At 33.3% G+C, this 57,671-nt stretch carries 57 protein-coding genes and 1 pseudogene (1 of these 58 running past the window's edge); 40 read left to right on the plus strand and 18 right to left on the minus strand.

The features are described from left to right. Nucleotides 1-159: 159 nt before the first annotated feature. Nucleotides 160-1,302, plus strand: a complete 1,143-nt coding sequence (locus tag JG553_RS11820) for a PrsW family intramembrane metalloprotease (protein WP_001789851.1) — start codon at nt 160-162, stop codon at nt 1,300-1,302. A 313-nt stretch (nt 1,303-1,615) separates the two neighbouring features. On the opposite strand, the gene nikA is transcribed toward JG553_RS11820, so the two are convergent. The 4 genes from nikA to JG553_RS11840 form a co-directional block, all read right to left on the minus strand. Then, on the minus strand, nt 1,616-3,091 hold the full coding sequence (gene nikA / locus JG553_RS11825) for a nickel ABC transporter substrate-binding protein (protein ID WP_000669653.1): 1,476 nt from the start codon (nt 3,089-3,091) through the stop codon (nt 1,616-1,618). 197 nt (nt 3,092-3,288) lie between these two features. After that, the gene (locus JG553_RS11830) at nt 3,289-3,645 is read right to left on the minus strand and encodes a DUF488 domain-containing protein (protein ID WP_000215216.1); all 357 of its coding nucleotides are present in this window, start codon (nt 3,643-3,645) and stop codon (nt 3,289-3,291) included. 156 nt (nt 3,646-3,801) lie between these two features. Continuing rightward, nucleotides 3,802-3,975 (minus strand): hypothetical protein, encoded by a 174-nt coding sequence (locus tag JG553_RS11835; protein ID WP_000773989.1) that lies wholly within the window; start codon nt 3,973-3,975, stop codon nt 3,802-3,804. Nucleotides 3,976-4,000: 25 nt separating this feature from the next. After that, complete coding sequence (locus tag JG553_RS11840) at nt 4,001-5,146, minus strand: globin domain-containing protein (protein ID WP_000954810.1); 1,146 nt, start codon at nt 5,144-5,146, stop codon at nt 4,001-4,003. Between the two features lie 154 nt (nt 5,147-5,300). On the opposite strand from JG553_RS11840, the gene JG553_RS11845 reads away from it, so the two are divergent. Both JG553_RS11845 and JG553_RS11850 read left to right on the plus strand, forming a co-directional pair. Beyond that, on the plus strand, nt 5,301-5,408 hold the full coding sequence (locus JG553_RS11845; RefSeq protein ID WP_001789859.1) for a hypothetical protein: 108 nt from the start codon (nt 5,301-5,303) through the stop codon (nt 5,406-5,408). Nucleotides 5,409-5,718: 310 nt separating this feature from the next. Beyond that, the gene (locus tag JG553_RS11850) at nt 5,719-6,672 is read left to right on the plus strand and encodes an L-lactate dehydrogenase (protein WP_001031886.1); all 954 of its coding nucleotides are present in this window, start codon (nt 5,719-5,721) and stop codon (nt 6,670-6,672) included. Between the two features lie 167 nt (nt 6,673-6,839). Here JG553_RS11850 and JG553_RS13400 read toward each other — a convergent pair whose 3' ends face one another. After that, nucleotides 6,840-6,965, minus strand: a complete 126-nt coding sequence (locus JG553_RS13400; protein WP_001789457.1) for a hypothetical protein — start codon at nt 6,963-6,965, stop codon at nt 6,840-6,842. A 26-nt stretch (nt 6,966-6,991) separates the two neighbouring features. Beyond that, a complete protein-coding gene (locus tag JG553_RS11855) occupies nt 6,992-8,521 on the minus strand; it encodes a PTS transporter subunit EIIC (protein WP_000838204.1) in 1,530 nt (509 codons plus the stop codon). Between the two features lie 361 nt (nt 8,522-8,882). Here JG553_RS11855 and JG553_RS11860 point away from each other — a divergent pair, with 361 nt between their 5' ends. From JG553_RS11860 to lrgB, 22 genes are all read left to right on the plus strand, one after another. Further along, nucleotides 8,883-9,818, plus strand: coding sequence for a nucleoside hydrolase (locus JG553_RS11860; protein WP_000823215.1), 936 nt, complete (start codon nt 8,883-8,885; stop codon nt 9,816-9,818). Nucleotides 9,819-9,927: 109 nt separating this feature from the next. Continuing rightward, entirely contained in the window at nt 9,928-10,026 is a 99-nt protein-coding gene (locus JG553_RS11865; RefSeq protein WP_001791653.1) for a hypothetical protein, read from the plus strand. A 130-nt stretch (nt 10,027-10,156) separates the two neighbouring features. Next, the gene (locus JG553_RS11870) at nt 10,157-12,253 is read left to right on the plus strand and encodes a BglG family transcription antiterminator (protein WP_001012747.1); all 2,097 of its coding nucleotides are present in this window, start codon (nt 10,157-10,159) and stop codon (nt 12,251-12,253) included. Next, nucleotides 12,238-12,705 carry a PTS sugar transporter subunit IIA gene (locus JG553_RS11875; protein ID WP_000531476.1) on the plus strand — a complete coding sequence of 156 codons (468 nt, stop codon included), beginning with the start codon at nt 12,238-12,240 and terminating at the stop codon, nt 12,703-12,705. Before JG553_RS11870 ends, JG553_RS11875 begins: the two co-directional genes overlap by 16 nt. A 22-nt stretch (nt 12,706-12,727) precedes the next feature. Continuing rightward, nucleotides 12,728-13,006: a PTS sugar transporter subunit IIB gene (locus tag JG553_RS11880; RefSeq protein ID WP_000815795.1), complete on the plus strand. Its 279-nt coding sequence runs from the start codon at nt 12,728-12,730 to the stop codon at nt 13,004-13,006. Nucleotides 13,007-13,232: 226 nt separating this feature from the next. Beyond that, nucleotides 13,233-14,492 carry a PTS galactitol transporter subunit IIC gene (locus tag JG553_RS11885; protein WP_000120104.1) on the plus strand — a complete coding sequence of 420 codons (1,260 nt, stop codon included), beginning with the start codon at nt 13,233-13,235 and terminating at the stop codon, nt 14,490-14,492. Nucleotides 14,493-14,509: 17 nt separating this feature from the next. Beyond that, nucleotides 14,510-15,565, plus strand: coding sequence for a zinc-binding dehydrogenase (locus JG553_RS11890; RefSeq protein WP_000646203.1), 1,056 nt, complete (start codon nt 14,510-14,512; stop codon nt 15,563-15,565). Nucleotide 15,566: 1 nt separating this feature from the next. After that, nucleotides 15,567-15,713: a hypothetical protein gene (locus JG553_RS11895; RefSeq protein ID WP_000230358.1), complete on the plus strand. Its 147-nt coding sequence runs from the start codon at nt 15,567-15,569 to the stop codon at nt 15,711-15,713. Between the two features lie 23 nt (nt 15,714-15,736). Continuing rightward, on the plus strand, nt 15,737-16,780 hold the full coding sequence (locus JG553_RS11900) for a galactitol-1-phosphate 5-dehydrogenase (RefSeq protein WP_000645604.1): 1,044 nt from the start codon (nt 15,737-15,739) through the stop codon (nt 16,778-16,780). A gap of 527 nt (nt 16,781-17,307) precedes the next feature. Then, nucleotides 17,308-18,024 carry a 2-C-methyl-D-erythritol 4-phosphate cytidylyltransferase gene (locus JG553_RS11905; protein ID WP_000638475.1) on the plus strand — a complete coding sequence of 239 codons (717 nt, stop codon included), beginning with the start codon at nt 17,308-17,310 and terminating at the stop codon, nt 18,022-18,024. After that, nucleotides 18,017-19,042, plus strand: coding sequence for an alcohol dehydrogenase catalytic domain-containing protein (locus JG553_RS11910; protein ID WP_000610189.1), 1,026 nt, complete (start codon nt 18,017-18,019; stop codon nt 19,040-19,042). The genes JG553_RS11905 and JG553_RS11910 overlap by 8 nt, the downstream gene beginning before the upstream one ends. Nucleotides 19,043-19,063: 21 nt before the next feature. Continuing rightward, nucleotides 19,064-20,758, plus strand: a complete 1,695-nt coding sequence (gene tarK / locus JG553_RS11915) for a teichoic acid ribitol-phosphate polymerase TarK (RefSeq protein WP_000167985.1) — start codon at nt 19,064-19,066, stop codon at nt 20,756-20,758. 427 nt (nt 20,759-21,185) lie between these two features. After that, complete coding sequence (gene tarF / locus JG553_RS11920; RefSeq protein WP_000594815.1) at nt 21,186-22,355, plus strand: teichoic acid glycerol-phosphate transferase TarF; 1,170 nt, start codon at nt 21,186-21,188, stop codon at nt 22,353-22,355. A 275-nt stretch (nt 22,356-22,630) separates the two neighbouring features. Further along, a complete protein-coding gene (locus JG553_RS11925; protein ID WP_000872486.1) occupies nt 22,631-23,347 on the plus strand; it encodes a D-ribitol-5-phosphate cytidylyltransferase in 717 nt (238 codons plus the stop codon). Beyond that, complete coding sequence (locus tag JG553_RS11930; RefSeq protein WP_000610203.1) at nt 23,340-24,365, plus strand: ribitol-5-phosphate dehydrogenase; 1,026 nt, start codon at nt 23,340-23,342, stop codon at nt 24,363-24,365. The genes JG553_RS11925 and JG553_RS11930 overlap by 8 nt, the downstream gene beginning before the upstream one ends. Nucleotides 24,366-24,386: 21 nt before the next feature. After that, on the plus strand, nt 24,387-26,075 hold the full coding sequence (gene tarL, locus JG553_RS11935; protein WP_000240920.1) for a teichoic acid ribitol-phosphate polymerase TarL: 1,689 nt from the start codon (nt 24,387-24,389) through the stop codon (nt 26,073-26,075). A 32-nt stretch (nt 26,076-26,107) separates the two neighbouring features. After that, the gene (tarS, locus tag JG553_RS11940; protein WP_000975357.1) at nt 26,108-27,832 is read left to right on the plus strand and encodes a poly(ribitol-phosphate) beta-N-acetylglucosaminyltransferase; all 1,725 of its coding nucleotides are present in this window, start codon (nt 26,108-26,110) and stop codon (nt 27,830-27,832) included. A gap of 139 nt (nt 27,833-27,971) precedes the next feature. After that, nucleotides 27,972-28,646 carry an iron-sulfur cluster repair di-iron protein ScdA gene (gene scdA / locus JG553_RS11945; RefSeq protein ID WP_000608826.1) on the plus strand — a complete coding sequence of 225 codons (675 nt, stop codon included), beginning with the start codon at nt 27,972-27,974 and terminating at the stop codon, nt 28,644-28,646. 246 nt (nt 28,647-28,892) lie between these two features. Then, nucleotides 28,893-30,647, plus strand: coding sequence for a sensor histidine kinase (locus JG553_RS11950; protein WP_000950281.1), 1,755 nt, complete (start codon nt 28,893-28,895; stop codon nt 30,645-30,647). 2 nt (nt 30,648-30,649) lie between these two features. Further along, nucleotides 30,650-31,390, plus strand: coding sequence for a response regulator transcription factor LytR (locus JG553_RS11955; RefSeq protein ID WP_000645452.1), 741 nt, complete (start codon nt 30,650-30,652; stop codon nt 31,388-31,390). Nucleotides 31,391-31,502: 112 nt separating this feature from the next. After that, nucleotides 31,503-31,946 carry an antiholin-like murein hydrolase modulator LrgA gene (gene lrgA / locus JG553_RS11960; protein ID WP_001792906.1) on the plus strand — a complete coding sequence of 148 codons (444 nt, stop codon included), beginning with the start codon at nt 31,503-31,505 and terminating at the stop codon, nt 31,944-31,946. Then, nucleotides 31,939-32,640: an antiholin-like protein LrgB gene (gene lrgB, locus JG553_RS11965; RefSeq protein WP_000607067.1), complete on the plus strand. Its 702-nt coding sequence runs from the start codon at nt 31,939-31,941 to the stop codon at nt 32,638-32,640. Before lrgA ends, lrgB begins: the two co-directional genes overlap by 8 nt. A gap of 107 nt (nt 32,641-32,747) precedes the next feature. Here the strand turns inward: lrgB and JG553_RS11970 are convergent, their stop codons facing one another. Continuing rightward, nucleotides 32,748-33,452, minus strand: coding sequence for a GntR family transcriptional regulator (locus JG553_RS11970; protein WP_000922329.1), 705 nt, complete (start codon nt 33,450-33,452; stop codon nt 32,748-32,750). A gap of 148 nt (nt 33,453-33,600) precedes the next feature. Between JG553_RS11970 and JG553_RS11975 the strand changes: the two genes are divergently transcribed. Next, nucleotides 33,601-34,392 carry a PTS sugar transporter subunit IIAB gene (locus tag JG553_RS11975; protein WP_000066938.1) on the plus strand — a complete coding sequence of 264 codons (792 nt, stop codon included), beginning with the start codon at nt 33,601-33,603 and terminating at the stop codon, nt 34,390-34,392. 15 nt (nt 34,393-34,407) lie between these two features. Continuing rightward, a complete protein-coding gene (locus JG553_RS11980) occupies nt 34,408-35,844 on the plus strand; it encodes a 6-phospho-beta-glucosidase (protein WP_000163988.1) in 1,437 nt (478 codons plus the stop codon). 432 nt (nt 35,845-36,276) lie between these two features. On the opposite strand, the gene JG553_RS11985 is transcribed toward JG553_RS11980, so the two are convergent. Next, a complete protein-coding gene (locus JG553_RS11985) occupies nt 36,277-37,038 on the minus strand; it encodes a class I SAM-dependent methyltransferase (RefSeq protein ID WP_000031268.1) in 762 nt (253 codons plus the stop codon). 18 nt (nt 37,039-37,056) lie between these two features. Between JG553_RS11985 and JG553_RS11990 the strand changes: the two genes are divergently transcribed. Beyond that, nucleotides 37,057-37,191: a hypothetical protein gene (locus JG553_RS11990; RefSeq protein WP_001789860.1), complete on the plus strand. Its 135-nt coding sequence runs from the start codon at nt 37,057-37,059 to the stop codon at nt 37,189-37,191. A gap of 97 nt (nt 37,192-37,288) precedes the next feature. Here JG553_RS11990 and rbsK read toward each other — a convergent pair whose 3' ends face one another. From rbsK to rbsR, 4 genes are all read right to left on the minus strand, one after another. Continuing rightward, the gene (gene rbsK / locus JG553_RS11995; RefSeq protein WP_000182751.1) at nt 37,289-38,203 is read right to left on the minus strand and encodes a ribokinase; all 915 of its coding nucleotides are present in this window, start codon (nt 38,201-38,203) and stop codon (nt 37,289-37,291) included. 27 nt (nt 38,204-38,230) lie between these two features. Next, complete coding sequence (rbsD, locus tag JG553_RS12000; RefSeq protein ID WP_000747873.1) at nt 38,231-38,635, minus strand: D-ribose pyranase; 405 nt, start codon at nt 38,633-38,635, stop codon at nt 38,231-38,233. A 14-nt stretch (nt 38,636-38,649) separates the two neighbouring features. Continuing rightward, on the minus strand, nt 38,650-39,531 hold the full coding sequence (gene rbsU, locus JG553_RS12005; protein WP_000029212.1) for a ribose/proton symporter RbsU: 882 nt from the start codon (nt 39,529-39,531) through the stop codon (nt 38,650-38,652). A 231-nt stretch (nt 39,532-39,762) separates the two neighbouring features. Then, a complete protein-coding gene (gene rbsR / locus JG553_RS12010; RefSeq protein ID WP_000757880.1) occupies nt 39,763-40,761 on the minus strand; it encodes a ribose utilization transcriptional repressor RbsR in 999 nt (332 codons plus the stop codon). A gap of 150 nt (nt 40,762-40,911) precedes the next feature. Between rbsR and JG553_RS12015 the strand changes: the two genes are divergently transcribed. The 3 genes and pseudogenes from JG553_RS12015 to JG553_RS12025 all read left to right on the plus strand — a co-directional run. Then, nucleotides 40,912-41,091 carry an NADH dehydrogenase gene (locus JG553_RS12015; RefSeq protein WP_001791651.1) on the plus strand — a complete coding sequence of 60 codons (180 nt, stop codon included), beginning with the start codon at nt 40,912-40,914 and terminating at the stop codon, nt 41,089-41,091. Between the two features lie 49 nt (nt 41,092-41,140). After that, complete coding sequence (locus JG553_RS12020; protein ID WP_001159765.1) at nt 41,141-41,533, plus strand: hypothetical protein; 393 nt, start codon at nt 41,141-41,143, stop codon at nt 41,531-41,533. Nucleotides 41,534-41,778: 245 nt separating this feature from the next. Beyond that, nucleotides 41,779-42,129: pseudogene (locus JG553_RS12025) on the plus strand (IS1182 family transposase); the annotation flags it as partial. A gap of 76 nt (nt 42,130-42,205) precedes the next feature. Here JG553_RS12025 and JG553_RS12030 read toward each other — a convergent pair. Next, entirely contained in the window at nt 42,206-43,582 is a 1,377-nt protein-coding gene (locus JG553_RS12030) for an MFS transporter (RefSeq protein ID WP_001066544.1), read from the minus strand. A gap of 233 nt (nt 43,583-43,815) precedes the next feature. Here JG553_RS12030 and JG553_RS12035 point away from each other — a divergent pair, with 233 nt between their 5' ends. Both JG553_RS12035 and lytM read left to right on the plus strand, forming a co-directional pair. Continuing rightward, the gene (locus JG553_RS12035; protein ID WP_000337361.1) at nt 43,816-44,808 is read left to right on the plus strand and encodes a choloylglycine hydrolase family protein; all 993 of its coding nucleotides are present in this window, start codon (nt 43,816-43,818) and stop codon (nt 44,806-44,808) included. A 325-nt stretch (nt 44,809-45,133) separates the two neighbouring features. After that, entirely contained in the window at nt 45,134-46,084 is a 951-nt protein-coding gene (lytM, locus tag JG553_RS12040; RefSeq protein ID WP_000736798.1) for a glycine-glycine endopeptidase LytM, read from the plus strand. Between the two features lie 51 nt (nt 46,085-46,135). Here the strand turns inward: lytM and JG553_RS12045 are convergent, their stop codons facing one another. From JG553_RS12045 to JG553_RS12060, 4 genes are all read right to left on the minus strand, one after another. After that, nucleotides 46,136-46,795, minus strand: a complete 660-nt coding sequence (locus JG553_RS12045) for an ABC transporter ATP-binding protein (protein WP_000570071.1) — start codon at nt 46,793-46,795, stop codon at nt 46,136-46,138. A gap of 13 nt (nt 46,796-46,808) precedes the next feature. Further along, nucleotides 46,809-47,729 (minus strand): ABC transporter permease, encoded by a 921-nt coding sequence (locus JG553_RS12050; RefSeq protein ID WP_000806113.1) that lies wholly within the window; start codon nt 47,727-47,729, stop codon nt 46,809-46,811. After that, the gene (locus tag JG553_RS12055) at nt 47,726-48,892 is read right to left on the minus strand and encodes an ABC transporter permease (RefSeq protein ID WP_000848764.1); all 1,167 of its coding nucleotides are present in this window, start codon (nt 48,890-48,892) and stop codon (nt 47,726-47,728) included. The genes JG553_RS12050 and JG553_RS12055 overlap by 4 nt, the downstream gene beginning before the upstream one ends. Before the next feature lie 67 nt (nt 48,893-48,959). Beyond that, on the minus strand, nt 48,960-50,483 hold the full coding sequence (locus JG553_RS12060; protein ID WP_000038517.1) for a DUF6583 family protein: 1,524 nt from the start codon (nt 50,481-50,483) through the stop codon (nt 48,960-48,962). Nucleotides 50,484-50,753: 270 nt separating this feature from the next. On the opposite strand from JG553_RS12060, the gene JG553_RS12065 reads away from it, so the two are divergent. Both JG553_RS12065 and JG553_RS12070 read left to right on the plus strand, forming a co-directional pair. Continuing rightward, the gene (locus JG553_RS12065) at nt 50,754-51,407 is read left to right on the plus strand and encodes a DUF5079 family protein (RefSeq protein WP_000421225.1); all 654 of its coding nucleotides are present in this window, start codon (nt 50,754-50,756) and stop codon (nt 51,405-51,407) included. A gap of 33 nt (nt 51,408-51,440) precedes the next feature. Continuing rightward, nucleotides 51,441-52,028, plus strand: coding sequence for a DUF5080 family protein (locus tag JG553_RS12070; protein WP_000583198.1), 588 nt, complete (start codon nt 51,441-51,443; stop codon nt 52,026-52,028). A 142-nt stretch (nt 52,029-52,170) separates the two neighbouring features. Here JG553_RS12070 and JG553_RS12075 read toward each other — a convergent pair whose 3' ends face one another. Continuing rightward, a complete protein-coding gene (locus JG553_RS12075) occupies nt 52,171-53,064 on the minus strand; it encodes a CHAP domain-containing protein (protein WP_000751207.1) in 894 nt (297 codons plus the stop codon). Between the two features lie 247 nt (nt 53,065-53,311). Between JG553_RS12075 and esxA the strand changes: the two genes are divergently transcribed. The 5 genes from esxA to essB form a co-directional block, all read left to right on the plus strand. Then, nucleotides 53,312-53,605, plus strand: a complete 294-nt coding sequence (gene esxA / locus JG553_RS12080; RefSeq protein ID WP_001240826.1) for a WXG100 family type VII secretion effector EsxA — start codon at nt 53,312-53,314, stop codon at nt 53,603-53,605. Between the two features lie 83 nt (nt 53,606-53,688). Beyond that, nucleotides 53,689-56,718 (plus strand): type VII secretion protein EsaA, encoded by a 3,030-nt coding sequence (esaA, locus tag JG553_RS12085; RefSeq protein WP_000728949.1) that lies wholly within the window; start codon nt 53,689-53,691, stop codon nt 56,716-56,718. Then, nucleotides 56,718-57,176 (plus strand): type VII secretion protein EssA, encoded by a 459-nt coding sequence (essA, locus tag JG553_RS12090; RefSeq protein WP_000928935.1) that lies wholly within the window; start codon nt 56,718-56,720, stop codon nt 57,174-57,176. The genes esaA and essA overlap by 1 nt, the downstream gene beginning before the upstream one ends. Beyond that, nucleotides 57,148-57,390, plus strand: coding sequence for a type VII secretion protein EsaB (gene esaB / locus JG553_RS12095; protein WP_001071606.1), 243 nt, complete (start codon nt 57,148-57,150; stop codon nt 57,388-57,390). Before essA ends, esaB begins: the two co-directional genes overlap by 29 nt. 12 nt (nt 57,391-57,402) lie before the next feature. Then, a protein-coding gene (essB, locus tag JG553_RS12100) for a type VII secretion protein EssB (RefSeq protein ID WP_000240338.1) crosses the window boundary here: on the plus strand, nt 57,403-57,671 show its beginning. It continues 1,066 nt past the right edge of the window; only the first 269 of its 1,335 coding nucleotides appear in the window; it begins with the start codon at nt 57,403-57,405; its stop codon lies beyond the right edge, outside the window.

Consider the following 57,671-nt stretch of genomic DNA (forward strand, 5'->3'; position numbering starts at 1 on the left):
ATTAAAATATGGAAAATCCATCAATATTAAATTAAAATAGTTTTATTATGAAAAGTGAAAGTAGGTAAGTCTATGGAAGGTCTTAATCATCGAAGAAATACAGAAAAAGAAGAGACAACACAAACGCAATCAGTTGCACCTAATACAGGTGAAGAGGGGATGTCATCAGCAAGTACACAATCAACTAAGACGTCCGACATACATAATGAATCTATCGATAAACAAATGGAAGCTAAAGCGCATGAAACAGCGCAAAATACAGATTTAAAAAACGAAGCAAGAAGTTTATTTGATAATGCAACCAAATCAATCGGTAGACTAGCGGGCAATGATGAAAGCTTAAATCTTAATTTAAAAGATATGCTTTCTGAAGTATTTAAGCCGCATACTAAAAACGAAGCAGATGAAATATTTATAGCGGGTACTGCTAAAACTACGCCAGCAATTTGTGACATATCAGAAGAATGGGGGAAGCCATGGCTCTTTTCTCGAGTATTCATCGCTTTCACAGTAACATTTATTGGATTATGGGTCATGGCAGCAATTTTTAATAACACTAACGCGATTCCGGGTCTCATTTTTATAGGGGCTTTAACAGTACCATTATCGGGTTTGTTCTTCTTTTATGAATCAAATGCGTTTAAAAATATTAGCATTTTTGAAGTTATTATCATGTTCTTTATTGGCGGCGTATTTTCATTACTAAGTACGATGGTATTATATAGATTTGTCGTTTTTAGTGATCAATTCGAAAGGTTTGGTTCTTTAACATTTTTCGATGCATTTTTAGTAGGATTAGTTGAAGAAACTGGAAAAGCACTCATTATTGTTTATTTCGTCAATAAATTGAAAACAAATAAGATTTTGAATGGATTATTAATCGGTGCTGCTATTGGTGCAGGGTTCGCAGTTTTTGAATCAGCAGGTTATATTTTGAATTTCGCTTTAGGAGAAAATGTCCCATTATTAGATATTGTCTTCACACGTGCGTGGACTGCGATTGGTGGTCATTTAGTTTGGTCAGCGATTGTTGGTGCTGCAATAGTTATTGCGAAAGAACAGCATGGCTTTGAATTCAAAGATATTTTTGATAAACGCTTTTTAATATTCTTTTTATCAGCCGTTGTTTTACATGGCATTTGGGATACATCTTTAACTGTACTTGGCAGTGATACGTTGAAAATATTTATTTTAATCGTTATTGTGTGGATACTTGTATTCATTTTAATGGGGGCAGGTTTAAAACAAGTGAATTTACTGCAGAAAGAATTTAAAGAACAACAGAAAAAAGTAGACGAATAATAATTAAAGCTTATGTTGCTCATATGTTTGTGACATAAGCTATTTTTATAATTTGTCTTTAAAAGAGTGGAATAGGAATACTTTTTGGAGTTAAAAAAGTGTTTCACGTTAAACAAATAGTGACAATTAGATTTATATAAAATGAACATGATTCACTGAAAGTATGTAATAATCATTTTATTGAAATTCATCAAACAGAAATTAATACAATCATATAAGCAAATTAAACCACGCCATAATCATATTGGATGACTTCGGCGTGGTTTTTATAGTTGAAGCAGGGCTGAGACATAAATCAATGTCCCACACTCCCTTATCGTTCAATCGTTGTTCGATAATCGATTAAATAGATACCTTCAGGTGTTACTTTATAATTTTTAACCTTAGAGTTAGCAGCGACTATTTGATCGTTGTAAGCAATATAACTGTTTGGTACATCTCGACTTGATAATTTAATAATATCATTAGAAATATTGTGACGTTCCTTAACATCTACAGTATGATTCAATTGATTAATTAAATCATCGACGTTGCTATTATTGTAGTCTCCTTTATTAATAGCACCATCTTTTTTATATGCTTGATTAAAGAAATAACCTGTATCTCCACGAGGAATTGTTCCGAAACTATACATCGTTGCATCCCATGCAGAACGGTCTTTTAAGTAACCTTCTATGTCATCAACACTTTTAATGTCGATTTCAATATTTGCTTTTTTAGCATCTGATTGTAATACTTGCGCAATTTTCGATAGCTCTGGACGACCGTCATACGTAATTAACTTAATTTTTAAAGGGTGTTCTTTTGTATAACCATCTTTAGCTAATAACATTTTTGCTTGTTCGATATTTTGTTTGGTTAACTTAGGTTCTTTAATATATGGAATTTTATCATTAAATGGACTCGTTGCAGGTTTCGCATAACCTTGATAAATATGATCTGCAATACCTTGTCTATCAATGATATGATCTAATGCTTCACGAACGGATTTAGTCATTTTTTTATTAGTATGATTATACATAAGTAAAGAAGTTCTAAATCCAGATTCTTTTGACACTTTTAAATTTTGATTATTTTCTATGTCTTGAACTTTATTAACTGGGACATCAGTTATTAAATCATCTTTTTGAGATTCTAAATTTCTGACGCGATTATTGCCGTCTTCTTGGTACGTCACAGTAATATGATCAAGTTTCGGTTTACCTTGCCAATAGTCCTTAAAATTCGACAATGATATTTTTCGAGATTGCTTATAATCTTTTATTTGGTAAGGGCCTGTACCAACAGGAGTTTGATTAACATCTGATTTAGCATCTGTATCATAAATTGCCATAAAAGGATTAGCTAATTCAGATACAAGTTCAGGGTAAGCGGAGTTGGTTTTAATTGTCAGTTTTTGACCTTTAGCGGTAATTGATGATATTGGTAATGAATATTTGACCAAGTCGCTTTTTTTCATGCTATTTTCAAGGCTAGATTTCACTTTTTCTGCAGTCAATTTTTGACCGTTTTGAAATTTAATATTATCTTTTAATTCTATATCTAACGTTGTATCATTTGGTTGATGATACGATTTCACTAATGCTTTTTCTATTTTTCCTTGATCATTTGTTTTAAATAATGATTCTGCAGCACCAATCTTAACTGGTACATCTGTTTCATAAGGTGCAATAGACTTTGTTTTTAACGGTAACGAAATATTTAAGTCTTTGCCAGATGAATGCATTGAGCCACATCCTGATAACACTAATACTGCTGAAAATATAGTTGCTAGTCTTTTAAACTTCATTTCATTAACACTCTCTTTCTAATTACTATGTAAAACCCAACAATTAATATTTTAAAACTTTATTTTGTTAAAGTAAAATGTTGTTCAAGTTTAGTAATTATTAAAGTTCAATTAATTGTAGTAATTATGCTTTTTAAAAATAAATATTAGAAATGAAGTTAGCGACATTTATAGTGATTCACGATAAACATATATAACTAAGTATTGAGCAACTGCTGTAGTACTACAGCTTGGTTATGTTTAGTATCTTTTGCTGCATATAACAATAGAACATGATTATGCTGATTTACAATATCCTTTAATTTTTCAAAAGCATCTTTTTGCGCATCCTGATCACGTAATTCTTTTTCATATTTTTCTTTAAAAGCTCCAAAAAGTTTAGGATCATGTTGGAACCATTGTCGCAACTCAGTAGAAGGGGCAATGTCTTTTAACCAATAATCTAGGTTAGCAGTTCTTTTCGAAATACCTCTCGGCCAGACTCTATCGACTAGGATACGAATAGCGTCGGTATTATCTTTATTGTCATAAATCCGTCCAATATCTACGGTCATCTTGTGAACTCCTTTCTTATGAAATTCAGTGAGCATACATCAATGCATGTTGTGGTGGGACGACCAAATAAATTTTGCGAAAATATCATCTCTGTCCTACTCCCAATTAAAAAACAGCCATGACAAAGTAAAGTCATAGCTGTTTTGGTATAGATGTCATTTATTTTTACGTTTAGTTAAATACTTCAAACCAACTGCAAAGACCGTGTACCCGGCTATGGTTTGTATCAATGTTTTAATTAAATTATTATTTTTAACAATAATATTTGCAGTAACAATACTTACGAAATATAATGCAAATACTTTTACGTAACGTTGATTAAGTTTCATATGAGCACTAAACCTCTTTTCTCAGTTATACTGCAACGCTTAGTCTTGGAATAAATGTTTCGTAGTGTACGCGATCCATATCGTAATTTAAAGATTTAAGTGCTTCGATCATAGATTGTAAGAATTTTGTACCACCACAGATATAAATTTCAGGTTTATTTGCTAAAAATACTTGTAATTCTTCAGCACCAATATAGCCTTGTTTATCTTTTAAGTGTGTATATAATTTAGCGTTGTCATGATGGCTTGCGATACTGTTGAAGTTGTCTTTGAAAGGTAAATGTTGTTCATTTTCAGCAACTTGAACCATCTGTGTATCTAAACCTTTGGCAGAGGCAGCTTCATACATAGCTACTAAAGGTGTAACACCAATACCTGAACCTAAGAAAAGTTGTGGTTCAGTCGTATTCTCTAATACGAATCCACCTACAGGCGCAGCTAAATTAATCATATCGCCTTCTTTAATCTCATCGTGTAAAATTGTTGAAACTTCGCCTTCATGTTCTGTTGTGACATCACGTTTAACGCCAAAAGTTAAATGGTTTTTTTCACCTGATACGATAGAATAGTGACGTTTAGCTCTATATGGAAGTTTATCACTAGAAACATCAACTGTGATGTATTGGCCTGGTGTAAATTCACTAAAGTCATATTCTTCAGTTTCAACTGTAAATGATTTAATGTCTTCAGATTCTTGTTTAATATTGGTAATTTTGAATGGTTTAAAACCAATCCACATCATTTGATCATAAATTTCTTTTTCAATTTGGATGAACACATCCGCAATAACGCCATATGCTTTTGCCCAAGCTTGAATGACAGGGTCATTTTCTTCTAATCCTGTCACGTCTTGAATGGCTTTTAATAAATTTTTCCCCACAATTGGATAATGTTCAGCATAAACTTGTAGTGCGCAGTGTTTATATGCGACTGGCATAATGACTGGTTTAATAACACTTAAGTTATCGATATTAACCGCTGCGGCCATTACAGCTTGTGCTAATGCTGAAGATTGCATGCCTCGTTTTTGGTTCGTTTGATTAAACATGTTTAAAAGTTCAGGATGCGCTTTAAACATTTTTGGATAAAAGATTGACGTAATTTCTGTCCCTTTCTCTTTAAGTAAAGGCACCGTTTGTTTGATAATGTCTTTCTCTTGTTCTGTAAGCATGATACTCCTCCTTTAATCTGTATATTTTGATTATTCTACTAAAAATTTCGATATTCAATTAATTGGTTTGAGAAAATATAAATAAAATGGCAAATTTGATAATTGTATGACATTTTTAATTTTTTAAATACTTATCAATAAGCATTGTGTACAATTGTCTGTTTGCACACCGACGATTGAGCGCATTTATTTGACTAATTCAAAAAACATTGTTGTTTTCCTAGAAAAAAGTAAACATGATAATAAAAATGTGAAAGTGTAAATAATCACTGGCGAAGTACGAAGACTAAAGACATCTAAGATGTAATCGTATACAAATTAAAAAGGTGTAAAAATTAAAATAAAATGTGAAATAAATCACAATTTAATATTGACCCAGTACTTAATGCATGTTACATTTTATATGTGAAATAAATCACAAACTTAAAAGCGGATGACACATGACCTTTTAAGTTATGCGTTGAAAATAAAAGAGATGTTTATTTGCTTTTGTATCGTCAATAAGCAGCATTAAACTAACATATTTGAAGCTACATGTATGTTAGTGAATTAATCATAAGGGAGTTTTTGTAATGAACAAATTTAAAGGGAACAAAGTTGTATTAATAGGTAATGGTGCAGTAGGTTCAAGCTACGCATTTTCATTAGTGAACCAAAGCATTGTTGATGAATTAGTCATCATTGATTTAGACACTGAAAAAGTTCGAGGAGATGTTATGGATTTAAAACATGCCACACCATATTCTCCAACAACAGTTCGTGTGAAAGCTGGCGAATACAGTGATTGTCATGATGCGGATCTAGTTGTCATCTGTGCTGGTGCTGCACAAAAACCTGGAGAAACACGTTTAGATTTAGTATCTAAAAACTTGAAAATATTCAAATCAATTGTTGGTGAAGTAATGGCATCAAAATTTGATGGTATTTTCTTGGTAGCTACAAATCCTGTTGATATTTTAGCGTATGCAACATGGAAATTCTCTGGTTTACCTAAAGAACGTGTTATAGGTTCTGGTACAATTTTAGACTCTGCACGCTTTAGATTATTGTTAAGCGAAGCGTTCGATGTTGCGCCACGTAGCGTCGATGCTCAAATTATTGGTGAACATGGTGACACTGAATTACCAGTATGGTCACACGCTAATATTGCGGGTCAACCTTTGAAGACATTACTTGAACAACGTCCTGAGGGCAAAGCGCAAATTGAACAAATTTTTGTTCAAACACGTGATGTAGCATATGACATTATTCAAGCTAAAGGTGCCACTTATTATGGTGTTGCAATGGGATTAGCTAGAATTACTGAAGCGATTTTCAGAAATGAAGATGCCGTATTGACTGTATCAGCATTATTAGAAGGCGAATATGAGGAAGAAGATGTTTATATTGGTGTTCCAGCAGTCATCAATAGAAACGGTATTCGCAACGTCGTAGAAATCCCATTAAACGACGAAGAACAAAGCAAGTTCGCACATTCAGCTAAAACATTAAAAGATATTATGGCTGAAGCAGAAGAACTTAAATAACTTTTTATAAAATCTATACCATCCCAAAAATTGTAAAACCTTACCCAAAAAATTGTATAAAGGGCTATTTGATACAACTATATGTGTCGAGTGGCCCTATTTTTAATGTAGTGAAAGTCGTTGTTGAAATTAAATTCAAATCTGGCACTTAAGCTTTAATCATAGCATTAAGATGATTGTCTAGCAGAGGCGATTTGCGGGCTCACTACAGTGCATGATGAACTTAATGCTTCAAATGTAACATTAAAAATAAAAGCAACGATGTCACTTCTTACTTCGTACATCGTTGCCATTAGTTCTGTTGATATTTCGGTTAGTCTTAATCCCCGAGCAATTCTTCAATTTCATTTTTGATAACTGTAACGTGAGGCCCATAAATTACTTGCACACCAGTGCCTTGCTGGATTACACCTTTGGCACCAGTACTTTCGAGTAATACTTTATCGACTTTGTCATTTTGATGAAGTGTGACGCGTAGTCTCGTTGCACAACAGTCAACGATTTCAATGTTATCTTTGCCTCCCAAACCAGCAACAATAGTTTGTGCTCTTTCAGTAGCCTCAACTTGTTGTGCTGCAGCTTTATCTTCTCGACCAGGTGTTTTGAAATTAAATTTCGTAATTAAGAATCTGAAAACGATGTAATACAAACAGAACCACACAATTCCAATAGGTATGACGTATAGGTAGTTTGTTTTACTATTACCTTGTAGCACACCAAAGAGTAAGAAATCGATAAAGCCTCCACTGAAGGTTTGACCAATTGTAATGTTGAAAATGTCTGCCATCATAAATGCTAATCCATCAAAGAAGGCATGGATTACATAAAGAATAGGTGCGACAAACAAGAAACTAAACTCTAAAGGTTCGGTAATACCTGTTAAAAATGAAGTGAGTGCAGCGGATAACATTAAACCGCCGACAACTTTTTTATGTTCAGGTTTAGCTGTGTGATAAATTGCAAGTGCGGCACCACATAAGCCGAACATCATCGTAATAAAACGGCCTGACATAAAGCGTGACACACCTGAATAATACTTCGTCACATCTGGATCACCAAGTTGAGCAAAGAAGATGTTCTGCGTACCTTGAACTAAGTGCCCTTTGACTTCTAAAGTACCACCAAGTGCCGTCTGCCAAAACGGTAAGTAAAAAATATGGTGTAAACCGAGTGGACCTAACAATCTTAAGATGAAGCCATAAACAAAAGTACCGATGGCACCTGTTTTCGTTACAAATCCACCAACATGATAAATGCCGGCTTGTATGCTTGGCCAAATGAAAAACATCAATACACCTAAAAAGATTGCGGCAAATGCTGTGACAATAGGGACAAATCTAGAGCCACCAAAGAAACCTAAATACGGTGGTAATACCACTTTGTGATATTTGTTGTGAAGTATTGCGGTCATAATACCTGTGATAATCCCGCCAAAAACACCGGTTTCAACCGTTTGTATACCGAGCACCATGCCTTGTCCATTTTGTGCAAGCTGATCTTTTGCCAATGTGCCCGTGATAGTTAATAAGCCATTCATAGTTGCGTTCATAATTAAGAAACCGAGCAGCGCAGCTAAACCTGCAGTACCTTTATCGCTTCTAGATAATCCGATTGCGACACCAATTGCAAAGATGACCGGTAAATTTTGGAAAACAATACTACCTGCAGCTGACATTAATGTAAAAATATTTTGTAATAAGGTAATATCTAAAATAGGGTATGCTTTAACGGTGTTTGGATTACTTAATGCACCACCGATACCCAACAATAGACCTGCAGCTGGTAAGATTGCGATAGGTAACATAAAGGACTTGCCGAACTGCTGTGCTTTTTCAAATAAAGATTTCATCAACATCCCTCCTAATTATTCTCAATATAGCTTTTGAGAAATTTAATATCAATATATATTCTGTGTATGAAAATATTTTTCATAAAAATTGTTTGAATCATGTAACAATCATATAAATTGCTGTTTATATTGTTGTGAAAATGAGTTGACAAAAGTCGGTATAGATATGTAGACATCCTATTTTTAGCGAGGTAGGTTGATAAGGCATATCGGATAAATTTATAAGCCATAAAATAGATAAATAGTGTTTGTATCCAAAAATATGAGAAAGTTAAAACTATTTTTCAAAATAAACATGATTCACCACATAAATAAATATACATAAGCTATCGATAACAACTTAAGAAAGGTGGATATATAAATGAAAAGAAAGATTATTATGGATTGTGATCCAGGACACGATGATGCAATAGCATTAATTTTAGCGGGGGCAATTGACAGTCCACTAGAGATATTAGCTGTAACAACAGTCGCAGGTAATCAATCAGTTGACAAGAATACGACAAACGCCTTGAACGTATTGGATATTATGGGACGCCAAGATATAGCAGTAGCGAAAGGTGCGGATAGGCCGTTAATTAAACCAGCTGCCTTTGCTTCTGAAATACATGGGGAATCTGGATTAGATGGTCCGAAACTACCGTCGACACCATCACGTCAAGCAGTTGCAATGCCAGCATCAGATGTGATTATAAACAAAGTGATGACGAGTGATACACCTGTAACAATTGTAGCGACAGGTCCTCTTACGAATGTAGCAACGGCATTGATTCGTGAGCCAAGAATCGCTGAGCATATTGAATCTATTACTTTGATGGGTGGTGGTACATTTGGAAATTGGACGCCTACAGCAGAATTCAATATTTGGGTAGATGCTGAAGCAGCGAAGCGTGTTTTTGAAAGTGGGATTACTATAAATGTGTTTGGTTTAGATGTAACACATCAAGTTTTAGCCGACGATCACGTGATTGAACGCTTTGAAAGTATCAATAATCCTGTTGCACAGTTCGTCGTAGAATTATTGCAATTCTTTAAGAAGACATACAAGACTCACTTTAATATGGATGGTGGTCCAATACATGATGCTTGTACAATTTTGTATTTGTTACAACCAGAATTGTTTACAATGGTACCCGTTAATATCGACATTGAACATCAAAGTCCACTAACTTATGGCACTATGGCTGTCGATTTAAATCATGTTACAGGTAAGCCTGCCAATGCTTATTTTGCTACAGCAGTTGATGTTGAAGAAGTGTGGAACTTGATAGACCATAAGTTACGTACATACGAATAATAATACTTAATTAAATAGATACAGTTAACCCTAAGGCGCCTGATATAAGCGTCCTTAGGGTTTTTGTATTGGGTTACAATGGTCATGACAATTTGATAATGATTGAGATATGTATGTTAAAAATGCTTCAAAAAAACACAAAACACAAAAATATATGCAAAAATTTCAATTGCTTTATTTTAAAAGATTAAAATCACAAAAAATATAGATATAATTGAAATGTTGTTAAAACATCACAATGATGTACATGCTCATTTTGAAAATATGTGTTCAAAGTGTGTACATCGGTGTGACGATTGATGATAAATTGAGCTCAGATGCTCAAAGGAGAATCGAACATGAACGGGGATAATCAGCAAATACTCAGAGAAATTGTATTGAATCCTACTATTCATGGTAAAGAACTTGAATCGATATTTGGTTTGTCTCGTAGACAACTAGGATATCGCATTCAAAAAATCAATTTGTGGCTTGAACAAGAGGGTTATCCAAAACTTGAAAGAACAAGCCAAGGAAATTTTATTGTAAGTTCTGAAATCATGACGTTATTCAAGCGAGATGTATCGGAGCAGCAAATGTTAAACGGCAACAATGTCATTTTTAGCATAGAAACACGTCGTTATTATTTAATGCTCATGCTTTTTAGTAAGGAAAACGCAATGTCTCTAAACCATTTTTCAATTGATTTACAAGTCAGTAAAAATACTGTCATTCACGATATAAATCATGTGAAAGAGCAATTGGAAAATCATGGTTTGTCACTTAAGTATTCTCGAAAACATGGTTATGAAATTGTTGGTGATGAATTTGAAGTTCGCCGTTTCTTCATTAAGTTGATTGATCAAAGGTTGAATCATGATATTACTAAAAGTGAAGTTTTAAAGGCGCTCAACTTAACATTCGAAGATATCGCATATCAAAAAGACAAGATCAAACAGGTAGAACAATTTTTGAAGAGTCGCTTTATAGACAAATCACTTAGTTCATTGCCTTATGTCCTTTGTGTGATTCGTAGACGAATTCAAAGTGGTCATGTGATGAATCCATTAAATATTAATTATCAGTATTTGAGGGATACGAAAGAATATCAAGCAACGGAGATTATGACGCAACATGAGCCGGATTTGCCAGAAGCGGAAAAGTTATATTTGACATTACACTTACTTTCAACAAGTGTGCAATGGACTGATTTGCAAGAATCAGATAGCATATCGAATTTAACGATGGCCATCGCTCAAATGATTCACCATTTTGAACAAATCACTTTTATTAACATTGAAGATAAGGAGAAATTATCACAGCAACTCTTGTTACATTTAACGCCTGCTTTTTATAGGATTAAATATAACTTAACGGATCGTGATGAATTAATAAATCCTTTACAAGGAAATTATCAATCCTTATTTCATATGGTGAAACAATCATGTCAATCGTTAACTGAATATTTCGGAAAATCGTTGCCTGATAATGAAATAGCATATTTAACCATGTTGTTCGGAGGTAGTTTGAGACGTCAAGATGAAAACTTCGATGGCAAGATAAAAGCTATTATCGTGTGTACACAAGGCACGTCAGTATCACAAATGATGTTATACGAGTTGCGAAACTTATTTCCAGAAATTATTTTCTTAGATGCGATTTCACTTAGAACATTTGAAAATTACACATTAGATTATGACATCGTCTTTTCACCAATGTTTGTCCTAACACATAAAAAATTATTTATCACAAAAGTAGCTTTATCTGAAAATGAGCAACGAAAGTTACGTAAAGAAGTGATGAAGTACATTAATAAGGAATCGGCTGACATTGATAAGGAAATAAACAAGTTAATGGCATTAATTGAACGCACAACGACAGTTAATGACATTACAGAACTACGTGATGGTTTAGAAGATTTTATTGCCAATTATAATTCAATTTCAACCATTAATGGATCGATTGTCACACAAAATAAGACATTAGATTTAGCTGACTTGATACCGGCAAGGCACGTGAAAAGAATGCATCATGTTGAAAATATTGATGAAGCTATTGCTAAAGCAAGTGATGTGTTAGTTGCTAATCATTTTATTGATATTAAATATATTCATGAGATGCAACAGGTATTTGATGATTCGTATATGGTTATCATGCAAAATATTGCTATTCCACATGCATACTCTGAAAAGCATGTACATAAAACAGCGATGAGTATGTTGATATTACAAGAACCAATATACATGTCAGATGGCACAGCAATCCATATTATTGTACCTATTGCTGCTGTTGATAAAGTGACACACTTAAGAGCGTTACTACAATTGAGAGATGTGGCGCAAGACAATGACGCAATTAAGCGCATCATACAAAGTCGCAAAAATTCTGATGTAAATGAGATTTTAAAAAATTATTCAAATAAAGAAGCGAGGGAAAATGGATGGGACAGCAATTAGTGCATAAAGAAAATATAATGCTCAATTTGTCGGCAACTGATAAAGAATCCGTATTGTCACAAATGTCAGATGTGTTATTTCAAAATGGGTTCGTGAAGTCAACGTTTAAAGATGCAGTCATCGACAGAGAAAAAGAATTTGCTACTGGTTTACCAACGCATCTATGTTCGGTCGCTATACCGCATACAGATGTCGAACATATTAACCATAGAACGATAGGTGTGGCTGTTCTAGAAAAAGAAGTGCCGTTTATTGAAATGGGAACACTTGATCAACAGACAGAAGTGAAAATCGTTTTTATGTTAGCAATGGATAAAGTAGATGATCAACTTAAGCTGTTACAACAGTTGATGCAAATTTTTCAAAGTGAAGAAAAATTGGAGCAGATTCTACGAACGAAAGATGAAACAATTTTAGCAACACTAATCAATGATTATTTGGAATATAACTAAAAATTAATTGGAGGAATTGAAAATGAAACAAGTATTAGTAGCGTGTGGTGCAGGTATTGCAACGTCAACAGTAGTAAATAATGCAATTGAAGAAATGGCAAAGGAACACAATATTAAAGTAGATATTAAACAAATCAAAATTACAGAAGTTGGACCTTATGAAGACACTGCAGATTTATTAGTTACAACTGCAATGACAAAAAAAGAATATAAATTCCCAGTTATCAACGCACGTAATTTCTTAACTGGTATTGGTATTGAAGAAACAAAACAACAAATCTTAACAGAGTTACAAAAATAACGGAATTGATATGTAACGTGGGTCGATAACATATTAATATATGCAAATTGCATATAAATGACTATCACGACAAATGATTGTTGATGACATAGAAACGCAGTGACTGTAATTCAAAAGGACTGCAGTCGAATTTAGCAAGGGTTGTCGTTGAAATGACTGTAACGTCAAATGTAATCACAATCGGAAAGTATCGTGACAATGCATATATAACAGGGAGGGTTTAAATATGAGTTACTTCACTGATTTTGTAAGGGGATTTTTAGATTTAGGTGCAACTGTTATTTTACCGGTTGTCATATTCTTGCTTGGCCTATTCTTTAGGCAGAAAATTGGAGCGGCATTTAGGTCTGGTTTAACAATAGGTGTGGCTTTTGTAGGGATTTTCTTAGTCATCGATTTATTAGTTAAAAATTTAGGGCCAGCAGCACAAGCGATGGTTAAAAATTTAGGCGTCAGTCTGAATGTGATTGATGTAGGTTGGCCAGCAACATCATCTATCGCTTGGGCATCATCTGTCGCAGCATTTATTATTCCACTCGGAATCATAGTTAACGTTGTATTGCTAGTAACTAAAGTGACAAAGACGATGAATGTAGATATTTGGAATTTTTGGCATTATACGTTTACAGCAGCAATGGTTTATGCCGTATCAGGCAGTATTTGGCAAGCGTTATTAGCAGCAGTTATTTTCCAAATTATCTGTTTGAAAGTAGCAGATTGGACAGCACCGATGATGAGTGAGTTCTTTGATTTACCAGGTGTATCGATTGCTACAGGAAGTACAATTTCTTATGCACCAGGTATTTACTTAGTTAAATTGTTACAAAAAGTACCCGGTCTGAATAAGTTAGATGCTGATCCTGAAACAATTCAAAAACGTTTTGGCGCATTTGGAGAGTCTATATTTGTCGGCTTAATTTTAGGTTTAGGTATTGGTGTGTTAGCAGGTTACAAACCTGGAGACATCATTAATTTAGGAATGTCAATGGCTGCAGTAATGGTATTAATGCCTAGAATGGTAAAAATCTTAATGGAAGGTTTAATGCCAGTTTCAGAGTCTGCAAGAACATGGCTAAATAAACGTTTTGGCGAACGTGAAATTTATATTGGATTGGATGCGGCTGTAGCATTAGGTCATCCAGCAGTTATTTCGACAGCATTAATTTTAGTACCTATCACTGTTTTATTAGCCGTTATTTTACCAGGAAACCAAGTACTACCTTTTGGTGACTTAGCAACGATACCATTTGTTGTCGCGTTTATTGTTGGTGCAGCAAGAGGAAACATTATTCATTCTGTCATTGTGGGTACGATTATGATTGCAATTTCACTATATATTGCAACAGACGTAGCACCCATTTTCACAGATATGGCGAAAGGTACGAATGTACAAATGCCAAAAGGTTCATCTGAAATTTCAAGTATTGATCAAGGTGGTAATATCGTTAACTATCTTATCTTTAAACTATTTAGTCTATTCAATTAAAAATCGAGGTGTTTGTGGTGAAAGCTTTAGTAAAAACAAGAGAAGGACATGGCAACTTAGAACTTCTTGATAAAGAAGTTGCAACACCGCTAGATGATAAAGTAAAGATTAAAGTACATTATGCAGGAATTTGTGGCACAGATATTCATACTTATGAAGGTCATTATAAAGTTAATTTTCCAGTGACATTAGGTCATGAATTTTCTGGTGAAATCGTTGAAGTTGGAGCAGACGTTAAAGATTTTAAAGTTGGTGACCGTGTCACATCTGAAACGACATTCTATGTTTGTAATGAGTGTGAATACTGTAAATCAAAAGACTATAATTTATGCAACCATCGAAAAGGTATTGGAACACAAGTTGATGGCGCATTTACTAATTATGTCATTGCACGTGAAGAAAGTTTGCATCATATTCCAGACGAAGTATCGTATCAGTCTGCAGCTATGACAGAACCATTAGCATGTGCACATCATGGCGTTTCTAAGATTCAAGTCAATTCAGGCGATGTAGCAGTTGTAATGGGACCTGGGCCAATCGGATTACTTGTAGCACAAGTGTTAAAAAGTAAAGGCGCAACTGTTGTGGTAACTGGATTGGACAATGACAAAGTCAGATTAGATAAAGCAGAAGCATTGCACATGGATTATGTAGTCAATTTACAACAAACAGACTTAAAAACGTATATCAATGGAATTACAGACGGTTACGGTGCAGATGTTGTTGTTGAATGTTCAGGTGCAGTTCCAGCAGCACGACAAGGTTTGGATATTTTACGCAAAAAAGGTTTCTACAGTCAAATAGGTATTTTTAAGGATGCTGAAATTCCATTTGATATGGAAAAAGTGATTCAAAAAGAAATAACAGTTGTTGGTAGTAGAAGTCAAAAGCCAGCAGATTGGGAACCTTCATTGCAACTTATGGCGGATGGTTTAGTAAATGCTGAAGCTTTGGTGACAAAAATATATGATATTTCGAAATGGGACGAGGCGTATCAACATTTAAAATCCGGCGAAGGTATTAAAGCATTACTTAAGCCGCTCGATTTAGATGAAAATGAAGGAGAGAATTAATATGGTAGAATCAATGCTAACTTTTATGCTTGGGCCATTAAGACAAATCACTGATTTTTATATGGAACATTTACTCGTAAGTAATTCCATTGTCATTGCAGGTTATTTTGCGACAGGTATTTTTAAAAAGAAAAAAGTTGTGAATTAAATCAAATTTGAGGTGATTTACAAGTGAAAGCATTGAAATTATATGGCGTGGAAGATTTACGGTATGAGGATAATGAAAAGCCAGTCATTGAAAGTGCGAATGACGTTATTATTAAAGTACGAGCGACTGGCATATGTGGTTCAGACACGTCACGATACAAAAAAATGGGGCCATACATTAAAGGTATGCCATTTGGTCATGAATTTTCAGGTGTAGTAGATGCCATTGGAAGTGATGTTACGCATGTTAATGTGGGCGACAAAGTGACAGGTTGCCCAGCAATACCTTGTTATCAATGCGAGTATTGTTTAAAAGGTGAATATGCACGATGTGAAAAGTTATTCGTCATTGGCTCATATGAACCTGGATCGTTCGCGGAATATGTCAAATTGCCAGCGCAAAATGTTTTAAAGGTTCCAGACAATGTTGATTACATTGAAGCAGCAATGGTTGAGCCATCAGCCGTTGTTGCGCATGGGTTTTATAAATCGAATATACAACCTGGTATGACTGTTGCAGTAATGGGGTGTGGCAGTATAGGTTTGTTAGCTATTCAATGGGCACGAATATTTGGTGCTGCACATATCATCGCTATAGATATAGATGCGCATAAACTAGATATTGCAACATCATTGGGCGCACATCAAACAATCAATTCAAAAGAAGAAAATCTTGAGAAATTCATCGAAAATCATTACGCCAATCAAATCGATTTAGCTATAGAATCATCAGGTGCTAAAGTTACGATTGGTCAAATATTGACGCTACCTAAAAAAGGTGGCGAGGTGGTATTACTCGGAATACCATATGATGATATTGAGATTGATCGCGTTCATTTTGAAAAAATTCTGCGTAACGAGTTGACAGTATGTGGCTCTTGGAACTGTTTGTCCAGTAATTTTCCGGGCAAAGAGTGGACGGCAACCTTACATTATATGAAGACGAAAGATATTAATGTAAAGCCTATTATTTCTCATTTTTTACCGTTAGAAAAAGGCCCGGAGACATTTGATAAATTAGTTAACAAGAAAGAACGATTTGATAAAGTCATGTTTACGATTTATTAGTATGCACCTTTGAGGACGAAAACGCTGGTATAGTTATAGCTATGAAAGTGCGAATGCCGTCTGGTCTATAGATACTATCGAAATAATTCATCTTCGAATATACGTTGATAAATAGCCGGTTTACTTGTGTGAAATATGCTTGTGAATCGGTTGTTTTGCATTTTGTATACTTAAAATGAGATGGCAATATTTGATAATTTTTAAAGTGAAAATCAAGTACAGCCACTTAATAAGATAAATTTATTATAATATATGGTAAAATGATGGCAGTAATAATGAATTTGAAAAAGAGTAAACATTAATACCTTTAACAATTTAATATCGTCAGAGTTAATGATTAACTGCATGGCAAAACAACTTAGAATGGTCAGTTACAAAAATACATTTTTATAAAAAATTATCACATTATTGTGACAACTATCTTTGGATTAATAAAAGAGGCAAGTGAGCAATAGGTTAGGCTTATGTGCGGGCATAGGTCAGTAATGTATAAATGGAAATGATGTAATGACAGAATGGAGGACAACATGATTTATGCAGGTATTTTAGCAGGAGGTATTGGTTCGAGAATGGGGAACGTGCCATTACCAAAACAATTTTTAGATATTGATAATAAACCGATTTTAATCCATACAATTGAGAAGTTCATTTTAGTGAGTGAATTTAATGAGATTATTATCGCAACGCCAGCACAGTGGATTTCCCATACACAGGATATTTTAAAAAAATATAACATTACAGATCAACGTGTCAAAGTAGTTGCAGGTGGTACGGATCGAAATGAAACAATTATGAACATTATCGACCATATTCGCAATGTAAATGGAATTAATAATGATGATGTGATTGTAACTCATGATGCCGTAAGACCATTTTTAACTCAACGTATTATTAAAGAGAACATTGAAGTAGCAGCAAAATATGGTGCAGTAGATACAGTCATTGAAGCAATTGATACGATTGTAATGTCTAAAGATAAACAGAACATACACAGTATCCCTGTAAGGAATGAAATGTATCAAGGCCAAACACCACAATCATTTAATATTAAATTATTACAAGATAGTTATCGCGCCTTAAGTAGTGAACAAAAAGAAATCTTATCAGATGCATGTAAAATCATTGTCGAATCTGGACATGCAGTTAAATTGGTACGTGGAGAACTATACAACATTAAAGTGACAACACCGTATGATTTAAAAGTAGCAAATGCCATTATTCAAGGTGATATTGCCGATGATTAATCAAGTATATCAACTCGTTGCACCGAGACAGTTCGACGTCACATATAATAATGTTGATATTTATGGTAATCATGTCATCGTAAGACCTTTATACTTGTCTATTTGTGCAGCTGATCAAAGGTATTACACAGGTCGAAGAGATGAAAATGTACTACGCAAAAAATTACCAATGTCATTAGTTCATGAAGCTGTTGGTGAAGTTGTATTTGATAGTAAAGGGGTATTTGAAAAAGGTACGAAAGTAGTAATGGTACCGAATACACCTACAGAGCAACATCATATTATTGCGGAGAATTACTTAGCCTCTAGTTATTTTAGATCTAGTGGTTATGATGGTTTTATGCAAGACTACGTTGTGATGGCACATGATCGTATCGTTCCGCTGCCTAATGACATTGATTTGAGTACGATTTCATACACAGAGTTAGTGTCAGTAAGTTATCATGCTATACAACGATTTGAACGTAAATCTATACCTTTGAAAACCAGCTTTGGTATTTGGGGTGATGGTAACTTAGGTTATATTACTGCTATTTTGCTACGTAAGTTGTACCCAGAAGCTAAAACTTATGTATTTGGTAAGACAGACTATAAATTAAGTCATTTTTCATTTGTAGATGACATCTTTACAGTAAATCAAATACCAGATGATCTTAAAATTGATCATGCATTTGAATGTGTTGGAGGTAAAGGAAGTCAAGTTGCACTTCAACAAATAGTTGAACATATTTCACCAGAAGGCAGTATTGCTTTGTTAGGCGTAAGTGAATTACCCGTGGAAGTGAATACACGATTAGTACTTGAAAAAGGATTAACGTTGATTGGTAGTAGTCGAAGCGGCTCTAAAGATTTTGAGCAAGTTGTTGATTTATATCGTAAGTACCCAGACATAGTTGAAAAGTTAGCATTATTAAAAGGACATGAAATTAATGTATGTACGATGCAAGATATCGTCCAAGCGTTTGAAATGGATTTATCGACATCTTGGGGAAAAACAGTATTGAAATGGACGATTTAATAAACCGATGGGGGAATAACAATGACAAAAACGAAACAAGCAATACATATTGATAACATATACTGGGAACGTGTTCAGTTATATATTGAAGGACATAGTGAAGGTGTCGATTTAACATCAGGACAATTTGTTCTGAGGAATTTAACCGAAACAAAAACATTAGAAGCAAATGAAATGAAAATAGACGGTAATACATTTATATGTAGATTCAACGTCGCAATATTAGACGATGGGTATTATTTACCAATGGATAAATATTTATTTGTTTATCATGACCAGTTAGAGTATATTGGACAACTTAATCCAAATATTATTGATCAAGCTTATGCGGCATTAAATGAAGAGCAAATTGAAGAATACAATGAGCTGACTACACAAAATGGAAAAGTGAACTATTTATTAGCGTATGATGCTAAAGTTTTCCGTAAAGGTGGCGTATCACAACATACGGTCTATACCATTACTCCGGAAATAGCAAGTGACGTTAACGAATTTGTATTTGATATTGAAATCACCTTACCTCAAGAGAAATCAGGGGTCATTGCGACAAGTGCACACTGGCTTCATAAACAAGGTCATAAAGCTTCATTTGAAAGTAGAAGTTTCTTATTTAAAGCTATTTTTAATATTACAAAGTTACTACATATTAAAAGAAGCAAAACAATATTATTCACATCAGATTCGCGTCCGAATTTATCAGGGAATTTCAAGTATGTATATGATGAGTTACTACGCCAAAAAGTAGATTTTGATTATGATATTAAAACGGTATTTAAGGAGAATATTACGGATAGACGCAAATGGAGAGACAAGTTTAGATTGCCATATTTACTTGGTAAGGCCGATTATATTTTTGTTGATGATTTCCATCCATTAATTTATACGGTTCGCTTTAGACCATCACAAGAAATTATTCAAGTGTGGCATGCTGTTGGTGCCTTTAAAACAGTTGGCTTTAGTCGTACAGGTAAAAAAGGTGGTCCGTTTATCGATTCATTAAACCATCGTAGTTACACGAAAGCATATGTTTCATCAGAAACCGATATTCCATTTTATGCTGAAGCATTTGGAATTAGAGAAGAAAATGTTGTACCAACAGGTGTACCACGTACTGATGTACTATTTGATGAAGCTTATGCAACACAAATTAAACAAGAGATGGAAGATGAATTGCCAATTATAAAAGGTAAGAAAGTTATTCTATTCGCACCGACATTTAGAGGTAATGGTCACGGTACGGCACATTATCCATTTTTTAAAATTGATTTTGAACGTTTAGCAAGATACTGCGAGAAGCATAATGCAGTTGTGTTATTCAAAATGCATCCGTTCGTAAAAAATAGACTTAATATTTCACGTGAACATAGACAATACTTTATCGATGTGTCAGATCATCGTGAAGTTAACGATATTCTCTTTGTTACAGACTTGTTGATTAGTGATTATTCATCTTTAATATATGAATATGCAGTATTTAAAAAGCCGATGATTTTCTATGCATTTGACTTAGAAGATTACATTACGACGCGTGATTTCTATGAACCATTTGAATCATTTGTTCCAGGTAAAATTGTACAGTCCTTTGATGCATTAATGGATGCTTTGGACAATGAAGATTATGAGGTTGAAAAAGTTGTGCCATTCTTAGATAAACATTTTAAATATCAAGATGGTCGCTCAAGTGAACGTTTAGTCAAAGATTTGTTTAGACGCTAATGTTGGCATATATTACTTGCCATGCAAATGAGTCATAAGGCATAGTTTTCAAGAAGGGTTCTGACAATGAAGTGAGCAACATGTCATGATGAGAAGCAGGACTATACAATGAGAATAACCTTTTGATTTTTCATGCATAAGGCGATTCAATCAAAAGCAATCACCTTCCAACTGAATTGTCATTTTGTAAAATAAAATAATCGATCCAATCGTTATCTAATTCATAAATGTGTAAACACATACGTTATGAATGGATAACGATTTTTTGTTATGTTAAAGTGGTACATTAATCATGTATTTCGTATGATAATTAACGACAAGTGTAATGGTTAAATGTATTTTATGATGAAATGCTATAATAGGCATGGTTACAATGAGCTTGCTCATACATATTAATATAATTACAAAAACACGTCGGAGGTACGACATGATTAAAAATACAATTAAAAAATTGATAGAACATAGTATATATACGACTTTTAAATTACTATCAAAATTGCCAAACAAGAATCTAATTTATTTTGAAAGCTTTCATGGTAAACAATACAGCGACAACCCCAAAGCATTATATGAATACTTAACTGAACATAGCGATGCCCAATTAATATGGGGTGTGAAAAAAGGATATGAACACATATTCCAACAGCACAATGTACCATATGTTACAAAGTTTTCAATGAAATGGTTTTTAGCGATGCCAAGAGCGAAAGCGTGGATGATTAACACACGTACACCAGATTGGTTATATAAATCACCGCGAACGACGTACTTACAAACATGGCATGGCACGCCATTAAAAAAGATTGGTTTGGATATTAGTAACGTTAAAATGCTAGGAACAAATACTCAAAATTACCAAGATGGCTTTAAAAAAGAAAGCCAACGGTGGGATTATCTAGTGTCACCTAATCCATATTCGACATCGATATTTCAAAATGCATTTCATGTTAGTCGAGATAAGATTTTGGAAACAGGTTATCCAAGAAATGATAAATTATCACATAAACGCAATGATACTGAATATATTAATGGTATTAAGACAAGATTAAATATTCCATTAGATAAAAAAGTGATTATGTACGCGCCAACTTGGCGTGACGATGAAGCGATTCGAGAAGGTTCATATCAATTTAATGTTAACTTTGATATAGAAGCTTTGCGTCAAGCGCTGGATGATGATTATGTTATTTTATTACGCATGCATTATTTAGTTGTGACACGTATTGATGAACATGATGATTTTGTGAAAGACGTTTCAGATTATGAAGACATTTCGGATTTATACTTAATCAGCGATGCGTTAGTTACCGACTACTCATCTGTCATGTTCGACTTCGGTGTATTAAAGCGTCCGCAAATTTTCTATGCATATGACTTAGATAAATATGGCGATGAGCTTAGAGGTTTTTACATGGATTATAAAAAAGAGTTGCCAGGTCCAATTGTTGAAAATCAAACAGCACTCATTGATGCATTAAAACAAATCGATGAGACTGCAAATGAGTATATTGAAGCACGAACGGTATTTTATCAAAAATTCTGTTCATTAGAAGATGGACAAGCGTCACAACGAATTTGCCAAACGATTTTTAAGTGATAACTTAAAAACAATAAAAAATTATAAATTAATTAGTTAAGTGATATAAATAATAAACGAAATGTTTGCTTGTATGTTATTATTTGTGTATGAAAACGTCTGATATAATGTAATATAGGTTTAAACAAAATATGCTAAAATATAAGCAAAATATGTATAATTTTAAGTAATACACAGACATTTAGAGTTTTGATTTTAAAATGAGTTTTCAATTGGAAAATGCAACGAAATTTAAATAATTAAATATAGATATAGTTGAATGGAGGAAGTATTTTATGAAATACGCTGGTATTCTAGCTGGAGGTATAGGCTCAAGAATGGGTAACGTACCTTTACCTAAACAATTTTTAGATTTAGACAACAAACCGATTTTAATCCATACATTAGAAAAATTTATTTTAATTAATGATTTTGAAAAAATTATTATCGCGACGCCACAACAATGGATGACGCATACGAAAGATACACTTAGAAAATTCAAAATTTCTGATGAAAGAATTGAAGTCATTCAAGGTGGTAGCGATCGTAACGATACAATTATGAATATCGTTAAACATATTGAATCAACAAATGGTATTAACGATGACGATGTCATTGTGACACATGATGCAGTTAGACCATTTTTAACGCATCGTATTATTAAAGAAAATATTCAAGCTGCTTTAGAGTACGGTGCAGTAGATACAGTGATTGATGCTATAGATACGATTGTTACATCTAAAGATAATCAAACGATTGATGCAATTCCAGTGCGTAATGAAATGTACCAAGGTCAAACACCTCAATCGTTTAATATTAATTTATTAAAAGAAAGCTATGCACAGTTGAGTGATGAGCAAAAGAGTATTTTATCTGATGCTTGTAAGATTATTGTAGAAACAAACAAACCGGTTCGACTTGTAAAAGGTGAGTTATATAACATTAAAGTAACAACACCTTACGATTTAAAAGTAGCGAATGCTATTATTCGAGGTGGTATTGCCGATGATTAATCAAGTATATCAATTAGTTGCACCTAGACAATTTGAAGTTACGTATAACAACGTAGATATTTACAGTGACTATGTCATTGTACGTCCTTTATATATGTCAATTTGTGCTGCCGATCAAAGATATTATACTGGTAGCCGTGATGAGAATGTCTTATCTCAGAAATTGCCAATGTCTTTAATTCATGAAGGTGTTGGTGAGGTCGTATTTGACAGTAAAGGTGTGTTTAATAAAGGTACAAAAGTAGTTATGGTACCGAATACGCCGACAGAAAAAGACGATGTCATTGCTGAAAACTATTTAAAATCGAGCTACTTCAGATCAAGTGGACATGATGGGTTTATGCAAGATTTTGTGTTGCTAAATCATGATAGAGCTGTACCACTACCTGATGATATTGATTTAAGTATTATTTCATATACAGAGCTTGTAACAGTAAGTTTGCATGCTATTCGTCGTTTTGAAAAGAAATCTATTTCAAATAAAAATACATTTGGTATTTGGGGTGATGGTAACTTAGGTTACATTACAGCCATTTTATTACGTAAATTATATCCAGAGTCTAAAATATATGTCTTTGGTAAAACAGATTATAAATTGAGTCACTTCTCATTTGTTGATGATGTCTTCTTTATTAATAAAATACCTGAAGGCTTAACATTTGATCATGCATTTGAGTGTGTGGGTGGTCGCGGTAGTCAATCAGCCATAAATCAAATGATCGATTACATTTCACCAGAAGGAAGCATTGCACTGTTAGGTGTAAGTGAGTTCCCAGTAGAAGTTAATACACGTCTAGTATTGGAAAAAGGACTAACGTTGATTGGTAGTAGTCGAAGTGGTTCAAAAGATTTCCAAGATGTTGTAGACTTATACATTCAATACCCAGATATTGTAGATAAATTAGCGTTGTTAAAAGGTCAAGAATTTGAAATTGCAACAATTAATGATCTTACAGAAGCTTTTGAAGCAGACCTGTCTACATCTTGGGGTAAAACAGTATTAAAATGGATTATGTAAATAGAAAAGGATGAATTAACGTTGGTTAAAAGTAAGATATATATAGATAAAATCTATTGGGAACGTGTTCAGTTATTCGTTGAAGGACATAGTGAAAACCTAGATTTAGAAGATAGTAATTTTGTATTAAGAAATTTAACTGAGACACGTACAATGAAGGCGAATGATGTCAAAATAGATGGGAATCAATTCGTTTGTCGTTTCAATGTAGCTATCTTAGATAATGGTTATTACTTACCTGAAGATAAGTACTTATTAGTGAATGAGCAAGAACTTGATTATATTGCACAGTTAAACCCAGATGTGATTAATGATGCATATCAAAATCTAAAGCCAGAACAAGAAGAAGAATACAACGAATTAGAAACACAAAATGGTAAAATCAATTTCTTATTGCAGACTTACCTAAAAGAATTTAGAAAAGGCGGCATTTCGAAGAAAACGGTTTATACTGTTACACCTGAAATTTCTAGCGATGTTAATGAATTTGTCCTTGATGTTGTTGTAACGACTCCGGAAGTTAAAAGTATTTATATCGTTCGTAAATATAAAGAATTACGTAAGTATTTCCGCAAACAATCATTTAATACAAGACAATTTATTTTTAAAGCGATATTTAATACGACGAAATTTTTCCACTTGAAAAAAGGGAATACGGTGTTGTTCACATCAGACTCTAGACCAACGATGTCTGGAAACTTTGAATACATCTATAACGAAATGTTACGTCAAAATTTAGATAAAAAGTATGATATTCACACTGTTTTTAAAGCGAATATTACAGATAGACGTGGCATCATCGACAAGTTTAGATTGCCATATTTACTTGGGAAGGCAGACTACATCTTTGTTGATGACTTTCACCCATTGATTTATACAGTGCGTTTTAGACGTTCTCAAGAAGTTATTCAAGTATGGCATGCCGTTGGTGCCTTTAAAACAGTTGGCTTTAGTCGTACTGGTAAAAAGGGTGGACCATTTATTGATTCATTAAATCATCGTAGCTATACAAAAGCTTATGTATCATCTGAAACCGATATTCCATTCTACGCTGAAGCATTTGGTATTAAAGAGAAAAATGTAGTGCCTACAGGTGTTCCACGTACTGATGTACTATTTGATGAAGCTTATGCGACACAGATCAAACAAGAGATGGAAGATGAATTACCAATTATTAAAGGTAAGAAAGTCATTCTTTTCGCACCAACATTTAGAGGTAGTGGTCATGGTACAGCACATTACCCATTTTTCAAAATTGATTTTGAACGTTTAGCAAGATATTGCGAAAAAAATAACGCGGTTGTATTATTTAAAATGCATCCATTTGTGAAAAATAGACTTAATATTGCAGACAAACATAAACAATATTTTGTTGACGTTTCTGACTTTAGAGAAGTTAATGATATACTGTTCATAACAGATTTATTAATTAGTGACTATTCATCTTTAATATATGAATATGCAGTATTTAAAAAGCCAATGATTTTCTATGCATTTGATTTAGAAGATTATATTACGACGCGTGATTTTTATGAACCATATGAATCATTTGTTCCAGGTAAAATTGTGCAATCATTTGACGCATTAATGGACGCCTTGGACAATGAAGATTATGAAGGAGAAAAAGTCATTCCATTCTTAGATAAACATTTTAAATATCAAGATGGCCGATCAAGTGAGCGTTTAGTCAGAAATTTATTTGGTAGCTAAGTTTATATAGTAGTCAAAGTGGGAGAGGTATAATGATGAAATTTTCAGTAATAGTTCCAACATACAATTCAGAAAAGTATATAACAGAATTACTTAATAGCCTTGCGAAACAAGATTTTCCGAAAACTGAATTTGAAGTGGTTGTAGTTGATGACTGTTCAACAGATCAAACGTTACAAATAGTTGAAAAGTATCGCAATAAATTGAACTTGAAAGTAAGTCAACTCGAAACAAATTCTGGTGGTCCAGGTAAACCTAGAAATGTGGCGTTAAAACAAGCAGAAGGTGAATTTGTATTATTTGTGGACTCCGATGACTATATAAACAAAGAGACTTTAAAGGATGCAGCAGCATTTATTGATGAACATCACTCAGATGTCTTATTGATTAAAATGAAAGGTGTTAATGGTCGTGGTGTACCACAATCTATGTTTAAAGAAACAGCACCTGAAGTTACTTTGTTAAATTCAAGAATTATCTATACTTTAAGCCCGACTAAAATCTATAGAACAGCATTACTAAAAGATAATGACATTTATTTTCCAGAAGAATTAAAGAGTGCAGAAGATCAATTATTTACAATGAAAGCATATTTAAATGCAAATCGAATCAGTGTGTTAAGTGATAAAGCGTATTATTATGCTACAAAGCGTGAAGGTGAACATATGAGTAGTGCGTATGTTTCACCTGAAGACTTTTATGAAGTCATGAGATTGATTGCTGTAGAAATATTAAATGCAGATTTAGAAGAAGCCCATAAAAATCAAATCTTAGCAGAATTTTTAAATCGTCATTTTAGTTTTTCTCGTACGAATGGCTTCTCACTTAAAGTTAAACTAGAAGATCAACCACAATGGATTAATGCTCTAGGAGACTTTATACAAGCAGTTCCAGAACGTGTAGATGCATTGGTGATGAGTAAATTACGACCATTGTTGCACTACGCGAGAGCGAAAGATATAGACAACTATAGAACTGTGGAAGAAAGTTACCGTCAAGGTCAATACTACCGTTTTGATATTGTAGATGGTAAATTAAACATTCAATTCAATGAAGGCGAACCATACTTTAAAGGCATTGATATCGCTAAGCCAAAAGTGAAAATGACAGCATTTAAATTTGATAATCATAAAATTGTTACAGAGCTAACGTTAAATGAATTTATGATTGGCGAAGGACATTATGATGTCAGACTTAAATTACATTCACGAAACAAGAAGCACACAATGTATGTACCTTTAAGTGTCAATGCGAATAAACAATATCGTTTTAACATTATGTTAGAAGATATTAAAGCGTATTTACCTAAAGAAAAAATTTGGGATGTTTTCTTAGAAGTCCAAATAGGTACGGAAGTATTTGAAGTGCGTGTTGGTAATCAACGTAATAAATATGCATATACTGCAGAAACAAGTGCATTAATTCATTTGAATAATGATTTTTATAGATTAACACCGTATTTCACAAAAGACTTTAATAACATTTCGTTATACTTTACAGCTATTACATTAACGGATTCAATCTCATTGAAGTTAAAAGGTAAAAACAAAATCATTTTAACTGGTCTGGATCGTGGTTATGTATTTGAAGAAGGTATGGCTAGTGTCGTACTAAAAGACGACATGGTGATGGGAATGTTAAGCCAAACATCAGAAAACGAAGTGCAAATCTTACTTAGCAAAGATATTAAAAAGCGAGACTTCAAAAATATTGTTAAGTTAAACACTGCACATATCACTTATCCACTAAATAAATAATAAATGCCCTCAAATCATTGTGAGCCAACATGATTTGAGGGCTTTATTTTGCTGTTTATGACATGATTATGACATTTCCCTGATTTTCATTTTCATATACATTAAATTGTATACACTGGAAATGAGGAGGTTATCTATAATGATAAATAAAAATGACATAGTAGCAGATGTAGTAACTGATTATCCGAAAGCAGCGGATATTTTTAGAAGTGTGGGAATAGATTTTTGTTGTGGCGGACAAGTAAGTATAGAAGCAGCAGCCTTAGAAAAGAAAAATGTAGATTTGAACGAATTATTACAGCGTCTCAACGACGTTGAACAAACGAATACACCAGGTTCGTTAAATCCTAAATTTTTAAATGTTTCATCACTTATTCAATATATTCAATCAGCATATCATGAACCTCTAAGAGAAGAATTTAAAAATTTAACACCTTATGTGACGAAGTTATCGAAAGTACATGGACCTAATCATCCATATTTAGTTGAGTTAAAAGAAACATACGATACATTTAAAAATGGCATGTTAGAGCATATGCAAAAAGAAGACGATGTCGATTTTCCAAAACTCATTAAATATGAGCAAGGTGAGGTAGTAGACGATATTAATACTGTGATAGATGATTTAGTTTCAGACCACATTGCAACGGGAGAATTGTTAGTAAAAATGAGCGAATTAACATCTAGTTATGAACCTCCGATAGAAGCGTGTGGTACTTGGCGACTTGTTTATCAGAGATTAAAAGCACTTGAAGTGTTAACACATGAACACGTACATTTAGAGAATCACGTATTATTTAAAAAAGTATCATAAATAACGCGATTAGAAACTGTTGGCAAAAATAAGTCCAGCAGTTTTTCGCTATGTATAAAAGTCATAATAGTGACATAAACAGCATTATTTGAAAAGAAAAATGGTCAACTTAGCATAAAAATTGATATGAAAATTTAATGGTATAGATAATTAAATAGTAGCGTGTTTTTTTAATAATTTATTCATGAATTTTACATGCACTATTATGATAAAATAAACATAATTATAATTCACTGAGGTGCTATCGTGCTATCGCTAACAATGTTATTACTTGAGCGTGTAGGTTTAATTATTATTTTGGCCTATGTGTTGATGAATATTCCATATTTTAAAAACTTAATGAATCGTCGACGTACATGGAAAGCACGTTGGCAATTATGTATTATTTTCAGTTTGTTTGCCTTAATGTCTAATTTAACTGGTATCGTCATCGATCATCAACATAGTTTGTCAGGAAGTGTGTACTTCCGTTTAGATGATGATGTATCTTTAGCTAACACACGTGTATTAACGATAGGTGTCGCAGGATTAGTTGGTGGCCCTTTTGTAGGTCTATTTGTTGGCGTTATTTCAGGTATTTTCAGAGTGTATATGGGTGGGGCGGATGCACAAGTTTATCTTATCTCATCTATATTTATTGGTATAATTGCTGGTTATTTTGGCTTACAAGCTCAAAGACGCAAGCGTTACCCGAGTATTGCGAAAAGTGCCATGATTGGAATTGTTATGGAAATGATTCAAATGTTGAGCATTTTAACATTTTCCCACGACAAAGCATATGCGGTTGACCTCATATCATTAATTGCACTACCAATGATTATTGTTAATAGCGTTGGTACGGCGATTTTTATGTCTATTATCATTTCAACATTAAAGCAAGAGGAGCAAATGAAGGCTGTTCAAACACATGATGTACTGCAATTGATGAACCAGACATTGCCGTATTTTAAAGAAGGATTGAATAGAGAATCGGCACAGCAAATTGCGATGATTATTAAAAATTTAATGAAAGTATCTGCCGTAGCAATTACAAGCAAAAATGAAATCTTATCGCATGTAGGTGCAGGTAGTGATCATCACATACCAACAAATGAAATATTAACAAGTCTGTCTAAAGATGTATTGAAATCAGGAAAGTTGAAAGAAGTTCATACTAAAGAAGAGATTGGTTGTAGTCATCCGAATTGCCCGCTTAGAGCAGCTATCGTGATACCACTTGAGATGCATGGTTCTATCGTCGGTACATTGAAGATGTATTTTACAAACCCTAATGATTTAACTTTTGTGGAACGTCAACTTGCAGAAGGATTGGCAAATATTTTTAGTAGCCAAATTGAACTTGGTGAAGCCGAAACGCAAAGTAAGTTATTGAAAGATGCTGAGATTAAGTCATTACAGGCACAAGTGAGTCCACATTTTTTCTTCAATTCAATTAACACGATCTCAGCTTTAGTTAGAATAAATAGCGAAAAGGCACGAGAGTTACTATTAGAATTGAGTTATTTTTTCAGAGCGAATTTACAAGGCTCTAAGCAACATACGATTACTTTAGATAAAGAGTTAAGTCAAGTGCGTGCATACTTATCACTCGAACAAGCACGTTATCCAGGAAGATTTAATATCAATATTAATGTTGAAGACAAATATCGCGATGTGCTTGTACCACCATTTTTAATTCAAATTTTAGTTGAAAATGCCATCAAACATGCGTTTACGAATCGAAAGCAAGGTAACGATATTGACGTGTCAGTGATTAAAGAAACTGCAACACATGTACGTATTATTGTACAAGATAATGGTCAGGGTATTTCTAAAGATAAAATGCATTTGTTGGGAGAAACATCTGTAGAATCAGAGTCTGGAACTGGTAGTGCTTTAGAAAATTTAAACTTACGCCTAAAAGGATTATTTGGAAAATCCGCAGCATTACAATTTGAATCGACATCGAGCGGTACCACTTTTTGGTGTGTACTTCCTTATGAAAGACAAGAGGAGGAATAAATATGAAAGCATTAATCATAGATGATGAGCCATTAGCACGTAATGAATTAACATATTTATTAAATGAAATTGGTGGTTTTGAAGAAATTAATGAGGCAGAAAATGTAAAAGAAACATTGGAAGCACTACTGATCAATCAATATGACATTATATTTTTAGATGTCAATTTAATGGATGAAAATGGGATCGAATTAGGAGCTAAGATTCAAAAGATGAAAGAGCCACCTGCGATTATTTTTGCAACTGCACATGACCAATACGCAGTACAGGCATTTGAATTAAATGCGACAGACTATATTTTGAAACCGTTTGGTCAAAAACGTATTGAACAAGCAGTCAATAAAGTGCGTGCGACTAAAGCCAAAGATGATAATAACGCAAGTGCAATTGCGAATGATATGTCGGCGAATTTTGATCAAAGCTTACCTGTTGAAATTGACGATAAAATTCACATGTTAAAGCAACAAAATATTATTGGGATTGGCACACATAATGGTATTACAACCATACATACAACGAATCATAAATACGAAACAACAGAGCCATTGAATCGTTATGAAAAACGATTGAATCCCACTTATTTTATACGTATTCATCGTTCATATATTATTAACACGAAACACATTAAAGAAGTGCAACAATGGTTTAACTATACTTATATGGTAATATTGACAAATGGTGTCAAGATGCAAGTTGGACGTTCATTTATGAAAGATTTTAAAGCGTCGATAGGATTACTTTAACAGTAATCCTTTTTTTTATGCATTTTACCTATGATATTTTGTATTTCGGACTAAAAATCACGCAAATCGAAGTGAGCCATCTATACTTTAGTTAAATCAAACGTAGGAGGCAATGGTCGTGAAACAACAAAAAGACGCATCAAAACCAGCACACTTTTTTCACCAAGTCATTGTAATTGCTTTAGTACTCTTTGTATCGAAAATAATTGAATCATTTATGCCAATTCCTATGCCTGCATCAGTAATCGGTTTAGTATTATTATTTGTATTATTATGTACTGGTGCTGTTAAGTTAGGCGAAGTCGAAAAAGTAGGAACGACACTAACAAATAACATTGGCTTACTCTTCGTACCAGCCGGTATCTCAGTTGTTAACTCTTTAGGTGTCATTAGCCAAGCACCATTTTTAATCATTGGACTAATAATCGTCTCAACAATACTATTACTTATTTGTACTGGCTATGTCACACAAATTATTATGAAAGTTACTTCGAGATCTAAAGGTGACAAAGTCACAAAAAAGATCAAAATAGAGGAGGCACAAGCTCATGATTAACCACTTAGCACTAAACACACCTTACTTCGGAATACTGTTATCCGTTATACCATTTTTCTTAGCGACCATATTATTTGAAAAAACTAATCGTTTCTTCTTATTCGCACCGCTATTTGTCAGTATGGTATTTGGTGTGGCCTTCCTCTATTTAACAGGCATTCCGTATAAGACTTACAAAATAGGTGGAGACATTATTTACTTCTTCTTAGAACCGGCAACAATCTGTTTTGCGATTCCGTTATATAAAAAGCGTGAAGTGCTTGTTAAACATTGGCATCGTATCATCGGAGGTATTGGTATCGGTACAGTTGTAGCGTTATTAATTATTTTAACTTTTGCGAAGTTAGCACAATTTGCCAATGATGTTATTTTATCAATGTTACCTCAAGCAGCAACTACAGCGATTGCGTTACCAGTATCAGCTGGTATCGGTGGTATAAAAGAATTAACATCATTAGCAGTTATTTTAAATGGTGTCATTATTTATGCCCTAGGTAATAAATTCTTAAAGCTTTTCCGAATTACTAACCCTATTGCCCGAGGATTAGCACTTGGAACAAGTGGTCACACATTAGGTGTAGCACCAGCCAAAGAATTAGGACCTGTAGAAGAATCAATGGCAAGTATAGCTTTAGTGTTAGTTGGTGTAGTTGTTGTAGCAGTTGTGCCTGTCTTTGTAGCAATATTCTTCTAAAACGAAAAACCTAAGCAAGATAATAGCAATTTGAGCCATTGTTATTATCGTAAAAAAACGTCTATACTCCAGTTTATAACTGGGATATAGACGTTTTTATGTATTTATTACTTTTTACTAGGAATATAAAACTGTGCATGACGATAATGAAATACGATGTCAGATGAATCAAAGGGTTTGCCAGTCATTGTATAAAAAGTCTGGTGGTAACGTAAACATGGTTCACCTGTAGACAATTGTAGTAATGAAGCTTCACTTGAAGTGAGTTGATCTACATTAAAGAAAATATCTGAAAAACCAATACGAAGTTTCATGTTTGATTCTAAATAGTCGAAGATAGAGCCCTTAGCAATATCATCATTTAAATATTTCACGATTTCTTTATGATAATAAGAATATTCGATACATAAAACATCATCGTCCACGAATCTTAATCGCTCTAAATAGTAGACGGTATCATCTGCATTTAATTGGAGCTCATCTTGTACAGATTTAGGTGGCGTTGCAATCTCCTTAAAAACAAGTACCTTACTTGTCATTCGGTGTTCACCTAAACTTTTAGAGAAACCATTAGTCTTAAAGACGTTGATACGATTGGCATCAGCAATATTTCTCACATAAATACCACTGCCTTGTGCTTGATAGATCAAACCATCTTGTTCCAATAAGCCTAATGCTTTAATGATAGTACTCTTACTTACTTGATAACGTTCTTTTAATTGCGTCACGCTTGGCAATTTATCACCGGGTTTGAAATTAGATTGATGTATAAACGCATTAAGTTGCTTAGCAATATGTTCATACTTTAACAATATTCTGTCCTCGTTTCACTTTGTCTGTAATTATTATAGCACAAAATATTATAATTGTATCGGCGTTTACAAATTGAACCGGTACAATTATAATTGGAGGTAAGTAAATACATTTTCATTCTACTATCAAGTTGAGGGGGTAATATTTATGAGCAATAAATATAAAGAACAAGCCCAAGACATTCTTACAGCTGTAGGTGGTGTCGAAAACATTGTTGATGCAACGTATGATACGAAGTGCATTACAATTCATATGCAACATACAATTCCTTCTACAGCAAATGAAGTGAAACAAATAGTTGATGTGACATCTGTAGCAGAAAATGATACGCAGTTAGTCATAAAATTAAATGGAAATGTCGATGAAGTGTATCAGCAATTACAGCGATTAATTAAGAATGCTAATGTCGAAGAGAGTGAGAATACTGACAATATTAATAGTCAAGATACAAGTTATACACCTCAAGTAAAAGTAACAACACCAATTTTAGTGAAAGCACCAATCGCTGGTCGTCGTATTTTACTTAAAGAAGTAAGAGATTCAATTTTTAGAGAGAAAATGGTAGGTGAAGGCTTAGCAATCAAAGCTCATGAAGAATCCAAAGTAATCGCACCGTTCAATGGTTTAATATCTATGATTGTACCAACTAAGCATGCAGTTGGTATTCAATCAGAAGACGGTGTGGACATAGTCATTCATATTGGCGTGAATACAGTTGACTTGGAAGGTAAAGGGTTCAAGTGCTTTGTAAAGCAAAATGATCATGTTGAAGCAGGGCAAACGTTGTTGCAATTCGACCAGCAATATATACAACAACAAGGCTACAATGCTGACGTTATTGTCGTTATTAGCAACTCTGCCGATTTAGGAAAAGTAGAACTGACAATGAATGAAATCATTACGACTGAAGATGTTATTTTTAAAATATTTAAAAACTAGGAGTGTGTTGTAATAATGACAAAATTACCGCAAAATTTCATGTGGGGTGGCGCTCTTGCCGCAAATCAATTTGAAGGTGGATATGATAAAGGTGGTAAAGGGTTAAGTGTAATTGATGTTATGACGAGTGGTGCACATGGCAAAGCACGTCAGATTACAGAATCTATAGATCCCAATCACTATTATCCAAATCATGAAGGTATTGATTTTTATCATCGTTATAAGGAAGATATTGCCTTGTTTAAAGAAATGGGATTGAAATGTTTACGTACGTCGATTGCGTGGACACGTATCTTTCCGAATGGGGATGAAGATGTGCCAAATGAAGAAGGACTCGCCTTTTATGATCGTATCTTTGATGAATTAATTGCACAAGGTATTGAACCTGTTGTGACGTTATCACATTTTGAGATGCCACTTCATTTAGCGAAACATTATGGTGGATTTAGAAATAGAGAAGTTGTCGATTATTTTGTGCATTTTGCGCGTGTTGTATTTGAAAGATATAAAGATAAAGTTACATATTGGATGACGTTTAATGAAATTAATAATCAGATGGACACATCAAATCCTATCTTTTTATGGACGAATTCTGGGGTAGCATTGACAGAAAATGATAATCCTGAAGAAGTCTTGTATCAAGTAGCACATCATGAACTTTTAGCCAGTGCTTTAGCAGTTCGTCTTGGTAAAGAGATTAATCCGAAGTTTAAGATTGGAACAATGATTTCACATGTACCCATTTATCCATATTCGTGTCATCCGAAAGATATGATGGAAGCACAAATTGCGAATCGCTTACGTTTCTTTTTCCCGGATGTCCAAGTGAGAGGTTATTATCCAAGCTATGCTAAAAAAATGTTGGCACGAAAAGGATATGATGTTGGATGGCAAGAAGGGGACGACAGTATTTTACAGCAGGGCACGGTTGATTATATTGGCTTTAGTTATTACATGTCTACGGCTGTAAAACATGATGTTGATACTACAGTTGAAAACAACATCGTCAACGGTGGTTTGAATCATTCTGTGGAGAATCCGCATATCGCAACGAGTGATTGGGGTTGGGCGATTGATCCAGATGGCTTAAGATATACATTGAATGTGTTATATGATCGTTATCAGTTACCACTTTTTATTGTGGAAAATGGTTTTGGTGCAGTTGATGAAGTGGTAGATGGACATATTCATGATGATTATCGCATTGAATATTTAAAAGCACATATTACAGCAGCGATAGAAGCAGTTGATCAAGATGGTGTAGATTTAATCGGTTATACACCGTGGGGAATCATTGATATTGTTTCATTTACAACCGGTGAAATGAAGAAACGCTATGGTTTAATATATGTTGATCGAGATAATGATGGTCATGGCACGATGGAACGCTTGAAAAAAGATTCGTTCTATTGGTATCAACAAGTGATAGCATCAAATGGAGATAAATTATAAAGGTATATTATAAGTATTTTAGGGTTAGAGCCCGAGACATAAATTAATATAGTAGGACCTACAGTGTTATAATGGCGGGCCCCCAACACAAAGAATTTCGAAAAGAAATTCTACAGGTAATGCAAGTTGGCGGGGCCCAACACAGAGAAATTCGAAAAGAAATTCTACAGGTAATGCAAGTTGGGGAAGGACAGAAATAAATTTTGCGAAAATATCATTTCTGTTCCAATCCCGTGATGTTAAAATTTTAAGAAAAAAATAATGCCACTAACTATGTATAGTGTTAATGTTTGAGTGTTTATGAAAGTCTTTAACCAAAATTGATGACTTACTAATCAACGATAACGATATTGTTAAGTAGATGATTAGTGTCACAAAGAAATTAAAGTGATAGTCAAACATAGATACAAAGTACAGTTAGTGGCATTATATTTAGTGCTCTTTTTTAGCGACAAAAGTAATATAATTCATATCTTTACGCAATTTAGTCATCGTTTTAAACATTTTACAAAACATTGGTCGATTTTCTTTTTTCAAAGCATTGTTGATAATCTTTATAGTTCCAACAATACCTTCGTCATAAATTAAACCTTTTGGTGTCATTAAACTCATTGGACCAGTATGATAATGCACATGATTAAAACCAGCTTGATTATATAAATCTAACCAGCCAAGTTTCGTCTGCGGTGAGACATTGACATTAATTGCTGCAGATAATGATTTAACAACATGTGTGGCATGTGATTCATTAACGATGACAATATCATGTGTTAACAAGATACCCCCAGGCTTTAAGACTCGGTAGTACTCGCGTAATGCTTTTTCCTTTATGGCGATGGGTAACATTGTTAACATTGCTTCATTTAAAACGATATCGAATTGATTGTCATCAAAGGGCAATTTAACAGCATTCGCTTGTTGAACTTGAATATATGATTCAAGACCTGCTGCTGAAATGTTTTCCTGTGCTTTTTCTAATGCTTTCTTATTTATATCAACGCCTTGAATGTGACAGCCATATGTATGAGCTAGATAAATAGATGTTGTGCACATATTACATGCCACTTCTAACACTTGTTTATCTTGTGAAAATGCCCCTTGTTGTATTAACCAATCTGTTGCTTCTTTACCACCGGGGCGTAGACGAGTTTTTCCTAATTTAGCTAAAAATGTATGACCAGCTTCTTTAGACATAGCATAACCTCCTTTTAATTGATAATTATTATCATTAATATAGCATATTTATATGCGATAATTTGGAAGTTAAAAAGATTACAAAAAATTGTCACTTCATTTATAACTAAACATGAGTCAACAAGCATAGGTTTAGTGGAAAATTATTTCTAATAGATGATGTTTTATAAAGATAAAAAAGCACAGCCATGATATACGAATGTTGCATGTTATATGCTAAACCTTCATATCATAGCTGTGTTTGATTCATTTAAACTTGATTTACTTCTTCTAGTAGAGGAATAGATGCTTGCGCGCCGTGTTTTTGTACAGTGAGTGAGCTCGCTTTATTACCAAAATCAATAGCATCTGCTAAGTTATCTTGCGACTTGTTTAAGCGACTGACAAATGCACCAATAAATGTGTCGCCTGCAGCAGTTGTATCAATCGCATTTACTTTATAAGCTTCGATGTGTTGGCTTTGATTTTTAGTAGCAAAATATGTACCTTGCTTACCTAGCGTAATCAAAACAGTCTTAATGCCTATAGATAAAAAGTAATTGGCATTGTCTTTCATAGATTGTTCATTAGTTACTTTAATCCCAGATAACAATTCGGCTTCTGTTTCGTTTGGCACAATAATATCGATTAATGATAATAATTCATTAGGTAATGCTTTCGCTGGTGCAGGATTTAATACTGTCGTCACACCATGTGCCTTGGCAATTTCAAATGCAGATATAATAGCCGGGATGGGTACTTCTAATTGTGCAACGACAAAGTCTGCATTGATTATAGCGTCTTTTGCGTTAATAACATCTTCAGGTGTCATCGTCATATTCGCACCACCATAAACATAGATGGTGTTTTGTCCTTCTGCATTCACAGTGATAAAGGCTTGGCCCGTTTTTGCTTCAGCTGTTTTGATAATATATGATGTATCAATATGAGCTACTTTAAAATCTTCTAAGATGAAATCAGCAACGCCATCAGTGCCAATTTTAGTAATAAATGTTGTGTCTGCTTGCATGCGTGCAGTGGCAATAGCCTGGTTGGCACCTTTACCTCCGCCGAATGCTTTTTGTGCTTCTTCAACATGTAATGTTTCGCCTGGTTGTGCATATCTTTCAACTGTTAAAAATTGATCGACATTCGTTGAACCTAAAATAACAACTTTGTTGGTCATGTGTACGCTCCTTTCAAGTTATAACTTTTAAAAAGTAACATTCGATTCTAATGCAATATTAGAGTAGGGCGTTGTTTCACCAGTACGAATATTACCTTTATTTAATGGGTGAGCTAAGTTACTTTTCATTTCTTCGTGAGGAATGAAAATGATTTCGATTTCCGATGAAATCAATTGTTTAATTTGTTGCAATTGTGTAGGGTTATGTTCTTTTATTTCTTCTGCTAAGTATATTTTTTGGATTTCCATTTCTTCTAACACTGTAGCTAAGACATCAATAAAGCGTGGTAAGTTTTTAGTTACAGCTAGGTCGATACGACGATGATCATTTGGAATTGGCATGCCAGCGTCATTAATCGTTAATAAATCAAAATGACCAATTGTCGCGATTGCTTTTGAAATATGTTCATTTAAAACAGCTGATTTTTTCATGACATCTACACTCCTTATTTTATAAATACTGTAACAGAAGCGGCTACTAAAATGAGTACTAAGCCGATGATTGTAATAACCATTTCTTTTGACGTTTTATGTTGTTTTAAGAAATAAATACCAGTTAATGTAGCAAGCACAACGGATGTTTGAGAAAGAATAAATCCAGTTGCTAAACCATTCATATTAGGTTGTGCTGAAATAAGATATGTTAAAGCACCAAATGCAAAGAAGAAACCTGAAATAATTTGTAACCACGTAATTTTATTACGGAATGGATTCTCTGCTTTCATATTCATAAAGCCATAAATGACTGCAACAATTACCATACCCATTGCTTGAGGTAAAAAGGCAGTTAGGCCATCAATAGAAGTTGCTTGCGGTGCAGCTGAATATAACCAGTATCCAAATTCACCAATTAACAGAAGTACCACTGCACGACGTAAATTTTTGGCGTTACTTGCTTCTTTGCGTTCACTCCAAACTGTCATACGCGCTCCAATTAGAATAACGACTAAAGCTGTAAATCCAATGATTTTATGACCAATGCCTGGCCAATTTCCTAATGCAAAGACACCCCATAAAGATGCGCCTAATAATTGGAATGCTGTTGTGACTGGCATGGCACGAGATGAGCCGACTAATTCGAACGCTTTAAATGTAATGATTTGTCCGAATCCCCATCCTGCACCTGATAATAAGGCGAATAGCAAATTGGTTCCAGTAGGGAAGCCACTTGATGTGACTACGGCTAATAAAATAGCGAAGATTAACGTACCTACAGTAGCACCGATAATTTGATGTACAGGTTTACCACCAAACTTTGAAGCGACTGTTGGGAAGAAGCCCCAGCCAATTAAGGGGCCTAACCCGATAAGTAATGCAACAATGCTCATGTTATACACCTCATGATTTGTTTTTAGTAAAACGTTTTACCAGTGCCATCGTACCATTTTTATTTGTAAAATGCATGCGTTTTCATAAAAACTGAAAACGTTTAAATCATATTTAAAAATTCATACATTATTATTTTAATTTCTTAGTAAAATAATTATGATTAAAAACCCTCAGCATTAAAGCAACGCTAAGGGCCTAACAATGATGAGTATATTTCGGAAGATACGTAGTTAGTTTGAAAGATGATAGCCAGTTGTTGCACGAATTTTTAAAGTCGTTGGTAATTCAATCATATCAATGGATTTATCTAAGTGCTGTAATCGTTGAAGTAATAAGGTTAAAGATGTTTTGCCAATATCAGTTATAGGTTGTGCCACAGTAGTTAAAGGTGGCGAGACGTACGCTGCATAATCAATGTCGTCATAACCTATTAATGAGATATCTTTCGGGATACTGATGCCATGTTCAATTAGTCCTCGTAAAATGCCAATAGCGAGTTCATCGTTAATAGCGAAGATTGCAGTGGCAGATTGAACCATGATGTCATCAACAATGGTTAGCCCACCGCGCTTAGATAATTCAGTATGGACGATTTGTGGTTCTGGCAATTGATTCGCGCGCAAAGTATCGACAAATCCAGCGACACGAGTCGACATATTCGCCATCATGTCATATGGTGCAACAATTATCATATGGTTGTGACCGAGTTCTATTAAATGTTGTGCTGCAAGTTGTCCACCTTGATATTCATTTGTCCGAACAAAATCTGTATAGCCTTGATGGTCATTTTGATCCAGTACGACATAAGGTACATGATGTTTCTTTAGATAGTTATTTAGGGCGTCCGGGGATGATATGTATTGTGCGATAATTAATCCGTCAATACCTCGATCAATTAAATGTTTAATATTGTCATACAAATCAGTTGCTGTAGATGTTAAAAAGCATAAATCAACATCAGATGGTTTATGGTCATGAATACTTTGCATCAGTGCTGAGAAAAACGGATTTGTTAAGCTAGGCAAAATGACGCCAATAGTTTGAATTTTACTGCCGCGCAATTGTTTTGCATGTTTATTAGGGGCATAGCCTAAACGTTCTGAAACAGCATGTACGTTTTTTATCGTTGTTGCGGAAAAACGACTATCATTATGATTTAAAATATGTGACACAGTTGTAACTGATACACCAGCTTCTCTAGCAACATCTTTAATTGACACTTTTTTCATATTATATTCCTTCTCTTTATTGTGTAATTAATCATACAGTTATATACCCGATTATTATATTCATCATATCATGATAAACATTTGATGACATATGAAGACGTGAATGACTTTTATTGTCTACAAACAGACGTCTGAAGTATACGATTAAGGTTGAGACGAGAGAATATATTATTAAGGTTAATACCTTTTAATGATTATGATAACAAGAATTTTAAAATGTTTATTGTGATTAAAAATACAAAAGTCATTATTTTAAAGAATAAAATATTTGTTTTTGAACAAAGTATTAAAAAACATAACGAAATGATGTATATTGAACTATGTGATTGAAAAAATTTTTAATTAAGGCTTGTTAAAACTTAAGAGAGGATGTTTTTAAATGCAATTCAAATTAAAAGAAGAAGAGATTATTAGTTTTTTAGAATTGAAATATCCAGAAAAAGAGTTCGAATATGGTCGTTTGTTAGTTGGACAACATAAACGTGATGATTTAGATGTTTATTACTTTGGTGATACGTTTTTAATGTGCACGATTATTTCATTCAAGACATTTGAAATTAAAGAAACAGTAGAATTATCATATGATGCTGTTAATCGTATTGTGTTAAAAGATGGATGGTTATTTAGAAAAATGAGAATAGAAACAATGCAAAAAGTGTTAAAATACGGTACATCTAAATTAATGTTAACTGATTTTCAAAAAGAGAATTATAATAAATATATTCAAGGTCAGAAACAACGCGTGATATTTGAAAATGGCCATTTTGTCTAATTGATAGTGAATATAATTAGAGTAAGAGGCTGGGACATAAATCCCTAAAAAACAGCAGTAAGATAATTTTCAATTAGAAAATATCTTACTGCTGTTCTCTATTTATACAATACTTCGTATTGAATGGCTTCGCTTTCCTAGGGTGCCGTCTCAGCCTCGGTCTTCGACTGGCACTGCTCCCTCAGGAGTCTCGCCATTAATACTACGTATTAACATGTAATTTTACTTTGAAATACTTTAAAAAAATAAGACACTTTGCCCAACTTACACTACCAATAAAAACTTCTGTTAGAATTCCTCAAAATGATATTTCGCGACATGTTAATGAAATTGTTGAAACGATACCTGATAGCAAATTCGATGAATTCAGACATCATCGTGGCGCAACATCCTATCATCCAAAGATGATGTTAAAAATCATCTTATATGCATATACTCAATCTGTATTTTCTGGTCGTAGAATAGAGAAATTACTTCATGACAGTATTCGAATGATGTGGTTAGCTCAAGATCAAACACCTTCTTATAAAACTATTAATCGTTTTAGAGTGAATCCTAATACTGATGCGTTAATTGAATCTTTATTTATTCAGTTCGCTTATTTTTCTTGGATTTCTTGTATATCATTTTAAAGTGATAAAGATATTTCGAAACATAATTCTTCTATTATATTTAAGATTTAACTGTTTTTGGAATGATCATGTATGCAGACAATGAGCCAAGGATCATCAATACAATGCTGACTATAAATGTTACGGTTGCAGCTACACTTGGTGCATAGTTTAGTTGTAACATACTGAAAACTGTAGTACTTAGTGCTATACCAAAGGAGTCACCTAATGTACCACTCATTTTATATAATCCTGTAGCTAAACCAACTTTTTCATTAGGCATACTGAAAATTGCAATCGTAAGTCCAGGTGTTGCGACTAAACCATTACCTATCGCACATATGACGAAACCAATGATAACTGCAATGACATATTGTGATGCCAATAATTGAGTCATGCTAATAATAGTGATGCCGATGACAGGGAACAACGGACCAATGATGAGCATCAATTTGCCACCGAAACGTAATGTTGCTTTTTCACCTAAACGAATCATCGCAACTGCCACAATGGCATATGGCAATGTAACAAGTCCAGATTGCGCAGCTGATAAACCAAGGTGTGTTTGAGCATATATGAAAAAGACCACTGTTACGCCTAGACCGCTATTTAAAACAAAGTTATTTAAAAATGCACCAATGAACGGACGGTTGCGTAATACTGAGAAATCAATAAAAGGTACTTCATGTCGACGTTCGATGATGATGAATATCAACGTAGTGATGATAAAAATGCTCAGACAAATGATTGAAAATGTACTAAACCAACCTTGTTCGAATCCTTGTGTTAACAATAATGTAAAGCTACCAATCATAACAGCGAAAATCGACATACCTTTGTAATCGAATGGATGACGGTGGCTATGTTGACTTACTTTTTCAGGTGTGCCTTTTAGAAGCAATATGGCAATGAAAGCAATGACTATACTAATGATGAAATTCGTTTGCCATCCGAAATTTGAGGCAATTAAACCGCCGATAACACCAGCTAGGCCGATGCCACCAACAGTACTAATCATTAGATAACTAATCGCTCGTCTTAAATGTTCTCCTTTAAATTGATTATTTAACACGCCAACTGTTGAAGGTAACAAGATAGCTGCTGATAGACCTTGTAAAATTCTACCGATGATGAGCAGTGCAGTGATGTCCGATATAATTAATAGAAGAGATGCAAACATACTGATTATGAGACCCATGTATGTCATTCTCAGTTGTCCTATTTTATCAGCAATATCACCTGCAGCCACCATGAAGATACCTGTGGCGAAGGAAGTTAAACTAATAGATAAATTTAACACGGCAGGAGAGGTTTGATATGTTTGACCAACGAGAGGTCCTATATTAATAAATGATTGTGCAAACAACCAATATGTTAATGCAGACAACATAATCGCAATAATAATATTACTGCGTGGTGAAGATTGTGTGTTATTCACAGATGTCACTCCTTGTAAAAATTAAATATAGAAAGTCATGAGATGAAGTGAACGGATGTATAGATGATCGTTCACTCACACATAAGTCATGATTTCCTTACATATCATACCACAGTTATTGAGAATGAATATCAATTAATTGCTTGTATAATTGATTTTTTATAGTATGTTTAAGTGAAACAGCTTTATTTGAAAGTGATTAAAGTAAATGAAGGTACAGAGGAGTGAGAACAATGTGCACAGGATTCACAATACAAACTTTAAATAATCAAGTACTTCTTGGACGCACGATGGATTATGATTATCCATTAGATGGTTCGCCAGCAGTGACGCCTAGAAATTATCGTTGGAAATCTTGCACTGGCACGACAGGCCAAACGCAATATGGCTTTATTGGCACAGGAACAGATATGGAAGGTTTTATTTATGGTGATGGTGTTAATGAACATGGCGTTGCCATTTCAACACAATATTTCCGAGGTTATAGTTCATATGGATCAACACACAAAGCGGACGCGATGAATATTACGCAAAATGAAATTGTGACATGGATTTTGGGATATACAACAAGCATTGAAGATATGAAACAACAAGCATCCCAAATACATGTTGTAGCTGTATATTTAAATGACATCGGTGAAGTTCCGCCATTGCATTATCATGTTTCCGATGCAACTGGACATACAGTCGAAGTTTCATTTAAAGAGGGTGAAGTGGTTATAAAAGATAATCCTATTGGTGTCTTAACAAATCATCCAGACTTAAATTGGCATTATAGTAATTTAAGACAATATATCAATATTTCTCCTTATCCAGCAACAGCAAATTTATTGGAAGGTGTAACGATTGAACCTTTAGGCAATGAAGCAGGTACATTTGGATTGCCAGGTGGATTTACTTCAACTGAGCGCTTTGTGAGAATGGCATTTATGAAAGCAAACATTGCTCAAAACAATGATAAAGAAATGGATTTAATGAATGCATTTTATTTATTAGATGCGGTAAATATACCGATTGGAATTGTACGTCCGCATGATGCTGACAATCACTATACGATGTATCAGACCGTAATAAATTTAACTACAAGAACGTTATATATTAAGTATTATGGCAGCAATGAATTAGTAGCATTAAAGCTCACAGATGATTTAATTAATAGAAAAGATATGACGATTTTTAAGCCTGAGAAGCATATCACTATTAGAAAGTTGAATGACAATCAATAGCGATTGATAATGGAATTTGGTTGATATGATTTGATGGATGATTACTATCATGCATTAGCGTTGAATCGCGAACATGGACGAACGATTAGTTGTTAATTTTGAAAATTTATAAAAGGTTAAACGAATGCAGTGAGAGATGTCATTTTAATATCAATGTATGGCTATTTTGTAATGACAATGTAATGAGTTTAGTAAAACATTTCGGGAATATTAAATAGTTGGAAAATGAGAATTAAATCCTTTACTCAGTTGTCTAATTCTTTTAGTATGTGCAGTACAGTTTAATTGAAAACTAACTTTAACTTTAATGGAGGATGTTTTATACATGAAAAAATTAACAGCAGCAGCGATTGCAACGATGGGCTTCGCTACATTTACAATGGCGCATCAAGCAGATGCAGCAGAAACGACAAACACCCAACAAGCACATACACAAATGTCAACACAATCACAAGACGTATCTTATGGTACTTATTATACAATTGATTCTAATGGGGATTATCATCACACACCTGATGGTAACTGGAATCAAGCAATGTTTGATAATAAAGAATATAGCTATACATTCGTAGATGCTCAAGGACATACGCATTATTTTTATAACTGTTATCCAAAAAATGCAAATGCCAATGGAAGCGGCCAAACATATGTGAATCCAGCAACAGCAGGAGATAACAATGACTACACAGCGAGTCAAAGCCAACAGCATATTAATCAATATGGTTATCAATCAAATGTAGGTCCAGACGCGAGCTATTATTCACATAGTAACAACAACCAAGCGTATAACAGCCATGATGGTAATGGAAAGGTCAATTATCCTAATGGCACATCTAATCAAAATGGTGGATCAGCAAGTAAAGCGACAGCTAGTGGTCATGCGAAAGACGCAAGCTGGTTAACAAGTCGTAAACAACTACAACCATATGGACAATATCACGGTGGTGGTGCGCATTACGGTGTCGACTATGCAATGCCTGAAAATTCACCAGTTTACTCATTAACTGATGGTACAGTAGTACAAGCAGGTTGGAGTAACTATGGTGGCGGCAATCAAGTAACGATTAAAGAAGCGAACAGTAATAACTACCAATGGTATATGCATAATAATCGTTTAACTGTTTCAGCTGGTGATAAAGTCAAAGCTGGTGACCAAATTGCATATTCAGGTAGTACGGGTAATTCAACAGCGCCTCACGTACACTTCCAACGTATGTCTGGTGGCATCGGTAATCAATATGCAGTAGACCCAACGTCATACTTGCAAAGTAGATAATACAGAAAATCCCAAGTTGCGATATCATACGCAGCTTGGGATTTTTTCGTTTTAATAATAGGTATAAGTCCATTGTTTGTCCTCTAAAACATGTTGATAAAAAGGATCTTGGCCAATTAACTTGATATCATCTGCAAGTGCTTCAACTTCATCTAAATGATGGGTAGTTAATATAATTAAACATTTAGATTTCATGATGTTAAGTAGTTGGTGGATGTCATGTCTAGATTTTAAATCAATACCAACTGTCGGTTCATCTAAAATGAGAATTCGAGGTTGACCTAGTAAACCTACTAATATATTAATTTTACGTTTATTCCCACCGGACAATGTAGATACTTTGGCAGACGTATCATCAAAGTTTAATTGCTGTAAATATTCGTTGATAGTTGTATCGTTAATTGGATTTTTACAAAGTGATTTAAAAAATTTAATGTTTTCAGCCACTGTCATGTGTTCAAATAACGCAATGTCTTGTGGCACATAACCGATGTGATTTTGTATTTGTCTTTGATTCCATTTTTCGCCGAAATAGTTGATAGTTCCATCATTAGCTTTTTCAATACCAGCAATCATACGAAGTAATGTTGATTTTCCAGCACCATTATCACCAAGTAATACGGTTAAACGATTACTATCAAAGGACATAGTTAAATGATTGAAAATCTGTTTGTTACGGTAACGCTTTGAAAGGTTATTAATTTCTATCATCAGTTACGCTCCTTTACATGAAAATAATCAAGTATACGATACCCATAGCAAGTGCATATATAAATGTCATGAATAATCGATGACTTATTGTTTGAATATGGAATAAGATAAAGACGATACCTATCTCATAAATCAATATAAGTAACAGTGATTTTAAGTAAAATATTAAGCTGAGTGGTTGAGACAAATATAGACTAACTGCCAATAGTACCAACAATAACAAAATCGTATGTGTCATTACATAAGTACTATATAGTTTGAAACGGCTTAAATGATATTGTGATAATCGTTGCAATGCTGCTTGTTGGTTTAAACGATAATGAAGTACTACTTGAACAGCGCTAACAAATAAAATCACCGCAAAGATTAAGCTAATTGAAATAGAGTGTTGTGCTTGTTTAGTAAGCGACACAAATTTGATTTTAGATTCAGGTGTATGTTTATGATAGGACTTGTTGATAGCATCGATGGATTGATGCTGTTTCATATCCTCAAGGTGTTCATAAATAATGTTAGGAATTTGCTGCTCATATAATGAACTACTAACAATTTCTACAGCAATACCACCTATAAAGTCATCTCTACCATATAACTGTATCGTTTCTTTTAAACGGTTCTCTTTTAATTTTTGAGAGAAACCTTTAGGAATTTGCATACTTAAAATAGCTTCCTTTTTAGTAACATCATCTTCAATATAGCTTTCATCTTCATCGACTTTTTTAATAGTTACATAGTCAGATTGTTTAATTTTATTGACGAATGATTTTGATGCAGTGGTTTGGTCTAAATCTTGAATGGTAATCGGTATTTTGAAGTTGTCATGTGCTACACGGTAACCGATACCAATAAGTACGAGTGCGATGACAATGGTTGTTACGAGCAAGATGTATTGTAACCATTGCTTGAACACAACAAGTTGTATATAAGGCTTCATTGACGATACCTCCAAACCAATACAGCTAAATTAATTATCAAAAGTGCGATGAAGCTAAGATAGAAACTAGGGTGCAGTTCTAAAATGTAGTTGTTTAAAATAATTTCTAACAATTGATTTGTTACAACTGCGAACGGTTGAATATTGAAAACACCATTTGCTATATGTTGTAAAAAAATCGTAGGTATTGTTAAACCAGATAACACCAGGATGACAATAGCTAATATGACTTTACTAATACTATTCAACAAGCCTGTTGTTAAAAGTTCGATGAGTAATAACCACAGTATTAAAAAGGTAACATAATAGCTTAAATGAATGGCTAACGTTGGCCAATTATATAATTCAAAGATATTCGGAATACTGAACACAATCCAAACTACACCAACGATACTCCATAACATAGTATAAAACCATGTAATCAACGTACGAATGATTAATAAACGCTCTTTAGAAAAATGAAACATTTTCAATCGCGCTTTCAATACAGTATCTTGATTCATTTTCAAAACTGTAAATAAAGATAGTGCAAAGATGAATACCGTTGTTAAAAATCCTGTAATTGCATAATAACTGCCCGTATCGTATAAATGAATCGGTTCTAAGTTAAATGCACCTGAACGGTTTAATCCTGTAATCAGCAAATCAGTCATAACATTGATACTGTCAGAATGTGATGCTTTCGGTGCTAAGTCTTGAAAAGCTAAGATGCCACCCATTGATCGCATAAGACGTTGGTAAACAGAATCTGTTAGCTGAGATAGCACGACACTTTTCATGGATTGTTGATCATATGTATATACTGAAATTGGTAGTTCGCCTTGTTTATAAAATGCCTTGGTCATACCTTTATCAAAAACAAAATAGCCTTGAAGTTTATGTTTTTTTAACAAAGTATGTGCTTGCTTATCATCATATGCTTTAATGCTCACGTTTTTTCCTAGGTTACTCCCTTTACCAATAGAGTTTAAGATTAATTTCGTTTCACTTGATTGATCTTTATCTACGACACCTATATTAAAATGATTGTCATCTTCTGTTACATGTTGGATTGTCGTTAATGTAATAAGGAGTGCCGCTAATATAAATAGTAAATAGATAATCAAATACCACTTTTTCAATAAAAAAGAGTGGTAGATGCGAAACAAATGTATTGTTTTCATTTAACCACTCCTCCAATGATAAGATTGAAAGGCAAGATGACCTTCCAATCTTATTTTTATATTTTAGTTATTTAGATGCCTTTTTTAAAATTGATTCAAACATTTTGCCGCCATTTTTTTCGATTTCTTTTTCAAGTTTTTCACGGTCTTTTGAAGATAGACTATTGAAATCTTTTGCACCACTATCATCAAAATCAATATCTGCTTTCAATTTTGTGCTAGATTTTAAAATGAAATTAATTGGTTCTTCAGCATATTTGATGCCGATATTTAACGTAGATTTCTGAGTGTTATTTTTTACGTCAGAATCTATATTATTTTCAAAAGTGAATTCATTTTCGTCGCTATATTTATCTAATGCGACAGTGATTTTACCTTTATCTTGACGTTTTGTGCCATCTACTTTTTCTTGGTTATCTAATTTGATTTTTGATTCATCATATTCTGTCTTTTTACCAAATTCGTATTTATCATTATATTTATTATCTTTTTCTTTAGAAGATACGCCTTTAATTGTATATTTCGCTTCAGCATACGTGTATTTATCTTGATCGAAATCAAGTGCGTAATCTAGTTTTAACTTATCGTCTTCTAAAGTATTAGTACCTTTGATTTTAGTTTTATTATTTTCTTTGTCTGTAATAGTAATTTCTCGTTTTACAATCGTATGTTTTTCGGTATAAATTTTAGATTGAATTTTAGCAAATTCATCCTTTTTAGTTTCTTTGACATCGTCAATTGCTTTTTTGATGTCTTTTTCAAAGTCTTTTGTAGCACCTTGTTCTTCCATTAATTTTTTAAGGTCTTTATCCTTTTTAGCTTCTTCTAATACAGCTAATGTAATTTTTTTAGTGTCAGCTCTGCTAAGTGTTAACGTGACAGGTCTAACTTTGTACTTTTCACCATTAACCTTAATTTCTTCTTTTTTACCTTTATCAAAATTATCGTCATCTAATTTGTCGACAATAAGTTCGGAATATTTTTCGGCAATTTTGCTGTAGTCACTTTGTTGTGCTTGAGCATTATTAAAAAGAGTATTTAAATTTAGTTGTTGGTTTGTAATACCATTTTCTTTTGCTGTTTCTTCATCTTCACCTGTAAGTTTTGAATAAGTTGATAATAAATCAGAATTATTAACACTATATTTCCCTTTAAATAATGGTGATTCGAAATAATGCTTATCTTTATCTGCAGCTAACTGGAATTTCCCTAATGCAGAGTCTGCGATTGTTGGTTCAAGATTAATCATTGATTTCTCTTTTTTAGGATCATGTCCATATGACATTTTAATTTTCGATGCATTAACAACAGATTTAGGAATGCCAAGCCCTTTAACAATTTCATCTGATGCATCTGCGCTTAATTCTAATGAAGATAAAAACGAATTATCTTTCATCTTTTCTTGGAACTTCACTTCATTTTCAAAACGGTCATTAAAATAATCTTTATACATTTTTGCTGTTTGTTGTTCACTTTTTAGGTATGTATTTTTCGGTGTATTAGCAAAAAATGCATAAACTCCCCATGCGATTCCACCTATTAATAGTAAGACAATAATAATAGGAATTATAATTTTTAACTTTTTAGACATTTTGCTTCCTCCCAATTATTTATGAGTTAATCATATCAGAACAATACATTTTATTAAATGGTTTATTTTAAATTTTGTTTAAATTAATAGAATTTTAGTTATAATAATGTTTAATAAGTTATTGGAAATCTAATAAACTACAAAAAATAGTTTGATTACATAATGATTCTTGAAAAATGTTGGTTAACTTAATAATATGCATTTTTTTGGCGAAGAAGATTTATTTAACTTATAAAAATATTGAAGTAAGATTGGGGAGATTATGAATTTATGGAATTGAAAGTCGATGATTTTGTAAAGAATATAAAAAGACCATACTTGACTGTATTGGGAGTATTTGTAGTTGCAGTTTCATTATTTTTTGACGCGATTATGTTTTTCTACGCTAAACTATATGATAAATTGCCTATGTATTTACTGGTGTTTATGGCCTTTACAGCTGTAATTTTGATTATGATGTACATACAAGAGAAAAATGAAAATTACAAAGTTGAAAAAAGATATGTGGTTAGATATCTCACACTTAACGTTATTGTGGGATATACTTTGCCATTGCTTTTTGTATCTATTTACGTTTTTGGTGTAGTCGGTTTTGGATTTGATGTTTTCAATTATTGTCTAGGTATTATCTTGATGTTATTTATTTCTTGGTTAGGTTTATTTTTATTTTATAAAAACGAATTTGATAGTGAAAATCCTAATCCTGCAGTTAATGCCATAGCAATTATTATAAAATTATTTGCTTTTGGAGGAATATTTTATATAAGTCTAATAGTTCCTGTAACACAGCAAGAAGAGATTTTTATAGGGTTAAGTATATTCATCAATATAATTGTTGATGCTCTTCTTGTTAGGTCATATTTTAATTACGCGTTATATAAGAGTATTAAGAAAGATATCGAAAATGAAGGTAAGACAATGTAAAGGAAAGACATAAAAAATAATAGGAGTCTAACCATGATAATTTTTATTTTAATAACAATATTTGCTATTTATTATATAGCTATGATTGCTAGTTTGTTTAAAAGTGAAGGTTTTTCAATAATAGGTTTAATATTAGATGTTGTTATAATGGGGACATTGATTTTTTACTATTTTATAGGCGCTCGCTTTGTTGATCATGATTTAAGCAACTTTTTAATGTTTATGGATACTGGATCATATATTTTTATGTACTTTGCAATTAAGTGTTTATGGGTGAAACCTAAGGTAGTAAATTATTTGATTGCAAAAGAATTGGGTGAATCTAAAGAGGTCATTGAAGAGCAGGAATTAGATTTACAGACATCAAAGATAAGAGGTATCTACTTTTTCATTATTTCAGTAGTGATGTTAATTATCACTAAATTAAGAATGCAACCTGAGTTACAGGCAGATGCTATATCGATGAATCCTGTATTTATTTTTGTTGGTGTTATAATCATTTTAATTTGGCTAGTACTGGATATATATCGCAAGAAAAAATACGGTATATTCTTATTCAAGACGATAGTGCCACTAGTTGTTACGACTTGGATTATTATAGCTACAATTATACTTTCGTAAACGATTTTGATTAATGGGGAATGTAGAGAACATTTCTTTGTAATTTTATAATCGAATAACATACAAAATAAAGCGACCAATTTTGCAGTGTTACGAATTGTAAACTGCGAACTGGTCGCTTTTTATTGATGTCATGATTAATTTAATGGATGTAATTATATGATGAAACTTCTGAAGCAGAGATGGTTCTTGATGAAACGATATATTCACCAATCCAGTTCATTTCTGAAATTAGAATACTTCCATCAATATTAACTTTTTCAACGTAGGCTACATGACCAAATGGACCATTTACTGTTTGTAAAATTGATCCTCGTGTTGGGTGTCTATCTACTTTGAAGCCATTGCTTGAAGCTTGGCCTGCCCAGTTTTTAGCATCTCCCCAAAATGTACTAATCGTGTGTCCATCTTTGGCACGTTTATCAAAGACATACCATGTACATTGTCCAGCAGTATATAAGTTGTTCTTACTTGTGATAAGAGGCTGATCAATGATTTTACCGTTACCTAATGCTAAAGGTTTACCGTCAGCGGTCTTTGCTTTGTCATTAAATTCGGCGATTTGTAATTCGTCATACAATTCGTCTAAATCGATGCCTGTAATAAGCCCTTTGTTATCTTTTGAAAAAGCGTTATTTAATTCATCGTCATTGTCTTCGACATTCGGTATTGCTGGTGTCAAAGGATTGCTTGGTGACGTTTGAGGCGGTGTGTGTGAATCAATTGCGTCATTAATGTGCGTATACTGACCACTTAATGAAGAATGGTACTGATTGTTGTTAAGATCACGTTGATTTGCGTGTTGATGATTGTCGTTTGTACGTGACTGGTTTTGATGATTGTTGTTTGGCGTGTTGTTTTTGTCATATGTATAAGTATACGCGCCGGTGTCTTTATTCACTTTGAACTGTGCGTTTGGGTGTGCTTTCTTTGCTTCTTCTAATGTTTTGCTATCATTCGTATATGCTTGAGCCGAGTTAGGCGACATACTAAATAAAGTAAGAGTTGTCATCGTCAGTAAAATTGTTTTCTTCATAATAACCATTTAATCCTTTATGTATTTAATTTAATTTTAGTATACACATTTATATTACAAAAATGAATGGTTAATTAAAAATATATGGTTATATTCAATATATTTATTTTAAAAAAGCTAAAAATACTTAAAAAACTATATACATATACTAATAATTTATATATTATTTGAGTAAGGAGCACTTTTTCAAAAAATAGTGTCCCTAAAAAGTTTTGATAAACTTAAAATATTCAGGAGGTTTCTAGTTATGGCAATGATTAAGATGAGTCCAGAGGAAATCAGAGCAAAATCGCAATCTTACGGGCAAGGTTCAGACCAAATCCGTCAAATTTTATCTGATTTAACACGTGCACAAGGTGAAATTGCAGCGAACTGGGAAGGTCAAGCTTTCAGCCGTTTCGAAGAGCAATTCCAACAACTTAGTCCTAAAGTAGAAAAATTTGCACAATTATTAGAAGAAATTAAACAACAATTGAATAGCACTGCTGATGCCGTTCAAGAACAAGACCAACAACTTTCTAATAATTTCGGTTTGCAATAAGCATTCTGAAATTGGCAAAGTCACATTTTCTAATGTGGCTTTGCTTATCATTTTTTTAAGAAAACAACTGAAAGGAAATAAGCATGAAAAAGAAAAATTGGATTTATGCATTAATTGTCACTTTAATTATTATAATTGCCATAGTTAGTATGATATTTTTTGTTCAAACAAAATATGGAGATCAATCAGAAAAAGGATCCCAAAGTGTAAGTAATAAAAATAATAAAATACATATCGCAATTGTTAACGAGGATCAACCAACGACATATAACGGTAAAAAAGTTGAGCTGGGTCAAGCATTTATTAAAAGGTTAGCAAATGAGAAAAACTATAAATTTGAAACAGTAACAAGAAACGTTGCTGAGTCTGGTTTGAAAAATGGTGGATACCAAGTCATGATTGTTATCCCAGAAAACTTTTCAAAATTGGCAATGCAATTAGACGCTAAAACACCATCGAAAATATCGCTACAGTATAAAACAGCTGTAGGACAAAAAGAAGAAGTAGCTAAAAACACAGAAAAAGTTGTAAGTAATGTACTTAACGACTTTAACAAAAACTTAGTCGAAATTTATTTAACAAGCATCATTGATAATTTACATAATGCACAAAAAAATGTTGGCGCTATTATGACGCGTGAACATGGTGTGAATAGTAAATTCTCGAATTACTTATTAAATCCAATTAACGACTTCCCGGAATTATTTACAGATACGCTTGTAAATTCAATTTCTGCAAACAAAGACATTACAAAATGGTTCCAAACATACAATAAATCATTATTGAGTGCGAATTCAGATACGTTCAGAGTGAACACAGATTATAATGTTTCGACTTTAATTGAAAAACAAAATTCATTATTTGACGAGCACAATACAGCGATGGATAAAATGTTACAAGATTATAAATCGCAAAAAGATAGCGTGGAACTTGATAACTATATCAATGCATTAAAACAGATGGACAGCCAAATTGATCAACAATCAAGTATGCAAGATACAGGTAAAGAAGAATATAAACAAACTGTTAAAGAAAACTTAGATAAATTAAGAGAAATCATTCAATCACAAGAGTCACCATTTTCAAAAGGTATGATTGAAGACTATCGTAAGCAATTAACAGAATCACTGCAAGATGAGCTTGCAAATAACAAAGACTTACAAGATGCGCTAAATAGCATTAAAATGAACAATGCTCAATTCGCTGAAAACTTAGAGAAACAACTTCATGATGATATTGTCAAAGAACCTGATACAGATACAACATTTATCTATAACATGTCTAAACAAGACTTTATAGCTGCAGGTTTAAATGAGGATGAAGCTAATAAATACGAAGCAATTGTCAAAGAAGCAAAACGTTATAAAAATGAATATAATTTGAAAAAACCGTTAGCAGAACACATTAATTTAACAGATTACGATAACCAAGTTGCGCAAGACACAAGTAGTTTGATTAATGATGGTGTCAAAGTGCAACGTACTGAAACGATTAAAAGTAATGATATTAATCAATTAACTGTTGCAACAGATCCTCATTTTAATTTTGAAGGCGACATTAAAATTAATGGTAAAAAATATGACATTAAGGATCAAAGTGTTCAACTCGATACATCTAACAAGGAATATAAAGTTGAAGTCAATGGCGTTGCTAAATTGAAAAAGGATGCTGAGAAAGATTTCTTAAAAGATAAAACAATGCATTTACAATTGTTATTTGGACAAGCAAATCGTCAAGATGAACCAAATGATAAGAAAGCAACGAGTGTTGTGGATGTAACATTGAATCATAACCTTGATGGTCGCTTATCGAAAGATGCATTAAGCCAGCAATTGAGTGCATTATCTAGGTTTGATGCGCATTATAAAATGTACACAGATACAAAAGGCAGAGAAGATAAACCATTCGACAACAAACGTTTAATTGATATGATGGTTGACCAAGTTATCAATGACATGGAAAGTTTCAAAGACGATAAAGTAGCTGTGTTACATCAAATTGATTCAATGGAAGAAAACTCAGACAAACTGATTGATGACATTTTAAATAACAAAAAGAATACAACAAAAAATAAAGAAGATATTTCCAAGCTGATTGATCAGTTAGAAAACGTTAAAAAGACTTTTGCTGAAGAGCCACAAGAACCAAAAATTGATAAAGGCAAAAATGATGAATTTAATACGATGTCTTCAAATTTAGATAAAGAAATTAGTAGAATTTCTGAAAAGAGTACGCAATTGCTATCAGATACACAAGAATCAAAATCAATTGCAGATTCTGTTAGTGGCCAATTAAATCAAGTCGACAATAATGTGAATAAGCTACATGCGACAGGTCGAGCATTAGGCGTAAGAGCTAACGATTTGAATCGTCAAATGGCTAAAAACGATAAAGATAATGAGTTGTTCGCTAAAGAATTTAAAAAAGTATTACAAAATTCTAAAGATGGCGACAGACAAAACCAAGCATTAAAAGCATTTATGAGTAATCCGGTTCAAAAGAAAAACTTAGAAAATGTTTTAGCTAATAATGGTAATACAGACGTGATTTCACCGACATTATTCGTATTATTGATGTATTTACTATCAATGATTACAGCATATATTTTCTATAGTTATGAACGTGCCAAAGGACAAATGAATTTCATTAAAGATGATTATAGTAGTAAAAACCATCTTTGGAATAATGTCATTACGTCAGGTGTTATTGGTACAACTGGTTTGGTAGAAGGGTTAATTGTCGGTTTAATTGCAATGAATAAGTTCCATGTATTAGCTGGCTATAGAGCGAAATTCATCTTAATGGTGATTTTAACTATGATGGTCTTCGTACTTATTAATACGTATTTACTAAGACAGGTAAAATCTATCGGTATGTTCTTAATGATTGCTGCATTGGGTCTATACTTTGTAGCTATGAATAATTTGAAAGCAGCTGGACAAGGTGTGACTAATAAAATTTCACCATTGTCTTATATCGATAACATGTTCTTCAATTATTTAAATGCAGAGCATCCTATAGGCTTGGTGCTAGTAATATTAACAGTACTTGTGATTATTGGCTTTGTACTGAACATGTTTATAAAACACTTTAAGAAAGAGAGATTAATCTAATGTTGATGAATAGCGTGATTGCTTTAACTTTTTTAACAGCATCTAGCAATAATGGCGGACTTAATATTGATGTGCAACAAGAAGAGGAAAAGCGAATCAATAATGATTTAAATCAATATGATACAACGCTATTTAATAAAGACAGCAAAGCGGTTAATGATGCGATTGCTAAGCAGAAAAAAGAACGACAACAACAAATAAAAAATGATATGTTTCAAAATCAAGCGAGTCACTCGACTCGCTTGAATGAAACTAAAAAAGTGTTATTTTCCAAATCTAACTTAGAAAAGACTTCGGAGAGTGATAAAAGCCCCTATATTCAAAACAAGCAGGAGAAAAAAATATTCCCGTACATTTTGATGTCTGTAGGGGCTTTTTTGACTTTAGGATTTGTCATTTTTTCAATTCATAAAGGGAGACGAACGAAAAATGAATCAGCACGTAAAAGTAACATTTGATTTTACTAATTATAATTACGGCACATATGACTTAGCAGTACCAGCATATTTACCGATAAAAAACTTAATAGCTTTAGTATTGGATAGTTTGGACATTTCAATATTTGATGTCAATACACAAATTAAAGTGATGACGAAAGGTCAATTACTTGTTGAAAATGATCGACTCATTGATTATCAAATCGCTGATGGAGATATTTTGAAGTTACTATAGGAGGAAAAATAGATGGTTAAAAATCATAACCCTAAAAATGAAATGCAAGATATGTTAACGCCTTTAGATGCTGAAGAAGCAGCTAAAACAAAATTACGCTTAGATATGAGAGAGATTCCTAAGTCTTCAATTAAACCAGAACATTTTCATTTAATGTACTTATTAGAACAACATTCTCCATATTTTATAGATGCTGAATTAACTGAACTACGTGACAGTTTCCAAATACATTATGACATTAATGACAATCATACACCTTTTGATAATATTAAATCATTTAC

It is taken from the genome of Staphylococcus sp. T93 (genome assembly GCF_016743875.1).
GTDB classification, from domain to species: domain Bacteria; phylum Bacillota; class Bacilli; order Staphylococcales; family Staphylococcaceae; genus Staphylococcus; species Staphylococcus aureus.

What these genes read in the sequence shown, in the direction of transcription:
- JG553_RS11820 (WP_001789851.1), top strand. Translation starts at nt 160, where the DNA reads ATGTCATCAGCAAGTACACAATCAACTAAGACGTCCGACATACATAAT.
- nikA (WP_000669653.1), bottom strand. Translation starts at nt 3,091, where the DNA reads ATGAAGTTTAAAAGACTAGCAACTATATTTTCAGCAGTATTAGTGTTA.
- JG553_RS11830 (WP_000215216.1), bottom strand. Translation starts at nt 3,645, where the DNA reads ATGACCGTAGATATTGGACGGATTTATGACAATAAAGATAATACCGAC.
- JG553_RS11835 (WP_000773989.1), bottom strand. Translation starts at nt 3,975, where the DNA reads ATGAAACTTAATCAACGTTACGTAAAAGTATTTGCATTATATTTCGTA.
- JG553_RS11840 (WP_000954810.1), bottom strand. Translation starts at nt 5,146, where the DNA reads ATGCTTACAGAACAAGAGAAAGACATTATCAAACAAACGGTGCCTTTA.
- JG553_RS11850 (WP_001031886.1), top strand. Translation starts at nt 5,719, where the DNA reads ATGAACAAATTTAAAGGGAACAAAGTTGTATTAATAGGTAATGGTGCA.
- JG553_RS13400 (WP_001789457.1), bottom strand. Translation starts at nt 6,965, where the DNA reads ATGGCAACGATGTACGAAGTAAGAAGTGACATCGTTGCTTTTATTTTT.
- JG553_RS11855 (WP_000838204.1), bottom strand. Translation starts at nt 8,521, where the DNA reads ATGAAATCTTTATTTGAAAAAGCACAGCAGTTCGGCAAGTCCTTTATG.
- JG553_RS11860 (WP_000823215.1), top strand. Translation starts at nt 8,883, where the DNA reads ATGAAAAGAAAGATTATTATGGATTGTGATCCAGGACACGATGATGCA.
- JG553_RS11865 (WP_001791653.1), top strand. Translation starts at nt 9,928, where the DNA reads ATGTATGTTAAAAATGCTTCAAAAAAACACAAAACACAAAAATATATG.
- JG553_RS11870 (WP_001012747.1), top strand. Translation starts at nt 10,157, where the DNA reads ATGAACGGGGATAATCAGCAAATACTCAGAGAAATTGTATTGAATCCT.
- JG553_RS11875 (WP_000531476.1), top strand. Translation starts at nt 12,238, where the DNA reads ATGGGACAGCAATTAGTGCATAAAGAAAATATAATGCTCAATTTGTCG.
- JG553_RS11880 (WP_000815795.1), top strand. Translation starts at nt 12,728, where the DNA reads ATGAAACAAGTATTAGTAGCGTGTGGTGCAGGTATTGCAACGTCAACA.
- JG553_RS11885 (WP_000120104.1), top strand. Translation starts at nt 13,233, where the DNA reads ATGAGTTACTTCACTGATTTTGTAAGGGGATTTTTAGATTTAGGTGCA.
- JG553_RS11895 (WP_000230358.1), top strand. Translation starts at nt 15,567, where the DNA reads ATGGTAGAATCAATGCTAACTTTTATGCTTGGGCCATTAAGACAAATC.
- JG553_RS11905 (WP_000638475.1), top strand. Translation starts at nt 17,308, where the DNA reads ATGATTTATGCAGGTATTTTAGCAGGAGGTATTGGTTCGAGAATGGGG.
- JG553_RS11910 (WP_000610189.1), top strand. Translation starts at nt 18,017, where the DNA reads ATGATTAATCAAGTATATCAACTCGTTGCACCGAGACAGTTCGACGTC.
- tarK (WP_000167985.1), top strand. Translation starts at nt 19,064, where the DNA reads ATGACAAAAACGAAACAAGCAATACATATTGATAACATATACTGGGAA.
- tarF (WP_000594815.1), top strand. Translation starts at nt 21,186, where the DNA reads ATGATTAAAAATACAATTAAAAAATTGATAGAACATAGTATATATACG.
- JG553_RS11925 (WP_000872486.1), top strand. Translation starts at nt 22,631, where the DNA reads ATGAAATACGCTGGTATTCTAGCTGGAGGTATAGGCTCAAGAATGGGT.
- JG553_RS11930 (WP_000610203.1), top strand. Translation starts at nt 23,340, where the DNA reads ATGATTAATCAAGTATATCAATTAGTTGCACCTAGACAATTTGAAGTT.
- tarS (WP_000975357.1), top strand. Translation starts at nt 26,108, where the DNA reads ATGATGAAATTTTCAGTAATAGTTCCAACATACAATTCAGAAAAGTAT.
- scdA (WP_000608826.1), top strand. Translation starts at nt 27,972, where the DNA reads ATGATAAATAAAAATGACATAGTAGCAGATGTAGTAACTGATTATCCG.
- JG553_RS11955 (WP_000645452.1), top strand. Translation starts at nt 30,650, where the DNA reads ATGAAAGCATTAATCATAGATGATGAGCCATTAGCACGTAATGAATTA.
- lrgA (WP_001792906.1), top strand. Translation starts at nt 31,503, where the DNA reads ATGGTCGTGAAACAACAAAAAGACGCATCAAAACCAGCACACTTTTTT.
- lrgB (WP_000607067.1), top strand. Translation starts at nt 31,939, where the DNA reads ATGATTAACCACTTAGCACTAAACACACCTTACTTCGGAATACTGTTA.
- JG553_RS11975 (WP_000066938.1), top strand. Translation starts at nt 33,601, where the DNA reads ATGAGCAATAAATATAAAGAACAAGCCCAAGACATTCTTACAGCTGTA.
- JG553_RS11980 (WP_000163988.1), top strand. Translation starts at nt 34,408, where the DNA reads ATGACAAAATTACCGCAAAATTTCATGTGGGGTGGCGCTCTTGCCGCA.
- JG553_RS11985 (WP_000031268.1), bottom strand. Translation starts at nt 37,038, where the DNA reads ATGTCTAAAGAAGCTGGTCATACATTTTTAGCTAAATTAGGAAAAACT.
- rbsK (WP_000182751.1), bottom strand. Translation starts at nt 38,203, where the DNA reads ATGACCAACAAAGTTGTTATTTTAGGTTCAACGAATGTCGATCAATTT.
- rbsD (WP_000747873.1), bottom strand. Translation starts at nt 38,635, where the DNA reads ATGAAAAAATCAGCTGTTTTAAATGAACATATTTCAAAAGCAATCGCG.
- rbsU (WP_000029212.1), bottom strand. Translation starts at nt 39,531, where the DNA reads ATGAGCATTGTTGCATTACTTATCGGGTTAGGCCCCTTAATTGGCTGG.
- rbsR (WP_000757880.1), bottom strand. Translation starts at nt 40,761, where the DNA reads ATGAAAAAAGTGTCAATTAAAGATGTTGCTAGAGAAGCTGGTGTATCA.
- JG553_RS12020 (WP_001159765.1), top strand. Translation starts at nt 41,141, where the DNA reads ATGCAATTCAAATTAAAAGAAGAAGAGATTATTAGTTTTTTAGAATTG.
- JG553_RS12035 (WP_000337361.1), top strand. Translation starts at nt 43,816, where the DNA reads ATGTGCACAGGATTCACAATACAAACTTTAAATAATCAAGTACTTCTT.
- lytM (WP_000736798.1), top strand. Translation starts at nt 45,134, where the DNA reads ATGAAAAAATTAACAGCAGCAGCGATTGCAACGATGGGCTTCGCTACA.
- JG553_RS12045 (WP_000570071.1), bottom strand. Translation starts at nt 46,795, where the DNA reads ATGATAGAAATTAATAACCTTTCAAAGCGTTACCGTAACAAACAGATT.
- JG553_RS12050 (WP_000806113.1), bottom strand. Translation starts at nt 47,729, where the DNA reads ATGAAGCCTTATATACAACTTGTTGTGTTCAAGCAATGGTTACAATAC.
- JG553_RS12055 (WP_000848764.1), bottom strand. Translation starts at nt 48,892, where the DNA reads ATGAAAACAATACATTTGTTTCGCATCTACCACTCTTTTTTATTGAAA.
- JG553_RS12060 (WP_000038517.1), bottom strand. Translation starts at nt 50,483, where the DNA reads ATGTCTAAAAAGTTAAAAATTATAATTCCTATTATTATTGTCTTACTA.
- JG553_RS12065 (WP_000421225.1), top strand. Translation starts at nt 50,754, where the DNA reads ATGGAATTGAAAGTCGATGATTTTGTAAAGAATATAAAAAGACCATAC.
- JG553_RS12070 (WP_000583198.1), top strand. Translation starts at nt 51,441, where the DNA reads ATGATAATTTTTATTTTAATAACAATATTTGCTATTTATTATATAGCT.
- JG553_RS12075 (WP_000751207.1), bottom strand. Translation starts at nt 53,064, where the DNA reads ATGAAGAAAACAATTTTACTGACGATGACAACTCTTACTTTATTTAGT.
- esxA (WP_001240826.1), top strand. Translation starts at nt 53,312, where the DNA reads ATGGCAATGATTAAGATGAGTCCAGAGGAAATCAGAGCAAAATCGCAA.
- esaA (WP_000728949.1), top strand. Translation starts at nt 53,689, where the DNA reads ATGAAAAAGAAAAATTGGATTTATGCATTAATTGTCACTTTAATTATT.
- essA (WP_000928935.1), top strand. Translation starts at nt 56,718, where the DNA reads ATGTTGATGAATAGCGTGATTGCTTTAACTTTTTTAACAGCATCTAGC.
- esaB (WP_001071606.1), top strand. Translation starts at nt 57,148, where the DNA reads ATGAATCAGCACGTAAAAGTAACATTTGATTTTACTAATTATAATTAC.